This window comes from Paractinoplanes ferrugineus, from assembly GCF_016862195.1.
In the GTDB taxonomy this organism is placed as follows: Bacteria; Actinomycetota; Actinomycetes; order Mycobacteriales; family Micromonosporaceae; genus Actinoplanes; species Actinoplanes ferrugineus.
In genome coordinates, this window is sequence record NZ_BOMM01000017.1 from 1 (window position 1) to 51,474 (window position 51,474).

44 protein-coding genes and 1 pseudogene are annotated in these 51,474 nt (G+C 70.1%); 27 read left to right on the forward strand and 18 right to left on the reverse strand.

What is annotated here, in order from left to right:
- The 5 genes from Afe05nite_RS12700 to Afe05nite_RS12720 form a co-directional block, all read left to right on the forward strand.
- The coding region (locus tag Afe05nite_RS12700) for an SCO7613 C-terminal domain-containing membrane protein (RefSeq protein ID WP_369077023.1) at positions 1–949 on the forward strand (949 nt) is incomplete at its 5' end.
- Between the two features lie 128 nt (positions 950–1,077).
- The gene (locus Afe05nite_RS12705; protein ID WP_203817255.1) at positions 1,078–4,134 is read left to right on the forward strand and encodes a putative bifunctional diguanylate cyclase/phosphodiesterase; all 3,057 of its coding nucleotides are present in this window, start codon (positions 1,078–1,080) and stop codon (positions 4,132–4,134) included.
- Between the two features lie 31 nt (positions 4,135–4,165).
- Positions 4,166–5,419, forward strand: a complete 1,254-nt coding sequence (locus Afe05nite_RS12710; protein WP_203817256.1) for an aminotransferase class I/II-fold pyridoxal phosphate-dependent enzyme — start codon at positions 4,166–4,168, stop codon at positions 5,417–5,419.
- Positions 5,419–6,753: an MFS transporter gene (locus tag Afe05nite_RS12715; RefSeq protein ID WP_203817257.1), complete on the forward strand. Its 1,335-nt coding sequence runs from the start codon at positions 5,419–5,421 to the stop codon at positions 6,751–6,753. The genes Afe05nite_RS12710 and Afe05nite_RS12715 overlap by 1 nt, the downstream gene beginning before the upstream one ends.
- Positions 6,750–7,130, forward strand: coding sequence for a nuclear transport factor 2 family protein (locus tag Afe05nite_RS12720; protein ID WP_203817258.1), 381 nt, complete (start codon positions 6,750–6,752; stop codon positions 7,128–7,130). Before Afe05nite_RS12715 ends, Afe05nite_RS12720 begins: the two co-directional genes overlap by 4 nt.
- Here Afe05nite_RS12720 and Afe05nite_RS44920 read toward each other — a convergent pair.
- Positions 7,052–7,417, reverse strand: a complete 366-nt coding sequence (locus Afe05nite_RS44920) for a helix-turn-helix domain-containing protein (RefSeq protein WP_203817292.1) — start codon at positions 7,415–7,417, stop codon at positions 7,052–7,054. The two genes, Afe05nite_RS12720 and Afe05nite_RS44920, sit on opposite strands and share 79 nt — an antisense overlap.
- A gap of 205 nt (positions 7,418–7,622) precedes the next feature.
- Positions 7,623–8,771: an ATP-binding protein gene (locus Afe05nite_RS12730; protein ID WP_239117771.1), complete on the reverse strand. Its 1,149-nt coding sequence runs from the start codon at positions 8,769–8,771 to the stop codon at positions 7,623–7,625.
- A gap of 437 nt (positions 8,772–9,208) precedes the next feature.
- On the opposite strand from Afe05nite_RS12730, the gene Afe05nite_RS12735 reads away from it, so the two are divergent.
- From Afe05nite_RS12735 to Afe05nite_RS12760, 6 genes are all read left to right on the forward strand, one after another.
- The gene (locus Afe05nite_RS12735; RefSeq protein WP_203817259.1) at positions 9,209–11,707 is read left to right on the forward strand and encodes an endo-1,4-beta-xylanase; all 2,499 of its coding nucleotides are present in this window, start codon (positions 9,209–9,211) and stop codon (positions 11,705–11,707) included.
- Positions 11,708–12,267: 560 nt separating this feature from the next.
- Complete coding sequence (locus Afe05nite_RS12740; protein ID WP_203817260.1) at positions 12,268–13,266, forward strand: ATP-grasp domain-containing protein; 999 nt, start codon at positions 12,268–12,270, stop codon at positions 13,264–13,266.
- Positions 13,267–13,291: 25 nt separating this feature from the next.
- Entirely contained in the window at positions 13,292–14,581 is a 1,290-nt protein-coding gene (locus tag Afe05nite_RS12745) for a lysine N(6)-hydroxylase/L-ornithine N(5)-oxygenase family protein (RefSeq protein ID WP_203817261.1), read from the forward strand.
- A gap of 2 nt (positions 14,582–14,583) precedes the next feature.
- On the forward strand, positions 14,584–16,203 hold the full coding sequence (locus tag Afe05nite_RS12750) for a phosphotransferase family protein (protein WP_203817262.1): 1,620 nt from the start codon (positions 14,584–14,586) through the stop codon (positions 16,201–16,203).
- Positions 16,200–17,426 (forward strand): ATP-grasp domain-containing protein, encoded by a 1,227-nt coding sequence (locus Afe05nite_RS12755; protein ID WP_203817263.1) that lies wholly within the window; start codon positions 16,200–16,202, stop codon positions 17,424–17,426. The genes Afe05nite_RS12750 and Afe05nite_RS12755 overlap by 4 nt, the downstream gene beginning before the upstream one ends.
- A complete protein-coding gene (locus tag Afe05nite_RS12760; protein ID WP_203817264.1) occupies positions 17,414–18,646 on the forward strand; it encodes an MFS transporter in 1,233 nt (410 codons plus the stop codon). The genes Afe05nite_RS12755 and Afe05nite_RS12760 overlap by 13 nt, the downstream gene beginning before the upstream one ends.
- A 329-nt stretch (positions 18,647–18,975) precedes the next feature.
- Here Afe05nite_RS12760 and Afe05nite_RS45190 read toward each other — a convergent pair whose 3' ends face one another.
- From Afe05nite_RS45190 to Afe05nite_RS12780, 5 genes are all read right to left on the reverse strand, one after another.
- The gene (locus Afe05nite_RS45190; RefSeq protein WP_498371340.1) at positions 18,976–19,116 is read right to left on the reverse strand and encodes a VapC50 family PIN domain-containing toxin; all 141 of its coding nucleotides are present in this window, start codon (positions 19,114–19,116) and stop codon (positions 18,976–18,978) included.
- Positions 19,117–19,420: 304 nt separating this feature from the next.
- Entirely contained in the window at positions 19,421–19,891 is a 471-nt protein-coding gene (locus Afe05nite_RS12765; RefSeq protein ID WP_203817265.1) for a helix-turn-helix domain-containing protein, read from the reverse strand.
- Between the two features lie 38 nt (positions 19,892–19,929).
- Positions 19,930–22,272: a DEAD/DEAH box helicase gene (locus Afe05nite_RS12770; protein ID WP_203817266.1), complete on the reverse strand. Its 2,343-nt coding sequence runs from the start codon at positions 22,270–22,272 to the stop codon at positions 19,930–19,932.
- Between the two features lie 62 nt (positions 22,273–22,334).
- Positions 22,335–23,474, reverse strand: a complete 1,140-nt coding sequence (locus Afe05nite_RS12775; protein ID WP_203817267.1) for a hypothetical protein — start codon at positions 23,472–23,474, stop codon at positions 22,335–22,337.
- Positions 23,471–23,893 carry a hypothetical protein gene (locus tag Afe05nite_RS12780; protein ID WP_239117772.1) on the reverse strand — a complete coding sequence of 141 codons (423 nt, stop codon included), beginning with the start codon at positions 23,891–23,893 and terminating at the stop codon, positions 23,471–23,473. The genes Afe05nite_RS12775 and Afe05nite_RS12780 overlap by 4 nt, the downstream gene beginning before the upstream one ends.
- Positions 23,894–24,001: 108 nt before the next feature.
- On the opposite strand from Afe05nite_RS12780, the gene Afe05nite_RS12785 reads away from it, so the two are divergent.
- The 4 genes and pseudogenes from Afe05nite_RS12785 to Afe05nite_RS12795 all read left to right on the forward strand — a co-directional run bounded on the left by Afe05nite_RS12785 (position 24,002) and on the right by Afe05nite_RS12795 (position 26,206).
- On the forward strand, positions 24,002–24,673 hold the full coding sequence (locus tag Afe05nite_RS12785) for a TIGR04141 family sporadically distributed protein (protein ID WP_203817268.1): 672 nt from the start codon (positions 24,002–24,004) through the stop codon (positions 24,671–24,673).
- A gap of 159 nt (positions 24,674–24,832) precedes the next feature.
- On the forward strand, positions 24,833–25,261 hold the full coding sequence (locus Afe05nite_RS45195) for a helix-turn-helix domain-containing protein (protein WP_203817269.1): 429 nt from the start codon (positions 24,833–24,835) through the stop codon (positions 25,259–25,261).
- A pseudogene (locus Afe05nite_RS45200) lies at positions 25,261–25,917 on the forward strand (NsdA family TPR-like regulatory protein); the annotation flags it as partial. The gene Afe05nite_RS45195 and the pseudogene Afe05nite_RS45200, both read left to right, overlap by 1 nt.
- Before the next feature lie 55 nt (positions 25,918–25,972).
- Complete coding sequence (locus tag Afe05nite_RS12795) at positions 25,973–26,206, forward strand: hypothetical protein (protein ID WP_203817270.1); 234 nt, start codon at positions 25,973–25,975, stop codon at positions 26,204–26,206.
- Here the strand turns inward: Afe05nite_RS12795 and Afe05nite_RS12800 are convergent.
- A complete protein-coding gene (locus Afe05nite_RS12800) occupies positions 26,203–26,769 on the reverse strand; it encodes an NUDIX hydrolase (protein ID WP_438868046.1) in 567 nt (188 codons plus the stop codon). The two genes, Afe05nite_RS12795 and Afe05nite_RS12800, sit on opposite strands and share 4 nt — an antisense overlap.
- A gap of 336 nt (positions 26,770–27,105) precedes the next feature.
- Between Afe05nite_RS12800 and Afe05nite_RS12805 the strand changes: the two genes are divergently transcribed.
- From Afe05nite_RS12805 to Afe05nite_RS12820, 4 genes are all read left to right on the forward strand, one after another.
- A complete protein-coding gene (locus tag Afe05nite_RS12805) occupies positions 27,106–27,378 on the forward strand; it encodes a hypothetical protein (protein ID WP_203817272.1) in 273 nt (90 codons plus the stop codon).
- Complete coding sequence (locus Afe05nite_RS12810) at positions 27,344–27,637, forward strand: hypothetical protein (RefSeq protein ID WP_438868037.1); 294 nt, start codon at positions 27,344–27,346, stop codon at positions 27,635–27,637. The genes Afe05nite_RS12805 and Afe05nite_RS12810 overlap by 35 nt, the downstream gene beginning before the upstream one ends.
- Before the next feature lie 79 nt (positions 27,638–27,716).
- On the forward strand, positions 27,717–28,076 hold the full coding sequence (locus Afe05nite_RS12815; RefSeq protein ID WP_203817273.1) for a hypothetical protein: 360 nt from the start codon (positions 27,717–27,719) through the stop codon (positions 28,074–28,076).
- Positions 28,057–28,200: a hypothetical protein gene (locus tag Afe05nite_RS12820; RefSeq protein WP_203817274.1), complete on the forward strand. Its 144-nt coding sequence runs from the start codon at positions 28,057–28,059 to the stop codon at positions 28,198–28,200. The genes Afe05nite_RS12815 and Afe05nite_RS12820 overlap by 20 nt, the downstream gene beginning before the upstream one ends.
- Positions 28,201–28,217: 17 nt before the next feature.
- Here the strand turns inward: Afe05nite_RS12820 and Afe05nite_RS12825 are convergent, their stop codons facing one another.
- From Afe05nite_RS12825 to Afe05nite_RS12840, 4 genes are all read right to left on the reverse strand, one after another.
- On the reverse strand, positions 28,218–28,484 hold the full coding sequence (locus Afe05nite_RS12825; RefSeq protein WP_203817275.1) for a hypothetical protein: 267 nt from the start codon (positions 28,482–28,484) through the stop codon (positions 28,218–28,220).
- 136 nt (positions 28,485–28,620) lie between these two features.
- Positions 28,621–29,565 carry a class I SAM-dependent methyltransferase gene (locus tag Afe05nite_RS12830; RefSeq protein WP_203817276.1) on the reverse strand — a complete coding sequence of 315 codons (945 nt, stop codon included), beginning with the start codon at positions 29,563–29,565 and terminating at the stop codon, positions 28,621–28,623.
- Between the two features lie 37 nt (positions 29,566–29,602).
- Positions 29,603–30,358, reverse strand: a complete 756-nt coding sequence (locus Afe05nite_RS12835) for a DUF899 domain-containing protein (protein ID WP_203817277.1) — start codon at positions 30,356–30,358, stop codon at positions 29,603–29,605.
- 30 nt (positions 30,359–30,388) lie between these two features.
- Positions 30,389–31,057 carry a HEAT repeat domain-containing protein gene (locus Afe05nite_RS12840; RefSeq protein ID WP_203817278.1) on the reverse strand — a complete coding sequence of 223 codons (669 nt, stop codon included), beginning with the start codon at positions 31,055–31,057 and terminating at the stop codon, positions 30,389–30,391.
- 184 nt (positions 31,058–31,241) lie between these two features.
- On the opposite strand from Afe05nite_RS12840, the gene Afe05nite_RS12845 reads away from it, so the two are divergent.
- Positions 31,242–31,730: a hypothetical protein gene (locus Afe05nite_RS12845; RefSeq protein WP_203817279.1), complete on the forward strand. Its 489-nt coding sequence runs from the start codon at positions 31,242–31,244 to the stop codon at positions 31,728–31,730.
- A gap of 16 nt (positions 31,731–31,746) precedes the next feature.
- Here the strand turns inward: Afe05nite_RS12845 and Afe05nite_RS12850 are convergent, their stop codons facing one another.
- The 3 genes from Afe05nite_RS12850 to Afe05nite_RS12860 are packed head-to-tail and all read right to left on the reverse strand — an operon-like array spanning position 31,747 to position 33,141.
- Positions 31,747–32,571: a hypothetical protein gene (locus tag Afe05nite_RS12850; protein ID WP_203817280.1), complete on the reverse strand. Its 825-nt coding sequence runs from the start codon at positions 32,569–32,571 to the stop codon at positions 31,747–31,749.
- Positions 32,568–32,921, reverse strand: coding sequence for a VOC family protein (locus tag Afe05nite_RS12855; protein ID WP_203817281.1), 354 nt, complete (start codon positions 32,919–32,921; stop codon positions 32,568–32,570). Before Afe05nite_RS12855 ends, Afe05nite_RS12850 begins: the two co-directional genes overlap by 4 nt.
- A complete protein-coding gene (locus Afe05nite_RS12860) occupies positions 32,812–33,141 on the reverse strand; it encodes a TM2 domain-containing protein (protein WP_239117775.1) in 330 nt (109 codons plus the stop codon). Before Afe05nite_RS12860 ends, Afe05nite_RS12855 begins: the two co-directional genes overlap by 110 nt.
- Between Afe05nite_RS12860 and Afe05nite_RS44525 the strand changes: the two genes are divergently transcribed.
- From Afe05nite_RS44525 to Afe05nite_RS12870, 3 genes are all read left to right on the forward strand, one after another.
- Positions 33,109–33,234 (forward strand): hypothetical protein, encoded by a 126-nt coding sequence (locus Afe05nite_RS44525; protein ID WP_275407466.1) that lies wholly within the window; start codon positions 33,109–33,111, stop codon positions 33,232–33,234. The two genes, Afe05nite_RS12860 and Afe05nite_RS44525, sit on opposite strands and share 33 nt — an antisense overlap.
- Before the next feature lie 281 nt (positions 33,235–33,515).
- Positions 33,516–39,389 (forward strand): LamG-like jellyroll fold domain-containing protein, encoded by a 5,874-nt coding sequence (locus tag Afe05nite_RS12865; RefSeq protein WP_203817283.1) that lies wholly within the window; start codon positions 33,516–33,518, stop codon positions 39,387–39,389.
- Positions 39,390–39,545: 156 nt separating this feature from the next.
- Positions 39,546–40,184 carry a VC0807 family protein gene (locus Afe05nite_RS12870; protein WP_203817284.1) on the forward strand — a complete coding sequence of 213 codons (639 nt, stop codon included), beginning with the start codon at positions 39,546–39,548 and terminating at the stop codon, positions 40,182–40,184.
- Positions 40,185–40,285: 101 nt separating this feature from the next.
- Here Afe05nite_RS12870 and Afe05nite_RS12875 read toward each other — a convergent pair whose 3' ends face one another.
- Complete coding sequence (locus tag Afe05nite_RS12875) at positions 40,286–42,496, reverse strand: MMPL family transporter (protein WP_203817285.1); 2,211 nt, start codon at positions 42,494–42,496, stop codon at positions 40,286–40,288.
- Positions 42,497–42,629: 133 nt separating this feature from the next.
- Between Afe05nite_RS12875 and Afe05nite_RS12880 the strand changes: the two genes are divergently transcribed.
- The 3 genes from Afe05nite_RS12880 (at position 42,630) to Afe05nite_RS12890 (ending at position 44,932) form a co-directional block, all read left to right on the forward strand.
- On the forward strand, positions 42,630–43,781 hold the full coding sequence (locus Afe05nite_RS12880; protein ID WP_203817286.1) for a sensor histidine kinase: 1,152 nt from the start codon (positions 42,630–42,632) through the stop codon (positions 43,779–43,781).
- The gene (locus tag Afe05nite_RS12885) at positions 43,778–44,590 is read left to right on the forward strand and encodes a response regulator (RefSeq protein WP_203817287.1); all 813 of its coding nucleotides are present in this window, start codon (positions 43,778–43,780) and stop codon (positions 44,588–44,590) included. Before Afe05nite_RS12880 ends, Afe05nite_RS12885 begins: the two co-directional genes overlap by 4 nt.
- A 126-nt stretch (positions 44,591–44,716) precedes the next feature.
- Positions 44,717–44,932 carry a hypothetical protein gene (locus Afe05nite_RS12890; protein WP_203817288.1) on the forward strand — a complete coding sequence of 72 codons (216 nt, stop codon included), beginning with the start codon at positions 44,717–44,719 and terminating at the stop codon, positions 44,930–44,932.
- On the opposite strand, the gene Afe05nite_RS12895 is transcribed toward Afe05nite_RS12890, so the two are convergent.
- Entirely contained in the window at positions 44,929–47,559 is a 2,631-nt protein-coding gene (locus tag Afe05nite_RS12895; protein ID WP_203817289.1) for an MGH1-like glycoside hydrolase domain-containing protein, read from the reverse strand. The two genes, Afe05nite_RS12890 and Afe05nite_RS12895, sit on opposite strands and share 4 nt — an antisense overlap.
- 72 nt (positions 47,560–47,631) lie before the next feature.
- Here Afe05nite_RS12895 and Afe05nite_RS12900 point away from each other — a divergent pair, with 72 nt between their 5' ends.
- Positions 47,632–49,542, forward strand: coding sequence for an amylo-alpha-1,6-glucosidase (locus Afe05nite_RS12900; RefSeq protein ID WP_203817290.1), 1,911 nt, complete (start codon positions 47,632–47,634; stop codon positions 49,540–49,542).
- 360 nt (positions 49,543–49,902) lie between these two features.
- On the opposite strand, the gene Afe05nite_RS12905 is transcribed toward Afe05nite_RS12900, so the two are convergent.
- A partial coding sequence (locus Afe05nite_RS12905) for an outer membrane protein assembly factor BamB family protein (RefSeq protein WP_203817291.1) occupies positions 49,903–51,474 on the reverse strand: 1,572 nt, incomplete at its 5' end.

Below are 51,474 nucleotides of genomic sequence, written 5' to 3' on the forward strand. Positions count from 1 at the left end.
CTTGTCCCGGGCGGCCGGCTTGTCCCGGGCGGCCGGCTTGTCCCGGGCGGCCGGCTTGTCCCGGGCGGCCGGCTTGTCCCGGGCGGCCGGTGCCGCCGAGTCGCCGAGTGGCCGGCGGGCGTCCGCCCTCGCCGCGATCCTGCTGGTGACGGCGCCGCTGCCGCTCTGGGCGGTGATCGCGGCTCAGAACACCGTCCCGTACGCGATCCTTGCCCTGCTGCTGGCCGCTTCCGCCACCGCCACCACCGCCGCCCGCCGCCGACCGCAGACCCAGGACCAGGTCGCGCGGGATCGGGTCGGGCGTGAACCGCGGATCGCGATGGCTGCCGCCGCCGTCGTCGTGCTCGGGGTGGCGCTGGCCGGCGGGCTGCTGACCGACCGGACCGGGACGCTCGTCGCACTCGGGGCGCTCCTGGTCGCCTCGGCCGTGACCGCCACGGCCGGGCGGGCGGGCGGCGTCCGGGGGGGCGGCACGGTCGTCTCGGTGGTCACGGGGTGGGGCGTGGCCCTGGCGGCTCCGGCGGGTGCGGTGCTCGAGGCGTACACGTTGCCCGCTGGTCTTCTGGCCCTCGCCGCCGCCCTTCTTGCCCGGCGTGCGCCGGCGCCCAGCTGGGCCTCGTTCGGGCCGGCGCTGTCGACGGCGCTGACGCCGAGCCTGGTGTCGATCCTGACCGGCGACGGGCAGCACCTGCGACGGCTGCTGCTGGGGCTCGGGGCGCTCGCGGTGCTGCTGGTGGGCGCGCGGGCCCGGCTCCGCGCTCCGGTGCTGGCCGGGGGTGCGGTGCTCGCGGTGCTGGCGGGGCACGAGTTGCTGCTGGTGTGGGACCTGGTGCCGCGGTGGATTCCGCTCGCCGCCGGTGGGGTGCTGCTGGTGGTGAGCGCCACGACGCTCGAGCGACGGCGGCGCGACCTGGCCCGGTTCCGGGGGGCGCTGGCCCGGATGGGCTGAACGGGGGAGCCGGCGCTCCCCGGTTCGGTTGCTTCCCCGGTGCGGAAGCGGCCCCAACCCTCAACCGCAGCGGTGCGATGCCGATCCGGTGGACCTGAACGTAGGACTCCCGGCAGATCGGAGCACGGATGTCGCCCGCACGGATGCAGACGTGCTTCGGCGCCTGGATCATCGCCTTGACGGCGCTGTTCTACGGCTTCCCCGAGTTCAGCATGTACTCGTGGGCCGCGATCGGTCTCTCGGCCGCCGCGGCGGTGCTGGTCGGCGTCCGGGTGCACCGGCCCGCGAAACGGCTCCCGTGGTACCTGCTGTCGGCGGTGCTGGTCAGCTTCACGGCCGGCGACACCACCTACAACGTGCTCACCGACTACCTCGGGCAGGCCAACCCGTTCCCGTCCCTGGCCGACGTGTTCTACCTGCTGGTCTACCCGATGCTGGCGGGCGCGCTGCTGATCTTCATCCGGGTCCGGGCGGGTGCCGACAACCGGGCGGCGCTGCTCGACGCGCTGGTGCCGACGGCCGGGCTGGGGCTGCTCTCCTGGGTCTTCCTGATCTCGCCGTACGTGCGTAACACCGACCTGAGCGTCCTGGACAAGCTGACCTCCACCGGCTACCCGCTCGGCGACGTGCTGGCGCTGGCGATGCTGCTGCGCCTGATCACCGCGGGCGGCCGCAAGCCGGTCGCGCTGAGCACCCTGTCCGCCGGCGGCTTCAGCCTGCTGGTCACCGACGTGGTGTACGGCCTGCGCCAGCTCGACGGCACCTGGCACGTCGGCGGCCCGGTCGACTCCGGCTGGATCCTCTTCTACGCGGCGACGGCGCTGGCCGCGCTGCACCCGTCGATGCGGGAGATGACCGCGCTGCGCTCCCCGGCGGCGGTCGTGATGGCCGGCGGCCGGCGGATCGCCGTCATGTCGGTGGCCGCCCTGATCGCCCCGGCGGTGCTGCTGGTCGAGGACCTGAGCGGCGGCGTCGACGACGCCCTGATGATCGCGACCGCCTCCGCCACGATGTTCCTGCTCGTCGTGGCGCGGGTCTCCGGCCTGCTGCAGACGCAGCGGGAGAACGCCGGCCGGGAACGGACGCTGCGCATGTCGGCGGCCGACCTGGTGGCGGCCAGCGACGAGGCGGAGGCGAGCCGGGCGGTCGGCAAGGCCATCACCGCGATCATGCCCGCCGGCGAGCCGTTCGCGATGTTCTCGCACCAGGTCGAGGCCGCCCCCGCTGACCTCAGCGGCATGCTGATCACCGGCCGGGTGCACACCGGTGACCTGCCCCGGCACGTCGCCGCCGAGCTGGGCGGATTCGAGTGGGCGCTGTACGGCGAGGTCGTCACCGCACCGGCCGGCGACGACGGCCCCAAGCTGCGCCGGCTCGCCTACCTGGCGGCCGACGAGGAACTGCTCGTCGAGGTGCAGCCGTCGTTCGAGGCGCTGATGGCGCAGGGCACGATGGCGATCGAGCGGATCGCGCTGAACACCGAGATCAACCGGCGGGCCGGCGAGGACTACTTCCGGGCGCTGATCCAGAGCGCGTCCGACGTCATCCTGATCGTCGGCGACGACGAGAACATCCGCTACGCCAGCCCGTCGGCGCTGCCGGTGTTCGGGCGTACGGACCTGGTCGGCACGTCGCTGTTCCGGCTGTTCGCCGCCACCGACCACGCCGAGCTGCGGGACCTGCTCTCCCAGGTGCTCACCGGCCGGGGCCCGCGCGACGGCGTCGACCTGACCGCGATCTCCGGCGACGACCTGCTGCTGCAGGTCGAGTGCACCTGCCGGGACCTGCGCCAGGACAAGGCCGTCAACGGTCTGGTCATCACCATCCGCGACGTCACCGAGCGCCGCCGGCTCGAGACCGACCTGGCCCACCAGGCCTTCCACGACACCCTCACCGGGCTCGCCAACCGGGCGCTGTTCCAGAACCGGCTCGAGCAGGCCGCCGCGGTGGCCGGCAAGGCGCGCGGCTCGGTCGCCGTCCTGTTCGTCGACCTCGACGACTTCAAAGAGGTCAACGACACCCTCGGGCACGCCGCCGGCGACCAGCTGCTGGTCGCGGTCGGCACACGGATCGCCGAGGTGGCCGGCCCGATGAACACGGCCGCCCGCACCGGCGGCGACGAGTTCGCCGTGCTGATGGAGCACCTCGGTGCGCCCGAGGACGCCGACGCGATCGCCGCGGCCATCGTCGCGGCGCTCGGCGAGCTGATCGAGGTCAGCGACGGCGGCGGCGGCCTGCACCTGGTCAGCGGGTCGAGCAGCGTCGGCGTCGCGACCAGCGCGGACGCGGCCGGCATCAGCGAGCTGCTGCGCCGCGCCGACGTGGCGATGTACGTGGCCAAGACCGAGGGCAAGAGCACGTGGCGCCGTTACGAGGACGCCATGCACGAGGCGATGGTGAGCCGGCTCGAGATGCGCTCGGCGCTCGTCGAGGCGGTCCCGGGTGACCAGATGCGGCTGCGTTTCCAGCCGATCGTCGACCTGAGCAACGGCGGCGTGATCGGCCTCGAGGCGCTGGTGCGCTGGCAGCACCCGGCCAAGGGGCTGCTCGGACCGAACGAGTTCATCGAGCTCTCGGAGGAGAACGGCTCGGTCGTGGCGATCGGCGGCTGGGTGCTGCGGGAGGCCCTGCTGACCCTGGTCGGCTGGCGTCGGTCGCCGATCGGCGGCCGGCTGCGCTACGTCAGCGTCAACGTCTCCGCCCGCCAGTTCCGCACCCCCGGGTTCGTCGACCAGGTGCGCGACGTGCTCCAGGAGACCGGCGCGCAACCCGAGTGGCTGCTGCTGGAGATCACCGAGAGCCTGGTGCTGCACGACGCCGAGCAGGTCTGGCGCGATCTGCGGGAGCTGCGCGCGATGGGCGTACGGATCGCGATCGACGACTTCGGCACCGGCTACTCGTCGCTGAGCTACCTCAGTCAGATGCCGGTCGACGTACTCAAGATCGACAAATCGTTCATCGACGACATCCTGCACTCGAGCCAGCAGATGGCCCTCGTCGAGACGATCGTCAGCCTCGCCCGGACCCTCGACCTGGACGTGGTCGCCGAGGGCATCGAGCTGGACGGGCACCGCCAGGCGCTCGTCGACATGGGCTGCCCCTACGGCCAGGGCTACCTCTTCTCCCGGCCGGCGACGGTCGACGAGATCGGGCAGTGGCTGGTCGCTTCTCCCGCACACCGCTAGTTCCACACCCCTTTTGTTCGGAAGGATCCACATGTCCCTCGCTCCCCTCACCGGTCTCGAGTTCGTGCAGCGCGAAGGTCGCTGGGCGGACCTGGAGCGGCTGCGTAGCGGCAACCCGATGTACGACGCCACCATCGAGGAGATCAAGGGCCGCCGCATCCGCGTCGGCGACCACTGGCTGGCCGACTTCGCGTCCTGCAACTACCTCGGCTTCGACCTGGAGCCGGAGATCATGGCGGCGATCGAGCCCGAGGTACGCCGCTGGGGCACCCACCCGAGCTGGTCGCGCCTGCTCGGCAACCCGGCGCTCTACCCGCAGATCGAGGAGCGCCTGACCGCGCTGCTCGACGCGCCGGACACCCTGGTCCTGCCGACCATCACGCACATCCACATGTCGGTGCTGCCGATCCTGGCCGGCAACGGCTACATCTTCCTCGACTCGCAGGCCCACAAGACCATCTACGACGGCAGCATGTACGCCCGGGGCCTCGGCGCCACCGTGCAGCGGTTCCGGTCCAACGACGTCGAGCACCTGCGCCAGCTGCTCCGCGCGGTCCCGGCCGGGGTGCCCAAGATCGTGGCGATGGACGGCGTGAACAGCATGACCGGCAACGCGCCCGACCTGGTGGCCTTCGCCGCGGCCTGCCGCGAGAACGGCGCGCTGCTCTACGTCGACGACGCGCACGGCTTCGGCGTCATCGGCGAGCGGGCGGCGCACGAGACCTCGCCGTACGGCCTGAAGGGCAACTCGATCGTCAAGTACTGCGGCGAGACCTACGACAACATCGTGCTCGTCGGGGGCTTCTCCAAGGCGTACTCGTCGCTGCTGGCCTTCCTGGCCCTGCCGACCTGGCTGAAGAACCACCTGAAGGTCTCCGCCCCGCCGTACCTGTACTCCGGGCCGGCCCCGACCGCGTCGCTCGCCACCGTCCTGGCCGGCTTCGACGTCAACGACAAGCGCGGCGACGACATCCGCACCGACCTGTACCGCAAGACCATGAAGGTCCTCGACCACGTGCGCGGCCTGGGCGTCTACACCCCGAACACGGGCAGCACCCCGGTCATCGAGCTGCCGCTGGCCCAGGGCGAGGACATCGACGAGGTCGGCAAGCTGCTCTGGGAGCGGGGCATCTACGTCACCCTCGCCGCCTACCCGCTGGTCCCCCGCGACCAGGTCGGCTTCCGCGCCCAGGTCACCGCGGCCAACGGCGACGACGAGCTCGACGAGCTCAACGCCGTCATCACGGAACTGGCTTCGGCCGGCAAGCTGCGCACCGTACGTTGATGGCTCTGTTCGCCGGCCCTCTGGCACCGCTGCGCCATCGGCAGTTCCGGCTGCTGTGGACCGGCATGAGTGCCTCCCTCATCGGCGACGGCATGCTGCTGGTCGCGCTCGCCTGGCAGGTCTACGACCTGTTCGGGGTGCCGGCCGCCATGTCCGCCGTGGGGGTGGCCCTGTCCCTGCCGCAGGTGGCGATGCTGCTGGTGGGCGGGGTGATCAGCGACCGCTTCGACCCACGCCAGGTCATGCTGGTCTCGGACCTGCTCCGCGGCCTGGTCATGGCCGGGGTCGCGGTGCTGTCGCTGACCGGCACGCTGACCTCGCTGTGGATGCTGCTGGGCCTGGTCATGGTCTACGGCGCCGCGGCGGGGTTCTTCGGCCCCTCGTTCGACGCGCTGGTGCCGCGGATCGTGCCGGCGGAGGACCTGGTCGAGGCGAACGCCCTCGATCAGTTCGTCCGCCCGGCAGGTCTGCAGATCTTCGGCCCGATGCTGGCCGGCGCGGTGATCGCGGTGGCCGGCGTCGGCTGGACGTTCGCCTTCGACGCGGCCACGTTCCTGTTCTCGGTGCTCTGCCTGCTGGCGATGCGCCGGGTCGCGCCCGCTCCGGCCCCCTCGCCGGAGATCTCGGACTCGCCGGGGGTGTCGATCTGGCAGGACATGCGCGAGGGGATCGGCTACGTCCGCAAGCACGTGTGGCTGTGGGGCACGTTCCTCTCGGCCACCTTCACCTACCTGCTGTTCGTCGGACCCACCGAGGTGCTGCTGCCCTACGTGATCAAGACGGAGCTGGGCGGCAGCGCCACCGCGCTCAGCCTGGTGCTCACCTCGGGCGGACTGGGCGCGATCGCGGCCGCCCTGATCGTCGGCTGGATCGGCATCCCCCGCCGGTTCATGACCTACATCTACGGCACCTGGGCGATCGCCACCCTGGCCGTCGCGGGCTACGGCCTCGGCACCCGGACCTGGCAGCTGGCCGTGGCCTGCGTCGTGGTCAACGGCCTGGAAGCGGCCGGCACCATCGCGTGGGCCACCACCAAACAGCACTTCGTCCCGACCGCCATGCTGGGCCGGGTGTCCAGCGTCGACTGGTTCGTCTCGACGGCGCTGCTCCCCCTGTCCTACGCCCTGGCCGCCCCGGTCGCCCAGTGGATCGGCGTGCGGGACACCCTGCTGGGCGCCGGCCTGCTCGGCGCCGCGGTGACCTTCGGCTTCCTGTTCCTGCCCGGCATGCGCAACCCCGAACGGCAGGCCGCCTACGAGGCCCGCCACTCCACCGGAACCCCGCGCTTGCGCACCCACGCGGAGTCCCGCGAACAGGAGATGGTCCCGGCATGACCGACCCCTCGGACGCGGTCCGCGAGCTCAGCGCCGCCTTCGCCGCGCGAGACCTGGGCGCGGCGATGGCCTGCTTCGCGAACGGCGACGACATCGGCTACGCCGGGTCGGAGAAAACCGAGACGGCCACGACCCGCGACGCCGTGACGGCGCTGCTGGGCGAGGTCTTCCGACGACCTGAGGCGTACGCGTGGACAGCCACCACCACGCTCGTGCACCGGCACGGCCCCCACGCGTACGTCCACGCCGAAGCCGACGGCGAGGTCCGCCCCGACACCGGCGGCACCGAGCCGTTCCCCTACCGCGTCTCCGGCCTGGTGGAGCTGCTCGACGGCCGCTGGCGGTGGCGCCACTGCCAGGGCAGCGAACCCACGTAGACCGCCCTCATCTCGACCCGGACCTGGACGGCCGCTCGAGCAGCCTCGCCGCGCGGCTCGAAACCCACTCCGAGTCGCACGTCCAACGCCGTCGCCAGCCGTTCCGGTACCGGCAAGGTAGGCACCGTGCCGCTGGCCTCGAACCGGGCCACCGCCGACTGCGTCATTCCCGAGGCTTTCGCCAGCTGCGTCTGGCTCCAACCGCGGCGCTCCCGAAGCTCTCGAACGGACCGCCCGAGCTCGAACGCCAGGCGCGCGGCGTCCCCCGCTCTCGCATCGCGGCCCAGCCGCTACTTTCACTCATGACCCAGCCTCCTCGTCTCCGGCATCGTGCGCCTCGTCGATACACCGCGCCGATGCCCGGCGCGCCCGGTCGATCTCCCGTTTCGGTACGCGTTCGAAGCCAGCAGAGCCGTGAGGTCGGTCATGGTGAGTCCTTCTCGATGAGCGCAACGCCTCTATGAGGGGCAGGCGCGGCAGGAGCGGCCGATGTCACGCGGACCAGGCTCGGACGATGTCATCCGGGCCCCAGATCAGATCAGCCGAACCGGCGGGGATGTCGACTCCGGAGCGACTGACGACGACCAGGCCGCTGCGGCCCGGCTCGAAGCCCGCAATCATCGGAGCCTGCCGGCGCAGTTCGTCGAGATGGTGCCGGTCGAACGGGCCGGCCTGCCATTTGACGGAGCCCGCGAACGCGATGCGGGAGGCGATCGGGGCCCGGTCCGCTCCGACCAGATCGATCTCCGGGTTGGCCTGCCGGTTCCACCAACCGCCCACCTCCCAGGTGTCGGTCCACGGCAGCTGCCCGGAGCCGGCGGCGATGGCGAGCGCGTCGCGGATGAGCGGCTCGACCGCGGTACCTCGCCACGAGGACCAGCGGGCGTCCAGCGTGGCGCGGGCGGCCACCGTCCGGTCGCGCAGAGCCAACTGCTGCACATCGCGGAGTATCGCCAGGTAGAGACGTAAGTCACTGTCAGCGATCCGGTACTGGGTCAGCTTGCTGGGTTTGGTCGAGAGCGGTTTGTCGACGGCGAGGATCCGCTTCTCGTCGACAAGCCGGTGCAGCAGTGGCGACAGCGTGCCTGAACTGACCGGACCGCCGCGGTCACCGGCCGCCGCGGCGATGTTGCTGAAGGTGCGGCCACCCGCCCCGCCCACCGCCTCCAGAACACGCCGGGCGGTGTCCGGGGCTGGGAACTCCGACGCGACGGACTGCTCGGGAACGGTGAACAGCGCCGATGTCTTGTTGGCGATCTCCGCACGCAGAAAGTCGAGGGGACGGGCCCCCGGCGACCACTCGAGGCAGATGCCCGGCAAGCCGCCCGTGATCAGATGAGCATCGATGGCATCCGCGCCGGTCAAGCCGGTCACCGCGGCGGTCTCGGCGAGGTGGAAGGGCCCGAGGACCATGTTGGTGGCCCGGCCGTGGAACGGCCGGTCGTACTCGGTGAACCGCTGCATCATGTGCAGGTCGCTGCCGAGAAGCAGCAGGAGCACGGGCTTGCGGGAAAGAAGCCGGTCCCAGGCCACCTGCAGATGTCCGTCGAATGTCTCATCCTGCTCGGAGATCCACGGCAGTTCGTCGAGCACGACGATGCTCGGGGTGTCCGGCAAGACACCGGCGAGGATCCGCAGCATGTCGCCCCAGCCACCCGACGGCGGCTGCGACGGCAACAGATCCCGGCCGGCCGGGCTGAGCAACGACGAGTCGCGCAGGGCAGTCAGGAATTGGCCGACCGCTTCCGTCTTACTTAAGAATCTATCAGCCGAGGCGTTGTGCCGGGTCCGGGCTCAGCGTTCACCGCGGACGGCCCGGCAAGTGGAACATCCATCGATAACCTTGACAGTCTTCACCTCGGCCTCCTAGGTTTCGGTAAGTATCGAGCCTCAGCCGGAAGTTTCGGGATCACCGCCACGTGGCTGGTTCAGCCGGCGATCGCTGACCGGCATGGCCGGCAGCGACCGGCCGGACCCGCCGCTCGGGGAAGGGTGACGTGTTCGGCCACTGATGCGGCCTCGAGCTAAGACGAGCGCCGTCGGCAGGTTGCCGCCCGAGAAGGAGCAGACACCGAGCAATGAAGAGTGACAGATCGCCGATCGGCGCCTTTCGCGGCCTCGCCGCCCTGGTCCTGCTCCCGGTACTCGCCGTTCCGGTCCCGGCCGTCGCGGCCGGGATGAGCCCTTCCGGCAATGTCGAGGCAGCAGCGCCGGGAAGCCTCCATGATCGCGGAATTCTCGCTGAACTGCGGGAGCTCGTCGCGCAAGCCGAGGCTCTGCGGGCCGGCAGCGCGCAGTTCCCGCTCCAGATCTCGCGGACCGGCGACGGGTCCGACGTGGACAAAGGACTCCCCTGGGTGTACGCGGATGAGACCAAGGATCTCGACAGCGCGCTGCGGTTCGCCCGCCGGGCGCGCGCCGCCCACGCGGCCGAGGCCAAGGCGCGGCTCGAGAAAGCGATGGCGGAGTTCGCCGGCAAGATCAAGGCGGACGGATCGAACCCGTACTTCCGCCTCGACCCGGGGCCGGGCAAACTCCCGCTGCAGATCGCCGCCCCCACCGGCACCTGGACCACGGCGAAGCCGCTCGACAGCCGCGTCCCGGCCGACTTCGCCGGCGGCACGTTCGAGAAGATCCCCTACCCCTTCGCGGATTCCGCGGGCCAGGCCGACGTACTGAAGATCAATTACGTTCACAACGGGACGAGTACGTTCGGTGGTATCACCGTCCAGTCTCCGCTGTCCCCGGCGGTGAACGTCCCCGAAGGCGCCACCATCGAGTTCGATGTGTACTACCCGAAGAGCGCGCAGGGCAAGTACATGCGGTGGCGGATGCGGAACATCAGCTCCGACCTCGACAGCTACCTCCGCGATTACGAGTACAACAACCTCAACCCCGACTGGGTCGGCAGCTACCAGGGGGAGACCTGGTTCAAGGCCCACCACAGCGTCAACGCCTCGGTGGGGATGTCCTCGAACTTCACCCTCGAACTGCACGGCGAGACCGGCCGGCCGGCGGAGACCGGGACGCTCCTCGCCGCCAACTTCAAGATCACCGCGCCCGATCCGAACGGCGTGGCGCTTCCCGATGTGGTCAACGCCGAGAACCAGAGTGCCGTGGCGCCGCTGAAGAGCGTCTACAACCGGAAGAATGACCGGTTCATGGTCGGCTCGATCGGAACCGGGCCGGTGACCGGAACCCGGGCCCGGCACTACGAGATCTTCGTCGACGGCAACAACCTCAAGGCCGAGGGCACCCACCCCCGCGGGCCGAGCTGGTTGAAGAGCACCACCGGCGAGGCGCTGGGCGGCGCGAGCACCACGCCGGGCCTGGCCGAGTTCAGCTTCCCGACCAGCGCCTACCAGGCGATCAGGGACTCCGGGACGCCCGGCGAGTTCAAGTCCCACGGTCACGTCCTGGCCTGGTACAACCAAGCCCCGGCCTGGATGCGGCAAATCGTTCCGGCGACCCTGCCCGCCGGGTACAACGGCACCACCGATTTCTACGGGCTGGGCAACGGGGTCACCACCCGGGTCCCGGTGGACAAGGAAACGGCCAGGCGAGTGCAGTTCGACCACACGACGTACGTCATGCGGCATTTCCTGTCGACGGACGAGAAGTACGGCTCGAGCGCGGCCCGCGGGGTGATCCCCTTCAACTCGTGGGACGTCCTCAACGAGGAGGTCCACGAGAGCCGCCACAGCGAACTCATCCCGCAGGACCCGAACAGCTGGCGAGCGAGCCTCAAGCACACCAACTGGCTCGCGGCGATGTCGGACGACCGGATCGGTGGCGACCTCAAGGAGCACTACGTCTACCTGCTCTTCAAGTACGCGCACATCGCCGCCCCGAACAAGCGGATGGCGGCGGCCTACAAGGCCAACTTCGCCGACCTGCCGGAGTACATGAAGAGCGACGGGAACGACACGAACGGCAGCATCGACGCGTACGTCGTCGCCAGACCGCCGAAGCTGACCTACAACGACTACGGCATCGCCACCCGCAGCAAGGCCCGGACCGTCTACAACATGGTTCGCGCGCTGAACACCTCGTGGCGTTCCGACCCGCTGTACGACGGACGGCCGCTCATCGAGGACATCGGCATCCAGGGACACGACTCCCTGGGCAAGACCCTGGCCAGCGACAACCAGTACGCCATGGCTCTGTACGCCACTCTCGTCGACCAGAAGCTCCTGTCCGGCATCTCCTACTCGGAGTTCGACCTCAAGCTGCCGACCAGTGCGCCGGGCGGCGGCGCGGTCGCTCCGGCCACGCTCAACGTCCGGCAGTCGGACGCCCTCGGCTACCAGTACGCGCTGATGTACAAGCTGTTCACCAAGTTCGCCCCGTACGTCGATCACGTCATCAGCTGGGGCGTGTCCGGCTCGGGATGGCAGGGAAGTTACGTCCTGTTCGACGGGCAGGAAAACGCCGATTCCGGCTACTACGGTGCCGTGAAGCCGAACAGGTTCATTCTCGGTCACTCGTATCTGGACGACTACTTCGCCGGTGAGTACGAGAAGATCAAGAAGGGCTACCGGATCGATCTCGGCGATCTCGGAACCTACCGGCGCTGATCGGCCGGCGCTGATCGGCCGGCGCTGATCGGCCGGCGTGCAGCGGGCGAAGCAGGCACCCTCGACTCGTCGGGCGGTGCCTGCTTCTCGTCCTATTGTCCGGCGCCTCGATGACGCGCCGTTGCGCACCACTGCAAAGCATCGCCTTATCGCAGGTCAGATCATTGAGTGACGTGACTCTCTCCCACTATCCGGGATCTCTGGTCGTCCACAACGGAAGGTGAAGATTATGCTGCGTCCAGGTAAGCAATTGGTGAACAAAAGGTTTCTCCTGAATCTCGGAGAAATCTGACAGGAGACCGGGGACGCGACGTCTTCCGCACTCCGTCATCGGCGCGACGCGGCGCCTCATGCTCTTGGTTCAACACGGGGTGGAGCATAGGTTGCATTTCTTGGTAATGCAGCGTCCCGGGTCGACGGGACGTTATGTGGATTGGCTACGGGAGGCTTCGCCGAATTCTCGGGTGACGGTGCTGACCGGTGAATCCGGCGACAACGGCCGGCCGGCACCAGCCGGTGTCCGAGTCGAAAGAGTAACGGAATACGAATCCCCGGACGCATTGGCCCGACTTTTCGAGCTGTGCTCCGAGGCGCCGCCCGATCGCATCATCATCAATTCGGAACGTGATGTCCTGCGGGCCGCCGAGGCGCGCAGCCTCTTCGGTGTGCACGGGATGACCTCGGACGTCGCGGTGATGTTCCGCGACAAGGTCCGGATGAAGGAACTGCTGGCCGGCTGCGGGTTGCCGGTCGTGCCGTACCGGGCGGTGCGGTGCGTCGGCGACGTCCTCGCGGCCCGGCGGGAGTTCGGCGCGATCGTCGTCAAGCCGCGAGACGGTGTCGGCTCGGTCGGCGTCCACGTCCTGCGGTCCGGGCCGGAGCTTCTCGACGCGTTGCGGTCGGACCCCGCACTGGTGCTCGCCCTCTCGTCAGGCACCCTGATGGTGGAGAAGTACATCGAGGGCGCGGTGTTCCACGTCGACGTGATCGTCGGGGCCGATGGGGCGCCGGTGCTGGTCTCGCCGTCGCGGTACACGGTGCCGCCGCATCGCTTTCGCACCGAGAACCTCGGTTCGGTGATGCTCGACGAAGGCGACGGCACGTTCCGTGCTCTGGACGCCGCGGCCCGCGAGTTCGTCGCGGCGCTGCCCGGCGGGTGCGGGGCGACGGCTCTGCACATCGAGTTCCTGGCCGACCCGCAAGGGCGCCTGCACGCCGGTGAGGTCGCCGCCCGCATCGGCGGCGCCCTGGTGAAGGACTCCATCAGATTCAGTTTCGGAGTGGACATCTCGCAGATGTCCTGCCTGATCTCGGCGGGTATCACGCCGAGCGTTCCGGAACTGTCCAGGAAAGGACCGCAGGTCGGCTGGATCATCCAGAACGGCGGGCCGGAGTTGTCCTTCCCGGCTGATTCGCCGGATTGGGTGCTGCATCAGGAGATGCCGGGCCGGGCCGGTGCGGCGAGGAATTCGGTAGACGCGGCCGCCCGTTTCGTGGTGGCCGGCGAGGACGAGAAGGTGATCGTCGATCGAATGAAGCAGTTGTCACGCGCAGTTTAGTTTCGATACGGGGGAGCAGTACAGCATGTCTGATTTCGTGTACGACATCGTGGGCGTCGGTTTCGGCCCGTCCAATCTCGCGATCGCCATCGCCGCCGAGGAATCCGGCCGGCCGGTGGAATCGTTCTTCTTCGACCGCAAGCCGGAATTCGCCTGGCACGAGGGACTGATGTTCGCCGGGGCGGAGATGCAGGTCTCCTTCCTGAAGGACCTCATCACCATGCGCAATCCGCGCAGCGATTACTCGTTCCTGAACTACCTGGCGCAGGCCGGCCGGCTGCCCACGTTCGTCAACCTGCGCACCTTCTACCCGACCCGGGTCGAGTTCAACGACTACTACCGGTGGGTGGCGGCGCAGTTCGCGGACCGCACGCAATGGGGAACCGACGTGGTGGCGGTACGCCCGGTGAAGGACGCGACCGGCGGTGTCGAGCTGCTGGAGATCGTCGTCCGGGAGTTGGCCACGGGTGCCGAACGGACCGTCCTCGGCCGGAACCTGGTGGTCGCCCCGGGCGGGACGCCCCACCTGCCGGCCCGGGTGGAGCGAAGCGACCGGGTGTTCCACGCGTCGGAGACCGCGCTGCGGATGCCGCGGGACTTCGCGGACGGCGAGGCGCCGCACCGGTTCGTGATCGCCGGAGCGGGACAGACCGCCGCCGACGTGTTCATGTACCTGCGGCGCGCCTACCCCAACGCCCGGATCGACCAGGTGATCAGGGGCTTCGCGATTCGTCCCGAGGACGACACGCACTTCGTCAACGAGCTCTTCGCGCCGCACATGCCCGACTGGTTCTACCGGCAGCGCGACGACTTCCGCGCCGGCGTGCTCGACACCTACGGGCTCGCCGCGCACACCGGGGTCAGCTACGACATGATTCCCGCGATCTACCGGGAGCACTACGAGGACTCGGTCGTCGGCGGCGACGCGCTCCGCCTGCACCGGTTCACCGAACTGACGTCCGCCCGCGAGGAGAACGACCGTGCCGTCGTGGGCCTGCGCCGCCTGGACTCCGGCAAGACGGCATCGCTGGAATGCGACGCGGTGATCCTGGCGACCGGCTACCGCTACCCGATGCCGATCCCGCTGCTCGACGGCCTGCGCGACCACCTGATCCTGGCCGAGCCGGGACGTTACGCCCTGCGCCGCAGCTACGACATCGAGACGGCGGAGAGCTTCCAGCCGAAGATCTTCCTGCAGGGGTACGCCGAGGCCACCCACGGATTCAGCGAGGTGCTGCTGTCCCTGATGCCCTTCCGCGCGGCCGAGATCGTCGAGGCCGCCGAGACCGGCGTTCCCGTCACGGCCGGGGTCTGACGATGACCGACACCCGCACCACCCTGCCGGACGTGCCGCTCAGCGGCCGGATCCGGCCGGGCACGGCGGCCGAGCTGGCCGCGGTCACCGCCCTGATCGAGCACCGCGCCGACGACCAGGCCGTCGTCTTCGCCTACCCCGGGCACGGGGTGGGCGAGCGATACAGCGAACTGTCCGGATGCACCAACCAGATGCTGCTGCTGTCGAGCGCCCAGCACGAGCTGCAGCGGCTGGGCATCGGGGTGGCCGCGCTCAGCACCGAACCGAGCGCCCGGCACGCCCATCTGGACCCCGCGCTGACCAGCCGGATCCGCCGGGCCGACGCGGCCGCGGCCGGCGTCCTGCCGCATGTCGACCGGGCCGGCGAGCGTTACCTGACCCGCTGGACGGTCATCCTCGGCGGCCGGTGGCACGGCACCCTCATCGAGGAGATCGAGGACAGCGTCGAGCACACCCGGGCGGTCATCGACCTCCTGGTGGCGACCCGCCTGCAGAGCTGGGCCGCGGTGGCCGGCATCGAGGCGCAGGACGCCCGGGTCACCGCCTCCTACGCCAACGGCGCCGATTCGGTCGGCATCGTGGCCTTCGGTGGTCACCCGCCGATCGTGGCGAAGGTGGGTCCCCGCGACGTGATCACCGCCGAGGCCGATTTCGTCGATCTGGTGAACGGGCGGCTGCGGGACGCCGGACGGCCGGAACTCTTCCCGCTGCGCTTCGGCACGCTCGTCGACGGCACGATCGCGACCAGCCTGATGGAACAGGTCGACCCCACCACCATGGACGAGGTCGTCTTCGCCGACGGCGGGCGCTGGCAGTTGCGGCCGGACGCGGTGGCCACCCTGCGGCCGCACCTGGACCTGTTGCGGCAGTTCTACCGGTCGTCGGCGGAGCAACGACCGCCGACGGTCGGCGACTACCTGTACCGGCAGCGCTTCCACGAGATCGTCCGGCATCCCGGCTTCCGCGGGTCGTTCGCGGCGTTCCTGCCGGGCTGGTCGCTCGCCGGGTTCCTGGACGCCGGCCTGCGCCTGCCCGGCGGGCGTGTGCTGCCGTCGTACCGGGAATCGCTCGCCCTGCTCGACGATCTCGCGCCGGGTCTGCTCCCGGCCGCGGGCAGCCTGGTGCACGGCGACGTTCATCTCCGGAACATGATGCGCCGGGCCGACGGCACCCCGGTCTTCGTCGATCCGCGCACGATCTGGGACGGGGTGGACCGCCCGGACATCGGCTACGGCGACCCCGTGTACGACTACGCGACGTTGTTGCACAGCGCCCTGCCGATGAGCGGCATCCTGACGGCGATCGCTGCCGGGACCGCGGCCGGGCTGCTCGCCGGGCTCCCGGCGGCCCCGGCGGACGGGGTTCTCGACCTCACCGGCCTGACCACCCCGTTCCGGCTCGACGCCGGCCTTCGCGAGCTGGAGACCTGCCTGGTCACCGCCTCGGCGGAGACCGGCGGCCCGAAGGCCCGCGCCCGGCTGCACGTGGGCGCCGCCAACGCCCTCGCCGGTTGGCTGAAGTACGAGCAGGCGCTTCGCCACCCGGCGGCCTGGCTGGCCGTCTACGCCTACGTCCTGTGGTACCTGGACCGGGCCGCCACCAGCGTCACGGAGAGCGCATGAGCCACCTCCTGCTGATCAACTCGGGCAAGGCCGAGGCGCTCGGCGAGCTGCGAGCCGTCGTGCCCGAGGCGAGGGTCACGGTGCTGACCGAGCCCGCCTACCGGCCGCAGTACCCGGCGGGCACGGATCTGGTGTTCGTGGGCGACATCGGTGACCTGACCGCGGTCCGCAAGGCCGTGCTAGCCCTGTCGGCGACGAACCCGGTGGACCACGTGGTGTCGCCGTCGGAGCGCAGCATGCCGGCCGGCGGGTTCCTGCGGTCCTACCTCGGTCTGCCGGGCACCGGGTTCGATGTCGCCAACCGGTTCACCAACAAAGCCGTCATGAAGCGGGCTCTCACCGACCTCGGGCTGCCGGTCGCCGCGCACCGGGTCGTGTCCGGCCTGCCGGCCGCCGTGCGGGCCGCTGCGGAGCTCGGCGGCCCGGTCGTGGTCAAGCCGGCCTTCGGCACCGGATCGATGAACGTGCACGGCTTCGATTCCCCGGCCCGGCTGGCCGAGTTCGCGACGTCCGCCGCCGCGGACAAGCTCCGGAACGCGGGCTGCCCGCTGCTGGTGGAAGAGAAGATCGCGATGTCGGCGGAGTACCACGCGGACGCCGTGATCGTCGGGTCCGAGGTGCGTTTCTGCTCCGTGGGCCGATATCTGGTCCCGCAGCTGGACCCGGTCGGCCGGCTCAACGGGTCGGCCATCGTGCCGGCCGACAGCCCGGCGGCGGCCGCGGTCCGGGCTCTGCACGAACAGGTGGCGCTCGGGCTCGGCCTGCGCGACGGAGTGACCCACTGCGAGATCTACGAGACCCCGGCCGGCCTCGTGGTCGGGGAGATCTCCTGCCGGCCCGCCGGCGGCGGCATCGCCGACGCCATCAAGACGCAGTACGGCGTGGACATCTGGGACGCCTTCAATCGGCTGGCGCTCGGCCTGCCCGTTGCCTTGCCACCAGCGGGTCGAGCCGTCGGCGGGATCGTGGCCGTCTGTCTGCTGCCGGTCCGTCCCGGCCGGGTGCTGCGGGTGACGCCGGCCGAGGAACTCGAGGCCCTCGACGGGGTGCTCAGCGTCTCGATGAAGGTCGGGCCGGGCAGCGTGATCGGCACTCGCCTGCACTCGGCGTCCACCGCCGGGATCCTGCTGCTCGAGGCTCCCGACGAGGAGACGCTGGGCAAGCGGGTCGACCGCGTGGTCGAGCAGTTCCGTCTCGATGTCGAGGCGCTGTGCGGCGACTGATCCGGCAACTGGCGCCGCCGGCCGGCGTGGTCCGGGTGCTCGCGCTGGGCAACCTGATCCGCACCGTCGGCACCGGCGTCGTGATGTCCATGAGCGTGCTCTACTTCGTCGGCCCGGTCGGTCTGCCCGTGCACACGGTCGGACTGGGGATGAGCTGTGCCGCGGTGCTGGCCATGATGGCCAGCGTGCCGGCCGGGCACCTCGCCGACGTGCTCGGCGCCCGGCGGGCCGCCCAGTTCTTCGTGATCGCTCAGGGCCTCGCGGTCGGGACCTACCTCGTCGTGGACAGCGGCGCGGCCTTCTTCGCGGCGGCGGCGCTGACCGCCGTCGCGGACGCCGGTTCGAGCGCGGCCCGGGGCGCGCTCGTCGCGGCGAGCGTGCCCACCGCGGAGCGGGTACGCGCCCGCGCCTACCTGCGGACGGCGACGAATCTCGGGGTGTCGCTGGGCGCCGGGGCCGGCGCCTTGGCTCTCGCCGTGGACACCCGCGGAGGCTACCTGACGGCCCTGGCGTTCGCCGGGCTCTGCTTCCTCGCGAGCGCGGTGACCACCACGTTCGTCCCGGCCGTCGCGACGGTCCGGGCCGCCGCGGGCACCCGGCACAGCGTCCTGCACGTGTTCACCGACCGCCGCTTCCTGGCGGTGGCGGCCCTGAACGTCGTGCTGGCCACCAACGCCGGCCTGCTCACGGTGGCGTTGCCACTGTGGATCTCCGCCCACACCGAAGCACCCACCGCGCTCTACCCGTTGCTCCTGCTCGTCAACACGGTGCTGGTGGTACTGCTGCAGCTCCGGTTCGCCAGGCTGGCGAACGATGCCCGGCAGGGTGCCCGGGCGCTGCGCTGGGCGAGTACGGCCCTCGCGGTGTGCTGCCTCGTGTTCGCGGCGGCGGGCGCACTGCCGGGCCGGCTCGCGGTCCTCGTCCTGGTCATCGGGACGGTCGTCCACGTGGTCGGCGAACTGCTGCACAGCACCGGGGCCTGGGCGGTGTCCTACGACCTGGCACCGCCCCATGCCCAGGGGCAGTACCAGGGACTCTTCGGCATGACGTCGCAGATCGCCGGGGCACTCGTCCCGCTCGGCGCCAGCCTGCTGATCGTCGACTGGGGCTGGCCCGGCTGGCTGGTCTTCGCCCTGGCACTGCTGGCAGCGGGCCTGGCGATGCCGTTGGCCGTACGGATCCGGCCGGCTCCCGATCGAGCGCTGCCCGCCGTCAGCTGATGACTCTCCTGACCCAGGCGCAGTTCCGCTCCGGCAAGATGCCACGGCGGATTGTCGTTGTCCATCCCGACTTCGGTCGCTAGCGGCTACCGCGGGTGTTCAAGGCGGTAGTCCTTCGGACGGGCGCTGAGGTCCTGGCCAGCTCGCGCACTCAGGCTTTTTGGGCCAGGCCGGTATCCACCAACGATGTCGAGCTCGAGTTCGCGCGTCCTGCTGTCGGTCGGGTGCTTCCATTTGACGACTGCGGGGACGTTTGGCCAGTTCAAGGGGTATCCGGCCAGCCCGTCAGCCTGATTTACACCCGCCTTCAGCCACCTCGGACGGCTGCGCTACCAGGCCGGGGGACCAAGATGGCGTCGCACTTCCGCCGCGAATCTGGGCACGCCGGTGCGTTGCAGAAGGACGAGGACCTCCGGCACGGTGTTCGGCGCTCGTCGGTAGGACGCGGCTTGGTGACGGAGCACGTCCATGGTCAAGCCGGGGTAGAGATCGAGTTGGTCGAGGAGGAAATCGTCGGAGTGGATGGCCGCGATGTCGTAGGGCTTGAGGGCCGGCTCGAGGGAATGACCGGCTCATCTGGCCGAGCCGCCGATCGACCCGATCCGGTGGTAGCCCACGCTTGGTGAGGTTGCGACTTAGTTCGGCGAAGACGTCGGCCGACCAGAGCGGCCGGTATGCGGAGGCTTCGGCGAGGCGAAGCAGGGTGTCGCACAGGTATGCCGGGTAGAGCACGCAGGTGTCAAGGAACGCGGGAAACGCCACCATGACCGGCTGTCACCTCGACGGCGGGGAGTCGAGGGTGATCTCGTACAGGTCGTCGTCCTCGGCGTCGGCTGCCATCTGGTCCAGGGCCCGGCGGCGTTCGGTGCGGGTGCGTTCGGAGTAGTCGAGGATGTCACGCAGCAGAACTCGCCGATGCCGGCCGCGCAGGCTGTGCGGGATCTCGCCGTCGGTGAGCAGGCGGACCAGCGTGGGTCGTGAGATGTTGAGCAGGTCAGCGGCCTCTTGGGTGGTCAGCATCGTGTTGTGCGGGGCGATCGAGATGGCCATCCCCTGGGACAGGGCGCCGACGACGTCGCGTAGCAGTTCGTAGAGTTCGGCGGGGAGGTCGAGCTGCGAGCCGTCCGGGCCCACCAGCTTCGCTCGGGCGGGGGCCTCGGCGGCGGCCATACCGCGCGCGAAGCGCACCAGGTCGGCGGGGTTTTCCGGGGGCAGAACGGTCCGTTCACGCAGGGTGCTCGACATGAAGCCAGCATACCGCTATTCGAAAAATCCGAAAGCCGCTACGACCTAGTGAAGCCCAGCGCCCGATAGCCGGGCATTCGGCGTTGCAGCGAGACAGCAAGGATCGGCGTCGCCGGGTCGTGGTAGTCGTGTACCTCCGCGACGTCCTTGCCGGGCGCCGCTCGGATGACCCGGCCGGCGCACTGGACCAGCAGGCCGTCGAAGGAGATCGGCCCGGCCAGGAACAGGGTGTCGAGTACGGGTGCGTCGAAACCTTCGCCGATGAACGGTGTGGTGCCGATGACCAGGATCCCGTCGCCGGCCTTCGCCTCGGCGAGCCGGTCGACTGCGGCACGCCGATCCGCAGCGGTCATGCCGCCTTGCAGCAGGAGTGCTTGATGTCCGCGATCCGCGAGGAGGGAAGCCAGAGTCTCGACGTGGGCGACCCGGCGGGTCAGCACGAGGCAGTTGCGCCCCTTGGCGAGGGCTGCCGCGACGTCGTCGGCGATCTGGGTGTTTCGTGTTTCATCTCCGATCAGGGAGCGGTACACGGCTGCCAGTGCGCCCGGCGACGACAGGTCCTCCTGATCGGCCCGGAACTGGGTCTCGTGGACGAACAACAGGCGACCTGGACCGGTCTCGTCCTGCCAGACGGCGGCGAGCGTGTCCGGGTTCTCGTCGGTCACGGCGTGCCGGACAGGGCCGAGTTGCCAGGTCACGAGTTCACCGAGGCCGTCTCGGCGGGTCGGTGTCGCGGTGAGGCCGAGCCAGAAATGCGCGCCGATTCCCCTGACCGCATGGTCGTACGCGGCAGCGGCAAGGTGGTGACATTCGTCGACGATCACGTGCCCGTACCCGGCGGTGAGGTCCGCGACGTCGGCACGACGGGCCAGCGAGGGCAACATCGCGACATCTACGACACCAGTGAGCTTGCGGCGGCCGCCACCGATCTGCCCCGGCCGTACGCCGAGGAACTGCTCGATGCGCGATCGCCACTGCTCGGCCAGCGCTTTGCGATCGACGAGAATCAGGGTCGAGGTGGCGCGTTCGGCGATCATTGCGCAGGCCATCACGGTCTTGCCGGAGCCCGGTGGGGCCACCAGCATGCCGTCGTCGTGGGCGAGCATCGCACTCACTCCGGCGCTTTGCCTGGTGGTCAGTTCGGCGGTGAAAGCGACCTCGATCTCCGTGCCGGCATCCCGCGTATCCGTGACTACCAATCGGGATCCGGCGTCCTCGATGATTCGTCCGACTGCGTGCCGCAACCCGCGCGGAAGGACCAAGCGGCCGTCCAGCGTGATGTCGTAGCCCCGAAGGAATCGTGGTGTGTCCCAGGTCGACTTGCGAAGCCGCTGCAACTCGTAGAACTTCGGATTGGCCAGCGAGGCCGCGTGCTTGAACGTGGTCAGCGCGGCCGCCGGCAGTTGCGAGATGTCGATACTCAGGCCCGCCGCGAGATCTGCCTTCACCGTCGTTGGCAGCGGCGGGTGGACCTTGGTGGCATCCGACCTGCTCATCTTCGCCACACCGGTGCCGACGACGGCCTGTTTCGCGCGACGGGCGACTCTCTCCCCATCGCCCGGGCTGAGCCGGTCGAGGACCGACAGGAAGGCCCACTGATCCTCGTACGGTTCCAGGGTCGCCAGGTCGAGGAAAAGCGTCAGGCCGTCTTTGCGGCGCCGGCCCTGCAGCGGCGCCGCGATCAGGTTGCCTAGGCCGCCGTCGGGTAGGACGTCCTGGTTCGGGAACAGGCGATCGTACGAGCGCAGGTCCATGGAGCCGCGCAGAACCATGGCCTCATGCAGCAGGACCGTTCCGACCGATCGGGCCGTAGTCGCGGGAATCGGGCCAGTGAAGAAGATCCATGCGTGCGCGCCGCGTCCCGACTGGGAGATTTCCAAAGCCGCCGGGACACCACTGGCTCGGGCAGCTTTGCAGTATGCCAGCGCGTCGAGCATCGCAGTGCTGCCGTCGAAGTCCGCGGCCAGGAAGTGGCAGGTGTTATCGGTGAGCAGCGGATACAGGCCCATGAACACGTCACCGACGAGATGGGCGGCCATGACCTCCGGGGTGAGCGGCAGATAGGCCGCCGTGCGCCGGTCCATACCCTTGCGCCAGCCACCTGCCACCGCCGGAGACCACCCCGCCGTACCAAGCCGGCTGTTCTCCCATCGCTTCGCATAAGCATCTCGCCGCCCCCGGAAGATGTTGGCGTAGAACGCCAGCTTCTCCGGCACGGGCGACGCCATCGTGACCGGCCCCGGCGTGGCCATTGCGGCGAGTTGCTCCGGCGCCGGAGCGGTGTCCTGGCCCCGCAGTTCCAGCAGACGCGACAGCCGATGGTTCTCCGCCCGTAACCGCTCCAGCTCACGACGAAGCCGAGCGCCCTCGTCGTCAGTCACCGCGTCAACGGACACCACCGGCCAATCTTCACACGCCGGCCGCCGCGACCCCGGCAGCCAACTCAGTCCAGCCGGGCCCGGTTGAAACGATCGATCAGGCTCGGCTTACGGGCATGCCGGTCCCGCAGCCGGGTCATCTGCTCCGCGAACTCGAAGATCTCACCCTCCCGTACCGCCAGCGCCTGAAGATCCAAAAGCAGGGTCACCGCCGCGTCGTAGTCCTTCGGACGTTTCGTCGCGATCAATTCGTCCACCTGGTCCCAAGCGCGGACTGGGTTCCGTGCCAGCTCGCCCAAGCGCTGCTCGCGAGCCGCTGCGGCCGCTTCCTCACGACGCTGACGCTCGGCCGCCTCTCGCGCCCGCTGCTGCTGCTGCCGGGCGGCCCACCGTTCCTCAGCGGCGGCGAGTAGGTCTCCGGCGGTCCGCCCCTCCCCGGCAGACGACTCCTCCGTCACACCGTGGAACCGCCGCAGCAACTCCGACCGCAGCAACCCGGCATCACCACGCAACACCCGCAACAGCACCTCGTCCTTGTCTGCCGTCGGCAGGGATTTGACCCAGCGGCGCAGGTCGACGGCGGAAGGCTCCTTCTCATTCAACGGCCGGCTCGCCGTTGCCGCCGCGTCCAGCAGATCAGGGTCCAGGCGAAGGAAGTCGGCCAAGGCCCGCAACGGCCCGCTCAGCTTCGCCAGCCCGGCCGGGACCGAAGGCTCCGGATATTCACCATTCAACTCACGGTTCTGCACACACAGCAGCCAAGCCAGATATAGCAGCCGCCGATCACCGCCGGCCAACTCCGCCCGGACCGGCACGATCGCGGCGAGCCGTCCTTCCTCGTCCCACCACTCGTCGTCGCCGTCCTCGTCCTCACTACGAAGATCGAGGATCACATGGGTGCGGGTCGCCCAGGATGCGGCCGAGTCGCCGACACAGAACCTCTCCACCGTTTCCGGGTCCAGCGCCGCTCGGGGCAGTCTCAGCATGATCCGCCGCGTGCCCCAGTTCGCCAAATACAGATGCGCGTCGAAATACTGCTCCATCCACTTGGCCGGATCAGCCTTGAGATCGCCCCACTGATAGTCGTTGACGAAACTCGACGACGTGATCCGCCCCCGCGACGACACCGCCCGCAACTCGCCCTGCTGCTTCGGCGTCAAAGTCTCGTCAAGCGCTACGAACTCGTAGTACTGGTACTCGCTCACTGTGTGCCCGCCCACCACCGGTACGCCTCGATCCACTGCGCACCGTCCGGCGCTGGATCCGGCAACGAAAGATCCAGAATCTCGATCGTCTGCCGCAGCCGGCCACGATGGCAGATCGCGACGATCCCCGACGAGCGCAGATCCACCTTTCGGACCACCACCGGCACGCCGAGAACCTCGGTCTCGAACGGCACCGCCAGATCGCCCTCAATCATGGCGAACAGGCCACTGAGCTGCTCATGCTCGTCGTAGCAGTCCACGACCGCCTCGGCGACCAAGGCATCGAGCTCGGCATCACTGAGCGAAGACACCCGCGCAGGATAGAGAACCGCCGCTGGCGCTTCGCCAGCAGCCGACGACAGCGAACCACCCGGCTGTGGTTCGCACGCAAGATCAACGTGGGCCGGACGTTGCGCCATGCGAACCACGCCACCGCCGTGCCCGGTCGCCCACTTCCGGGGCGTTTACCAGCTCACGGGATACTCAAACAACAAATAGGAATCGATAGCCAAGCGCCCCCCAGTGCGGTGCCGTGTCGATACAGCGAGCTTCTCGGGTCGGTTGAAGCACCTGCGCACAAGTGGCTCACCGCCGAGATCCCGCTCGGTGTGGCCCGCATGATCTATCGGGACGGGCAGTGCTACGAGATCGGGGAACGGTACCTCGACCATCTCCGTGCCGAGATCAAGAAGCTCCTGACCACACCGTCGGCAGTGACGCTGCCAGCTTGGTCCTCCTCCGTTCCGGAGGAGTCCTACAACAAGGCGGTCGCAGCGCAGCCAGGTTACCTGTGCCTGGATCAGAAGTTCGTTCACTCCGGGCCGCACCGCCGCGGGCAGGGCATCGAGGTATGTGACCTGCTGGGGCCAAACGACGAATTGATCCACATCAAGCGAGCCGACCGCTCGTCGTTGCTGAGCCACCTCTTCATGCAGGGCGTCGTTTCCGCGGACACCCTCCGAGAAGAGGAGAGCGCACGTCAGCGCTTCGCCGAGCGCGTCCATGCGGTGTCAGAGGGGACGCGGACGGTGCCGCTCGGCTTCAAGCCCTCCAAGGTGGTGTACGGGATCGCACTGAAGTCCGGAGAGGCGTTGACGCCGCAGAACCTGTTCACGTTCGCCCAGGTCGCGATGTACCGGGCAGTACGACACCTGCGCAGTTCCGAGATCGAGGTCGAGGTCGTCGGAATCAGTGGGTGACGGTCCACATCAGCGGTCGCCACATCGGATAGGTGCAGCCCGGAGCACCGCTGAGAGATTGTGTGACCTCCGGAAACGTCCGCCTGAGGGTTAGGGTGTCCGGTGATGCCCGTTCGGAAAGTCGGGGTCACCGTTCATCGGAATCGTTAGGGGTGGCCAATGCAACGGCGGATTGTTGTTGCCCATCCTGACTTCGGCCGCAAGCTCAAGGAACTGCGTGAGAAGCACGGATTGTCATTGCGTCGGCTCGGCGGGATGATCCATTGCTCGCACGGCCACCTGTGGGATCTCGAATCGGGGATCAAACGGCCGAGCCTGTCCGTCGCGGTTCTGCTGGATCAGGCGCTTGAAGCGGGCGGCCAGTTGTCCGCCATGGTGTCCGAGGTGTCAGCCGACACCGGCAGACGGGGAGTAGCGGTCGAACAAGCAATGGTGGCCATGCCCTCCGGGCTAGAGTTCGCGCCGGACTGGCGGCACGGTATAGATGTCGCTGTTGATCTTTGGCGAGGCGATATGCAGCGGCGGAACCTTCTCCGGCAGGTGGGCTTCAGCGCGACGGCCTCCTGCCAGCGGCGATGCGATGGTTGATGTCGTCGCTCGACGAGCGTCCGGCCGGCAATGGTGAGCGTCTGATCGGGGCCGCCGATGTCGAGACCGTGCGCAGGATGACCTCGACTTACCGGACGCTGGACAACCAATTCGGCGGTGGCCACATCCGCGACAGCCTGGTCCGGTTCCTCAACGCCGACGTCACCGAGCTGATCAACGGCCGCTACGATGCGGCGACCGGACGACAGTTGCTGTCCGCGCTCGCGGAGACGACCCAGCTCGCGGGCTGGGCTTCGTACGACGCCGGAATGCACGGCCTGGCCCAGCGCTACCTGATCCAGGCACTGCGCCTCGCGGCCGGCGCCGGTGACCGGGCGCTCGGAGCGGAGATCCTGGCGGCGATGAGCCATCAGGCCGCGTTCCTGCGGGCCTCCGGCGAGGCGGTGGATCTGGCCAAGGCCGCCGGCCGCGCAGCCGCCGAAGCGGGCATCGCCGCGATCGAGGCGGAGTCGGCAGTTCTCGAAGCACAAGGCTATGCCGTCGGCGGCAACGAGAAGGCCTGCGCGGCCGCGCTGAACAGGGCCGAGGCGATCTTCGACAGGGCTGACCGGACCAGCGAGCCGCAGTGGATCGGCTACTTCGACGAGTCGTACCTGGCGGCGAAGTTCGGTCACTGCTTCACCGCACTCGGCCGAGGCGATATCGCTACGCGGTTCGCGACCCGGTCGCTGGACATGGACAGCCGGCAGTATGCGGGGACGGCAGTTCAACCTTGTTCTGCTCGCCGTGTCGCATGCGCAGAACGGCGAGCCGGAGGAAGCCGCCCGTGTCGGCATCGACGCCGTCGAGGCCGCGGAAGGGCTGTACTCCTCACGGGCCCGCGACTACCTGACCGACCTCGTCGATCGACTCTCCAAGCATGTCGGGCTACCCGCGGTGCAGGACTTCGCCGAGCGAGCCCGACCGGTTCTGACGAGCGCCTAGAGTTTGCCGGTCGCCTTCCGGAGCAGCAGGGCGAGCAACCCGGAGACGGAGCCGGCACCGACGATGGTGCCGTTGTCGATGTGCTGCTGGATCTCGTCAAGCGGGATCCAGCCGAGGCGTTCGGCTTCGTTGATGTCCGGGGCCGCGCCGGTGAAGTCGGCTCCGCGGGCCAGGTAGACGATGTTCTCCTGGTCGATCGTGCCCACCATCGGCTGGAAGCTGATCAACTTCTCGATGCTGCGCGGCCGCCAGCCGGTTTCCTCCTCGACCTCGCGGGCGGCGCAGGTCATGGAGTCCTCGGCCGGGTCGAGGTAGCCGCCGGGCAGTTCCCAGACCCAGCGGTCGACGATGAACCGGTGCCGCCACATCATCAGCACGCGTTCGTCGTCGTCGAGCACGATGACCATCGCGGCGGCCGGGATACGCAGAACGTACTGCTCGAAGCGGACGCCGTCGGGTAGTTCCACGTCCGCGATGCTCAGCACCGCCTTGCGGGTGTCGTCGACGACGCGTTCGCCGTGGATGGTCCAAACACTTGCTCGCTTCGGCTCCACGCTCATCAGCGCACAGTAGCCGTACGCCTTCCGGGCTGTACTCCGACACCTGCCGCGTCGGCTGACAGTGGCTGACGCCTGTCGCCTTCAATTCCGGGTCACCGGACCGCCACGCTGTGACCGGAACACCTGGTCAACAACAGCGAAGCCCACGGCGGCCACCGCACCATGCCGGCCGCCGCTCCTGAGTCGAAACCGGGCACGCGGTCCCCGCCAAACCACAGCACCCTCCGGTTCGGCGGGACCACCGTGACAGTACGTCGCAGGTCGACGTGCCCTCGCCCATCACGGAAGGCAGGACATGGCGACGACCACGAACCAACTCGTTCGCGGAGGTGAACCCCAGTGGTGGCGATAGCGGCGACGAGCGCGCTCCTGATGGGGTTCCTCGCAGGCCTGATCAGCTTCAAGGTCAAGAGCCGGTGGTGCCCGCACTGCGGCGCGATGACCACCGCCGACCTGCCCGCGACGATCGCCCCGCCACACCCGCCGAGTTGGTCGGCGCTGCCGACGCAGTCCTACAACCAGGTCGGGCGAGCTGGAGCCCTCACCCGGCTCAGCGGCGCCGCGCGAACGGCGGCCGTTGATGCTGGTCCCGAGGACGCCACACCAGCCTGACCGGCCGACGTGGGACTGCCTGGCCTGCGGCGAGGCTTGGCCGTGCGCACCCGGCAAGGTCGAGCTGGTCGAACAGGGCGTAGTGCATCGCCGATCGCTGCGGCTCTACCTGGAGTCCTGCGCGATCGACATGATCGACGACCGCGCTGACGGGCATCGCGCCAGCGGCCGTGACGACGCGATCTACGACCGCATCCTCGGTTGGTTCGACGCTCACGAGTCTGCATCGACCGACCGCGCGACCGGGCGGGCGGCCTGACGGTGATCATGAGGCACTACCCACCTGCAGTGCTCGTCCACTTGCCTGAGTGCGTGGAGGGGCCGCGCTTCCGGCGGTCATGGCGTCGGTGCTGGAAACCGACTTCTACAGCCATCGCTTCCACTTCTGCTTCGCCGAGGCCGGCTACGACCTCGCCGCCGTCACGGCCGGGCACGTCATCCGTGACGGCATCGTCCCCATGGTCACCGTCGAACGACTCGGCTACCGGTCACATCGCTACGTCCCCAGCGACGACCAGCCAGCCGACGCCCTTCACGCCCGTTGCCGCGTCTGCTGCGGCACCCACGGCGAGAACGAGTCGACGCATCCCGTAGTCGGAAGCGAAAGAGTTCAGTCTGGCGGGTCGTTCGGGTGGTCCGGGTGGTCCGGTGCTGGTGGTTTCGGATCGGATCCGTGGGGTGTTGCGGATCGATCGTGATCCGAGCTGGCAGCAGGAGCTGTCGATCCTGATCGGCGAGTTGATTGCGGTGGGGCAGGGTTCGGAGCCGTTCGACGAGTCGGTGGTGCCGCCTCCGCGGATGCCGTGGCACCGCGACCGGTAACCAACTTCCCGCGAACCTCACCGGCCGGTTTCCTCGTCGGGTCCCCGGTCGCGGGCGGCGAGGTACTTCACGAAACGGGACTTGGCTCGCTGGCGTTGCTTGTAGGCGGTTTCCAGGCTCATGCCCAACTGGTTGGCGGCGTGCTTCATGCTGACGTGGTCGAAGCCGGTGATGGTGAGCAACTTGACGTCCCGCTCGGCCAACGGCCGCCCAACGGCGGCAAGCGCAGCCAGAAACTCCTGGAAGAGGACGCTGAGGTCCCTGTCGGACATGCCGTCGGCCACAGGTTCGGCTATGGCTGCGGGCGGCCGGCGTTTTCGCGGGTTCTGGGCTCCATTGGATGGCCGGGGCTGTTGGCTCTTGGCGGGGCGCCCGTCGGGCACCGGTCGAGCAGTCTGGCCCAGATAACCGGCGGAGCGGTTACGAGGGGCGGGCTGCGTGGGTGCGGGGGCGGGCGTAGATCTCCAACTCGGTGGTGCAGAGGTCGTCGGGGTCGAAGCCGTGGTAGTCGGGGTGGATCGGGAAGCCGCGGTTCACGGCGGCGACCGAGCGTTCGTCGACGGTGCGCAGGCGGCGTTCGATGGCGAAGCCGGCGTCGGTGAACAGCTGCTCCAGGTCGGGGGCGCGCAGGCGGTTGCAGTAGGAGAACTCGTTGCCGCCCAGGCGTTGCCACTCCCGTTCGGAGAAGCGCAGGAAGTTTATCCGGGTGATGCTGGCGTCCTGGTGGGCGAAGTGGTCGCTGGGGTCGATCAGGTGGGCGGCGAGACCTGTCGGTCTGAGCACCCGGCGGGCCTCGGCCAGGATGGCGGCGAGGGCCGGCGGGGTGACGTGTTCGAGGACGGTCATGGAGAAGCTCAGGTCGAAGGTGTCGTCCTCGTCGGGCATCCGCGCGGCGTCGCCGGGGGCGGCATAGTGCACGTTCAGTGACCGCAGGTGGTGGGGGCTGCCGCTGGGCAGGGCCTCGAGTGCGGCCAGCCGGTCGGCGAGCCGGGCCGGGTCGACCAGGCCGGCGTAGAGGTCGGCGAGGCGGTCGCGGGACCGGAGCAGGCGCTGGATCATCGCGGTGGTGAGCTCGGTGTCGAGGCGGCGGTGCAGGTCGACGGTGACGACCTCGGCCGCCCCGAGCAGGTAGAACGCCAGGGGCGCGACGGGCAGGTGACCGGTGCCGACCTCGAGGCAGCGGGCGCCCTCGGGCCGGAACCCCAGTTCGGTCAGGCGCCGCAGCATGGCGGCGTGCTGCGGGAGCCGTTTGTACGGGTCGGGGCTGAGCCGGCCGTACCGTCGCTGGATCCGCCGGTAGAGGAGGTCGCCTCCCGGAAGCATGGCGCAGAGCTTCTGGATCTTGGCTTTGCGGGTCCAGCGCATGAGACATTTTACTAATTTGTCGGATTCGCGGATCGGCTCAGCTGAAGTCCGGGATCGGCCCCCGGGAGGTGTCGGCGCGGCCCTCGGGCAGTTCCCACGCCTCCTGGCGGCCCAGCGCGGTCATGTCGAGGATGCCGTAGGCGCCGCCGACCTGCTCGGTGCCGCGGGCGAACGTCGAATAGGTGTGGAAGACGTCGTCGCCGACCCGCAGGAAGCAGCTCATGCCGGGCTGTTCCATCGGCTGGTTGGCGGTGTCGAGGGTCCAGCCGAGGCCGGCCTTGCGCAGTTCGTCCGGCCCGCGGAAGTTGAACTCGACCGGGTTGACCGACTCGTCCAGGGTGACGTGGAAGTCGTAGTTGAAGTCGGAGCCGGACGACGAGTACATCGGGATGGTCCAGCCCCGCTTGGCCCGGTACTTCTCCAGCTTGGCGAGCGGGGCCCGGGCGATGATCGCGTACACCGTGCCGCGGGCCCGAAGGTGCCGCAACAGGCCGTCGGAGATCTCGTCGACGGCGGCCGTGCAGCTTCCGCAGCCGTCCTCCCAGCCCGGGTCGAACATGAAGTGCTGCACGACGAGCTGGCGCTGTCCGTCGAAGAGGTCCAGCAGACCGACCGGCCCGCCGGGGCCGGCGAAGCGGTAGTCCTTCTCGACCTTGACCATCGGCAGCTCGCGGCGCCGCGTGTTCAGCGCGTCCTTGGCCCGGACTGCTTCCTTCTCGCTCGCCAGGAGCTCTTTGCGAGCCACCAGCCACTCGTCACGGGACACGATCTCCGGCAGGTCTGCTTGCGTCATACCGGTGTAGACCGGCGACCGGCCCGGAACTCATCGGATCTCGAGCGTCCGGGCGAAATCGCGGATCTGCTCGTCCGGATCGTCGGCCAGCGGCGCGGCGACCCGCTCCCGGTCCACTCCGGGGATCTCCTCGAGCAGGGCGTAGAGCGCATAGAAGCGGGTGTCGGCATCCTCGTCGCGGCACAGCTGTTCGAGGGCCGGCACGACCCGGGGATCGACCGCGGCCGGGTCGATCAGGCCGGGCAGCGCGGAGGCCACGTGGAAGCGGACCCGCCGGTGCGGGTGCCGGGCGAACGGAAGGATCGCGTCGAGGGCCTCGCGCGCGCCGTTGTAGTCGAGCGCCGAGATGGTGAAGCCCAGGACACGCGGGTCGGTCTCCCGGCCAAGAAGATCAAGAAGCCGGGGTACGGCCTCCGCGTAGAACGGCCGGCGGTCGAGCTCGCCCGGCGGGCCGAGTTCACGGAGCACGAGGACGCCGAGTTCCCGCGTGATCGGGTCGTCGTCGCCGAGCATCCCGGCCGCCGTGTCGAAAACCTCCCGGTTCGGCTGTTCGTGCAGGGCGACCAGGGCCCGGGCCGGTTCGTCGTCGGCGGTCCCGGCACCGGAAGCGGTCCCCGCCCGGGGGACGCGGGCGGCGATCTCGGCCCGGGCGGCCTGGAAGAGCGCGGTGCGGCGCTCGGCGTCGGATGGTTCGGTCACGCTGCCATTGTCCGTCGTGGCGGGCGGCGCGGGTCCGGCGGCACGGCGGCGGCGATCACGGGCCGCCGCCGCCGCGACATGATCGAGCGTGACTGATGGTTGCGTGAGTCCGCACAATGAGGCTGTGACCGGGAACTGGATTCCGGAAGTGGGTGTCACTCCCCTACCGAGGGGGTGGCAGGCGGTGCGGCGGTTCGACCGGGAGACCGGCGAGCCGGTGATTCTGATGCGGATGCGGCCGCTACGGCGGTGGGTGCTCGCGACGGCGGCGGCCGGTGGGGTCGCGCTGCTCTTCTGGTGGTTCTACGCCCTGCGGGACACCGGTTCGGACGGCCGGGGCTTCTTCGTCATCGGCACGATCATGGCGGCGTCCGGGGCGATCGGCACGATCGTGACGGCGCTGACCCAGGACGGCTTCACCGTCACACCGGGCCGGCTGCGCTGCGGACGCGTCTGGGTGGCCGGCGGGAACTGGCGCGGTGGCCCGGCCGACGCGGCCGAACTGGTGCTGCAGCGGCGCGAGCTCGACAACATCACCAAGCTTCACCTGTACGCCACGCACCGTGGCGGCGGTAGCGACGAGATCTTCGCCGACGACGAGGACGGCCGGATCGCCCTGCCGTTCGCCGACTGGCTGTCCGCGGTCGCCCACATCCCGGTGCGCAGCGAGTGACGCCGGCCCGCCGGGGTCAGCCGTGCCGGTGGTGTTTCTGCACGAACGTGTAGCCGGGCTCCAGCGGGACCGGGTCGATCTGCTCGCTGGCGACGGCCCGCTGGTGCAGGGACAACTGCTTCTCGGAGGGCTGGGCGCCGGCCGGCAGCTTGCGGATGAAACCGTTCACCCAGTGGTCGTGCCGGCCCTCCGGGGGTGCCGTCGGGTCGACCAGCGGCGCGTAGAACAGCATGCCGACCGGCTCGGCGCCGTCCTCGGCCGGGAAGGTGGAGTCGCCGCTGCCCTGCACGCGGGTCACGTAGCCCTCGCGGAGCAGCTGGTCGATCGCGTTCTTCAGCAGGAACGCGCCCTTGGCCCCGCGGCCCAGGCCGGCCTTCACGGCGATCTTGGCCTCGGCGAACACGGCGCTGCCGTCGTCGAAGACCCGGCCGTGCCGGCAGACGGCGTGCAGCACCTTGCTCCAGTTGGCCGGGCCGGGCTCGAATTCCCTGGTCACGACCTTGGGGTCGTACTCGTGGAAGTAATCGACGCCGTCGACCCGCACCGGCTCCTCGAGCGGGATCGTGCGGGCCACGATCGCCCCGGAACGGGCGTGCCACTCGACCGTGACCTGCACGCCGGGGCGCAGGTCACCCGGCCATTCGATGCCGGTGAACTGGCCGTCGCGCAGCGACGTCTCGAACACCTCGCTCATCGGGGTGACCCCGTAGACGTCGTGCTCCAGCGTGACCGGGACCCGGTCGAGGTGGCGCAGGTCGTCCACGCACTCGTCGGGCGCCGCGCACACGCCACCGGCCAGGTCGGCCCGCCACAGGGCGAAACGCCGGGTCGCGGTCGTCATCCCGGCGTCACGAGGCAGATGACGTGGCCGTCGGGGTCGACGAGCACCGCCTGCCGCTCACCCCAGGGCTGGTCGGCCGGGACGTCCAGCACGACCGCGCCGGCCGCGACCGCCGCCGCCGTGGTGGCGTCGACGTCGTCGACGAGCAGGCTGATCGCGACTCCGGCCAGGCCGGGCGTCGGCGGACGCTCGTGCAGCAGCAACTCCGTGCCGGTGCCCGGGATGGCGAGCATGAACACGTCATCGCCGGTGTCCTTCACGCTCAGGCCGAGAGCGTCCTGGTAGAAGGCGAGCGCGCGCTTGCCGTCGGCCACCGACACGATGATCCGCTGAAGTCCCCGAACCGTCATGGGACGACGGTAACGGATCAGGTGCGTCCAGGATGCCGTAGCGGGCCATGATCGCTTCCCGGCGCCGCCGGTTCACCGCGGTCACCCGCCGCCCCACGAGAAGCCCGTCGACCAGGGTCCACACCCCCAGACCGCCGAGGGTGAACAGCATCGCCACCGACCGCCCGGTGTCCCCGAGGTAGAAGCGATGACCCCCGAAGAGCCCGAGAAAGACCCAGATGGCGTACGCGACCCGGCGCTGCTTGCGGACCGAGGCGTACTCCGCCTCGGCGCGCAGAACCCGCAGCCGCTCCCACTCGGGAAGCTCGGCTGATCCGGCGACGGCGGTCACCGGCGCAACGATACGGGGGCCGGCCGACATCACATGAACAATTCTCCCTGTTTCGATGCGAACGGGGTCGATGAACTCCTCCCCGGGCCGCCACAATGTGCTCCGCGCGGTCCAAGATCGCGCCTATCCGGAGAGGGTTTCGAGAGCACATGTCGCGAACGAAGCAACGGTTTCGCCTGACCGCGGGTACAGCGGTCGCCACGTTGCTCGCCGCGGGGCTGACGGGGGTCGGAACACCAGCGCGGGCAGCAACGCCCGGGCAAGTGACACCACCTACCGCCACCCCCTCGAAGAGCACACCACCGGCCGATCCGATCTCGGCCGCCGTCAGGCAGGCCCGGACCGGCGGCGAACCCGTCACCATCCCGTCCCTGCTCGACGAATACTCGACCACGTCGGCGAACCCGGACGGGACGCTCACTCAGACGTCCTCGACCAGCCCGCAGCGGGTCCGGCAGGGCAAGAACTGGGTGCCGATCGACACCACGCTGGTGAAGCAGAAGGACGGCAGCTTCGCCCCGAAGGCGGCGCTGTCCTCGATCTCGGTGTCAGGCGGAGGTGGCACCGGGCTGCTCACGATGAAGGACGGCGCGCGCGCACTGAGGTTCAGCTGGCCCACCAAGCTGCCGGCCCCGCGCATCGACGGCGACACCGCCACCTATCCCGAGGTGTACAAGGGCGTCGACCTGCAGATCATCGCGGACGCCACGGGCTACTCGTCGATGTTCGTGGTCAAGAGCGCGGAGTCCGCCGTACCGCCGGCGATCGAATTCGGGTTGAGCGGGACCGGCGTCAAGCTGGCGGGCACCGCGGACGGCGGCGCCTCGGCGACCGACCCGAAGTCCGGCGAGGCGATCTTCCGCACCGGCACCGCGGTGATGTGGGACAGCACCCCCAGCACCGGTGAGACCGCCGCCGAGGTCGCGAAGATGGACTCGCGCACCGCGGTCGGCCGGATGGGCGCGAACCGCGCCAAGATCGCCGTCGGCCTGAAGAGCGGCAAGCAGACCCTCAAGCTCGACCAGAAGCTGCTCACCTCGAAGGCGACGAAGTACCCGGTCTACGTCGACCCCTACTGGTCGGGCAACCCCAGCCAGATCAAGTGGGCGCGGATCTCCAGCAACGGCTGGAACGTCTACAACTCCACCTCGAAGACCGGGTCGACGAGCGCCCGCATCGGGTACGACAACTGGGCCGGCGGCGACGCCGAGCGGGCCCGGACGTACTACCAGATGAACACCTCCGGCATCAAAGGCGCCGAGGTCTCCGAGGCCAACCTGTACGTGACCGAGCGGTGGGCGGCGTCCTGCTACAACACCGCCGCGGTCGTCTACGGCACCGCCGCGCCCAGTGGCTGGAGCTCCGGCAGCCTGTACTGGGGCCACGAGCCGAACAAGGCGACCGGCGTGCTCGCCACGGTCAACGGCAAGGAGGTGGACTGCGGCACCAAGTCGGTGCGGGTCACCCCGGCCAGCCTGAAGTTCAACGTGCTGAGCTACATCAAGACCATCGCCAAGGGCAGCAAGGCCAACGCGACGTTCCTGGTACAGGCCAAGGACATGGACGACAAGTACTCGTGGAAGCAGCTGGGCTACGGCGGCGGCGCGACGCTGTCGGTCAAGTACAGCTACAAGCCCAAGCTCCTCAACGGTACGGGCAGCCCGAAGACCACCCCGAGCATCGTCGACACGGGCCGCAACGTCACCACGACGCACACCCCGACCCTCACCGCGTACGGCGTGAACCCGAAGGTGAACGGCCTGCAGGAGAACGTCCGCATCGAGTACCAGGTGTACAAGGGCACGACCCGCGTCGCCACCGGTTACAGCGGCTACTCGACGAACGGCGCCGCCTGGCGGACACCGTCGCTCGCCGACGGCACGTACACCTGGAAGGCGACGGTGCAGAACGCCTCCGGGCTGTGGGCGGGCGTCTACACCGCCACCCAGACCGTGGTCGTCGACACCCTGGCGCCGAAACAGCCGACCGTGCGCTCGAGTCAGTTCCCGCCGAACATCATGGGCGGGGCGTACACCGACAAGGGCACGTTCGCCTTCGGCAACGACAGGACGAACAACGTCACCGGCTACCTGTTCGCGCTCGACGCCGACCTGGCCAACACCGTCTACGCCACGAACAAGGGCACCGCCTGGACGACCAGCACGGTGCTGAAGGCCAAGACGATCTACTATGCCAAGGCCGATAACGCCGGTGGCACCGGCACGGTCGTGGTCAACGGCACCGCCGGCATCCCGTTCGCCCCGGCCACCGCCGGTGCGCACACCCTCTACGTGAAGGCGGTCGACCAGGCCGGCTCCACGTCGCCGCAGCTGCCGTACGTCTTCTACGCCGGCACCCAGACGCCGTCGTTCACCTACGGCTCGACGCTCGTCGCCGGTGGTACGGCGACGAACGCCGACGGCACCACGACGACGCTGCCCGCCGCCACCAAGGTCAGCGCCAAGGGCGCGATCGTCAAGCAGGCCGCGGCCTGGCTGTACTTCGGCGACGGCTACCAGGCGGTGCTCGGCAACACCACGGCCGGCAACGTGGCGCTCGGTGACAAGGCCACGTTCTCCTTCAACGTCCCGGCGACGGGGGCGTGGGAGATCGGGGCGAACCTGACCACCGGCACCGCCGACGGCATCTGGGACATCGTCCTCGACGCCGGGCAGTCGACCCAGAAGACGCTGATGAGCGGCTTCGACGGATATCAGCCCACCGGCGGATCGCCCCGGTTCGTCCACTTCGGTGTCGTCAAGGACACCGCGGGCAAACCGATGACCCTGACCAAGGGCGCACACACCATCACGTTCACGATGACCGGCAAGAACGCGGCCTCGACCGGATATCAGGCCGGCATCGACCTGATCCGCATCTCGCCGCTGCCGATCTGCACCCTCGACAACACGGCGACGTGCCTCAACAACGCGGCGACGAGCACGCTCACCGAGGGCACCACGCCGACCATCACCGCGGCCAACGCCGACGGTCCCGGCTCCAGCTTCGACGCCGCCGACCTGAAGGCCGCGGGCTGGAACCCGGGCAGCACGGTCACCGTCAACGGCGCCAAGATCAAGCTGCCCCCGGTGTTCGGCACCGGCGCCAAGGACAACATGATGGCCTCCGGCCAGGTGATCAACGTGCCGACCACGGGCGTGGTCAACAAGGGCAACGCCCTGGTCTTCGTCGGGTTCGCCACCGACGGGCCGACCAACAACTCCACGGGCACCATCAACTACGCGGGCACCAGCTGCGGGCTGAAGAGCCAGTCGTTCACCCTCAGCACCATGCCGGACTGGACCAACGCCGCGGCCACCGCCACCGACGCCGTGGTCACCATGCCCCGCTACAACAAGAGCAACGCCACCCGGCAGGCCACGCCGATCAGCATCTACGCGGTCACCGTGCCGCTGCAGTGCCCCGGCGCCGTGGTCGACAGCATCGTGCTGCCGGTCGTCACCAACATCCCGCAGTACGGGGTGGACACCCTGCACCTGTTCGGCCTGGGCATCCGGCCCAGCTCGGCGACCGACTCGGCGCACTGGGTCGGCACCTGGTCGGCCGCGCAGGACACCGACGCCGTCCTGACCAGCCCGGCCGACGCCCCGGCCACCCTGACCGGGCAGACGATCCGGGTCCCGGTGCGGGCGTCGATCGGCTCCGGCGGCAGCACCCAGCAGGTCCGGGTGCGTCTGTCGAACGCCAAGGGCAAGACCTCGGTCACCTTCGGCGCGGCCTCGGTCGCGTTGCAGGACGAGACCACCGGCGGCGGCACGGCCCTGAACACGCCGGTCAAGCTGACCTTCGGTGGAGCGGCCACGACCACCCTGGTGCCGGGCACCGAGGTGCTCAGCGACCCGGTCACCCTCACCGTGCCGGAGCGGGCGCGGCTGCTGGTCAGCTTCAAGGCCAACGGCACCGTCACGAAGCTGTCCGGCCACAAGGACCCCCGCACGCCGATCTACACCAGTGCCGCGGACAACGTGGACCACACCGGCGAGCAGTCCGGCGCCGGCTTCACCGCCTCCACGATGTACGGCCTGCCGTTCGTCGCGGGCGTCGACGTGACCACGTCGGCCTCCGACCCGGCCGGTGCCCTGGTGGTCCTCGGTGACCAGACCGTCAACTCGGACACCGCCGGCGGCAACGGCTCCAGCCAGTTCACCGACAAGCTGGCCGACTACCTGGCCGGGGCCGAGGACGGCAACGGCAAGGTGCCGTTCGGCATCCTCAACCAGGGCAGCAGCAGCTGGGGCAACCGGGTGGTCCTGCCGAACGCCAGCACGACGCTGGCGCAGAGCGCGATCACCTCGATCGACCGCACGGTGCTGAGCCAGTCCAACGTGCGCAACGTGCTGATCTCCTCCGGCTCCACCGACCTGCTGGCGTGCCCGGCCACCACGGCGGAGGCCTGCTCGGCTCCGCTGATCGCCAAGCTGCAGGGCCTGTCGGCGCAGATCGGCAACTTCAAGTCCGACGACTCGTCGGACTCCGGAGTGACGCTGCCGAACGCGTCCGGCTACCTCAAGGTCTACGTGGCGACCCTGCCGGCGTTCACCGGCACCCACACGGCGGTGCAGGAGACGGCCCGGGAACAGGTGAACGCGGCGATCCTCGACAGCAACCTCGGCGGCTACGCGGACGGCGTGATCAACTTCGCCGGCGCCGTCTCCGCCGAGGGCGACGAGAACTCCGACACCGTCGGGGCCGACTACCTGTGGGACGACGGCAAGGGTCACCTCTATCCGAGCGACGTCTACTACGAGCAGCTGGCCTGGGAATACCTGGCCAGCTCGGACCGCGCCGACCGGGTCAAGGACGAGACCGGCACGCACGACGGTGACGACTCGGTGGCGGTCTGGAAGTTCGACGAGGGCACCGGAACGGTCGCGGCCGACTCGGGCACCGGCATCCCGACCGGCACCATGCACGACGCCACGCTCAACAACGTGACGTGGGGCGCCGGCCGGATGCTGAACTCGAAGGCCGGCACCTTCAACGGCAGCACCAGCTACGCCACCACCGACTACAAGGTGAACACGGCGAAGAGCTTCTCGGTGTCCGCGTGGGTCCGCCTCGCCGACAAGTCGACCGACCGCACGGTCTTCGCCCGCGGCTCCACCGGCTGGGCCTCGCTCTACCTGCAGTACAACAAGGCCCAGGACCGGTGGCTGGCGCAGATGCCGTCGAAGACCTCCGGTGACGATGCCAAGTGGTTCGACGCGCTGTCCGACTCCGTACCGCAGGTCGGCGTGTGGACCCACCTGGCGGCCAGTTACGACGCCGACCTCGGCGCGCTGACGCTGTTCGTCAACGGCACCGCCGAGACCGTCATCGAGGAGGTCACCCCGTTCAACGACACCACCGGTTCCGCCCTCATCGGGCGCGCCGGCACCAACTGGTTCGCCGGTGACATCGCCGACGTCCGGGTCTGGGCCCGCCCGGTCGGCGCGGCCGAGATCGACCAGCAGGCGGCGGCCGAGCCGATCGCGGACTACGAGTTCGAGGACGACAGTGTCCCCACCGTCGCCAAGGACTCCACGTTCCACGGCAACGACGCTGCTTTCGCCGGTGGCGCCACCTACGAATACCCGGGCCACAGTGACTGGGACATCGGTGCTCTGAAGCTCAACGGCACCGACGCCGCGGTCGGCCGCAGCTCCCTGCTGCGTACCGATCAGTCGTTCGCCGTGGCCGCCTGGGTCCGCCTCGACGCGGCCACCTGGAACCACGCGATCGTCAGCCAGGAGGGTGCCCACGTCGGGCGCTTCTCGTTGCACTGGAGCGTGGAGAGCAAGGCCTGGCAGTTCACGCTGGCCCGCACCGACGCCGCCGAGCCGGAGACGGATGCCGTCGTCGGCCCGACTCTCGACACGGCACCGATCGGTCAGTGGACCCACGTGGCCGGCGTCTACAACGCCGCCACGGCGACGATGACGCTCTACATCAACGGCGACCCGGTCGGGTCGCACGAGGTGGTCGGTACGCCGTGGCAGGCCACCGGTTCGTTCCTGGTCGGCCGCAGCAGGTGGGACGATCACGCCACCGACTGGTTCCCGGGAGCCGTGGACGCCGTCCGCGTCTACCAGGGCGCCGTGCCGGATGACCTGATCAAGGAGCTCGCCCAGTCCTGACCTTTCAGTGGTGAGACGGCGGCGCTCGGGGTCGACCCCGGGCGCCGCTTTGCTGTCCACCGACCGGTTGACAGCCGGGCCGGTGACTCGGTCGTCCCGGCGGGGCGGCTCCGGCGGCGAGGATCTGTTCATCACCGCCGACGAGGGAGACCACCCATGCAGCGCAACCAGATGACCGCGATGATCCGCTCGATGGCCTGGGACCTGGGCCTGCCGGTGGCGACCTACTACGCCCTGCACGCGGTGGGCACCGGCGACACCGCCGCCCTGCTCGCCGGCACCGCGGCGGCCGGTGCCCGGCTGGTCTGGGTCGCGGCCCGCAGCCGTACGATCAGCGCCTTCTCCGCCGTGATGGCCGCCGTGTTCGGCGTCGGCCTGTTGTTCACCCTGCTCACCGGCGACGCCCGGTTCCTGCTGATCAAGCACTCGGCGATGGCCGCGGTGATCGGCTCCCTGTTCCTGATCACCGCGTTCCGGGGCCGCCCGCTCACCCTGGCCGCCCAGCAGAGCTTCATGCCGGACCGCTCCACCGAACTGGCCGAGACGTTCGCGGCGGACCCCGACGTCCGCCACGGCCACCGGGTCGCGTCCCTGGTGTGGGGTAGCGGCCTGCTGGTCGAGGCGGTCGTCCGGGTGGTGCTGGTCCTCGCGCTGCCGCTGGACGTGATGGTGGGCGTTTCGACGCTCCTGACGGTCGTCACGTTCGCCGCCCTGATCGCCTGGAACGGCCGTTACATCTCGCGCCGCACCCGCCTCACCTCCCGCGTCGTCGAGCCCGAACTCGTCGCGGTCTGACAGCTCGGACGCGCCCGGGGCGAGCACCCGGGTGCGTCGGTGTCCGCCACCACCCGGCAGCCGGGCCGCCCGGCCACTCGAGCGGCCCACCTGGGCCGTGTTCATTCGAGCGCTACCCGGGGCAACCGGCGGGCCAGCGGCGCCGGCAGCCACCACGCCGCCCGGCCGAACAGCTGCATCACGGCCGGAACGATCAGACAGCGGATGACGATCGCGTCGAGCAGCACGGCGGTGGCCAGCCCGAGACCGAACTGGCGCAGCATCCGGTCGGGGCTGAGCAGGAATGCACCGAACACCACCACCATGATCGCGGCCGCCGCGGTCACCACCCGCCCCGTGGTGGCCATCCCTTCGGCCACCGCCGCCCCCGGGTCGGGCCGCCGTTGCCAGGCCTCGTGCATCCGGGCCAGCAGGAACACCTCGTAGTCCATGGACAGCCCGAACACGATCGCGAAGATCATCACCGGCACGTACGCCTCGACCGGCCCCGGTTGCTCGCCGAGCAGTCCGTGCTGGAAGACGAGAACGACCACACCCATCGCCGCCCCCACGCTGAGCAGGTTGAGCAGAGCCGCCTTGAGCGGAATCAGCAGCGACCGGAAGACGAGCAGCAACAGCAGCGCCGACAGCCCGACCACGACCCCGACGAACGCGGGCAGCCGGCCCGCCACCGCATCCGAGAAGTCGACGACCGCCGCCGTGCTGCCCCCGACGAGGAACGTGCCTCCCGTGGCCGCCGACACCGGCGGCAGCACGTCCTCGCGCAGCCGCTCCACCAGCTCGGTGGTCTCGGCCGCCTGCGGCCCCGACTCCGGCACCACGACCACCGTCCCCGCCCCAGCGGCAGCCGCACCCGACGGCCCGTCTGCCGCCTCGCCCGCCGGCCCACCGGTTGGCGCGGCCTGCACCGCCGCCACCCCGTTTGTCGCCGCGAGCGCCTCCCGGGCCGCCGCAGCCGCCTGCTCCCCACCCTCCACGACCACGATCAGCGGCCCGTTGAACCCCGGTCCGAACCCCTCACTCAGCAGGTCGTACGCCTTGTGGCTGGTGGCCCGCGGCGAGTCGGTGCTCGCATCGGCGAAACCCAGCCGCAGATCGAACAACGGCACGCTGAGCCCGACAAGCGCCATCAGCGGCAGCACCGTCGCGATCCAGGGCCGGCGCTGCACTCCCATCGACCATCGCCACCAGCGTCCACCTTCAACCGGCCCGGCACCCTCACGCCGACCCTCGCCCTCAGCCCGACCCGCACCCCTACCCCGGCCGACGGTGTCAGCCATGGCGGGGGCGGCCGTTTTGCGGGCGGCTCGGCGGCGGATTCGCCGCTCGATCCGGCTGCCGAACACGGCCAGCAAGGCGGGAAGCAGGGTCAGCGCGGCCAGCATGGTCACCAGCACGGTCAGCGCTACCGCTACCGCGACTCCCTGCAGCGGACCGAGGCCCAGCACGATCAGGCCGAGCAGCGCGACGATCACCGTGGAGCCGGCGAAGAACACGGTGCGGCCGGCGGTGTCGAGCGCTCGCGCCACCGCGCGGTCCCGTGGTGATCCGGCCACCAGCTCCGAGCGGTAGCGGGTGAACACCAGCAGGGCGTAGTCGATGCCGACGCCCAGTCCGACCAGGATCATCAGCGGGGTGGTGAAGTCGGCGACCGTCGCCGCACGGGAGGCGAGCGCCACCAGACCGATGGCGGTGCCGACGGCGAACACGGCGATGATGATCGGCAGGCTCGCCGCGAGCAGCGAGCCGAACATGAACACCAGGATGACCAGGGCGGCCAGCAACCCCAGTCCTTCGGAGGCCCCGCCGGCTGTTTCCTCGGCACCGCGCACCGGGTCGCCGCCCAGCTCCACCTGCAGGCCGTCCTGACCGGCCACCTGCCGGGCCGTGTCGATGATGCGGCGGACATCCTCGGGCGGCACGTCCTGCGCCTGCGCGTCGAGAGTCACCGTGGCGTAGCCGATGGTGCCGTCGGCGGACACGGCACCCGGTGTGGTGAACGGATCGCGGACGTCCGCGACCCGGGGCAGGGCGCCCAGCTCCGCCAGCATCGGCTGGACACGTGTTCGCTGCGTGGCGAGGCCACCGGCCGAGCGCAGCACGACCTGGACAGTGGCACCCGCCTGCGCCGGCGCCTCGGCCGAGAGCGCTTCGAGGGCCTGCTGCGATTCGGTGCCGGGCAGCGAGAAGTCGTTGTGATACCGAGCGCCGACGGCCTGCGCCGCGGCGGTGACCGCCACGAGCACGAGCACCCATGCGGTCAGCGCCCACCATCGGCGGCGGGTGGCCCAGCGGGCTATGCGTTCGAACATGGAGGGAAGCTACGAACCGGCGGCACCGCGGCGGAAGCTACCGGAGAGGGAACTCGTCCTCCCCCCACAGGGGTACGCCGGAATCCTTCCGCAGCAGGATTCGCGCTGCTCAATGCCGGTCTAACCTGGAGCCATGCCCAATCCCCCGGTGCGCCGTCGTGCGGCGGATGCAGCGCTCGCGTTCCTTTCTCTCGACGCGACGCTCGTCATCCTTGCCGCTGGTGGGTTCGGCACGCCCGGCCCGGGAGCGCGGCCGCTCGACATGCTCGGCGTGTTGCTGGCGGCGGTGTCGGCGGTGCCGCTCGCCCTGCCCCACCGGGCCGCCGGCTTCGCGGTGAGCGCGATCGCCTCCCTGACGCTGCTGCACCTCGGCTATCCGCTGGACGCACCGATCTCGACAGCGGTCGCGGCCTACGCACTGGCCCGGACCTACACCGGAGCCGCCCGGCGTCCCCGGGTGCTGGCGTCGGTCGCGGTCAACGCGTTCGTGCCGGCGGTGGCGGTGGCCTACGCCTCGGTGGGGATCAGCCCGGCCGGCATCGCGACCGAGCTCCTCGCCTGGGCTGCCGTGTTCGCCGGGCTGTGGGTGGCGGGAGACCGCAGCCGCCTGCGGTCGCTGCGCCTGGCCGAGGCCGAGGAGGCCGTCCGCCGGGCGCACGCCGACGCCGAGCGCGACCGCCGGCTCGCCGCCGCCGACGAGCGCACCCGGATCGCCCGGGAGCTGCACGACTCGGCCGGCCATGCGATCAACCTCATCCTGGTCCAGGCCGGCGCGGCCCGGTTGTTGCAAGACCGCGACCCGGAGCGGGCCAGAGCCGCCCTCGACACCATCGAGACGGTCGCGCGCGACACAGTCACCGACATCGACCGCATGGTGCGGGCACTGCGCGACGACCGCGAGCACGACGACGTGCCGGCCGACCCGGGCGCTCTCGGCGAGCTGATCGATCGGCACCGGGCCGGCGGCCTGGCGATCGACGCCGACCTGCCGGAGCGCGACGCTCCTCTGCCGCGCAGCGTGGCCTGGGCGGCCTACCGCATCCTGCAGGAGGCGCTGACCAACGCCGCTCGGCACGGCGCCGGCAGTGCCGCCGTCGCCGTCCGCTTCGGCGGCGACCGGGTCGAGATCGACGTGACGAACCCGACGGTCACCCGCCCCCGATCCGACCGTCCGGGCCTGGGCATAGTCGGTATGCGCGAGCGAGCCACCCTGCTCGGCGGCACACTGCTGGCCGAACGAGCCCCCGACCGCTTCCGCCTATGTGCAGTGCTGCCACACGCATGACCGCGCCCAGCCCTCCCACCTCCGCGGGCGGCGGCACGACCAAGCCCGGAGGCGCCACCAAGGACGCAGGCCCCACCACGCCCGCAGGCGCGACCACCGCCGCGGGCGCCTCCAAGCCCGGTGAGGCCGCAGCCGGCACCCCGCTAAGGGTGGTGGTCGTTGACGACGATCATCTGATGCGGATCGGGCTCTGCTCGATTCTGTCCACCGACGAGAGCCTTCAGGTCGTTGCGGAAGCCGCCGACGGCATGCAGGCCGTCGAGTGCGCCATCACCTACGAGCCCGATGTCATGCTGATGGACATCCGCATGCCGGTGCTCAACGGGATCGAGGCGACCAGGCGGATCGTCGAGGTGGCGCCCCGGGTCCGGATCCTGATCCTGACCACGTTCGAGGATGACGACTACGTGCTGGGGGCGCTGCGCAGTGGGGCGGCCGGGTTCGCCCTCAAGCGCATGCGGCCCGAGGAGCTGATCGCGGCGATCCACACCGTGGCCGGTGGGGACAGCCTGCTCGCGCCGCGGGTGACGCGAACCGTGATCGAGCAGCTGAGCCGGGAGGCACCGCCGTCCGAGCTCGCGCTGGATCGGCTGGCGCAGCTCACCCCCCGCGAACGGGACGTGCTCACCCTGATCGCGCGCGGCCTGGCCAACACCGAGATCGCCCAGGCTCTGAACGTCGAGGAGTCCACAGTGAAAACGCACGTCAAACGGATCATCGCCAAGCTGGGTCTCCGCGACCGCATCCACGGAGTCATCCTCGCCTACGAGACCGGCCTGATCCGACCCGGCGACCTGCCGAAAGCTTGACGGCAAAGGCCGCTGACGACAAAGGCCGCTGACGGCAGAAGGCCACTGACGGCAGAAGGCCAAGCCGGCGGGTGAGGTCCAAGCCAGCAGGCCACGTGCGGAGCCAGCCGGCAAAGCGCTGCCGGCATGCCCTACGCAAGCTGGGCAAGAAAGCGCAAGCCAAGCACGAAAGCGCAAGCCAAGCACGAAAGCGCAAGCCGCGCCGGCAAAGCACAAGCCTGGCGCGCTATCCGCAAGACCGACCAGGCAAAGCGCAAACCCGGCAAGCGAAACGCGAGCCTGAAGACGGTGCGAAACGAGGGCGAAGCTGACCGCGAAGTGGCGGAATCCGATGAGGGCTAACGACGCAGGGTCAGGATCAGGTCGACGACCAGGGCGCTCCAGCCCGTCTGGTGCCAGGCGCCCAGTCCGGCTCCGTTGTCGCCGTGGAAGTACTCCGGGAAGACGATCAGGTCCTTCCAGTCGGGATGGGACTGGAGGACCTCGCTGGCGCCGTAGATCGGGCGCCGGCCCTCGGCGTCCGGGAGGAACAGTGAGATCAGGCGGCGGGACAGGTCGTCGGCGATCTCGGCGAGGGGGAGCTTGCGCTGGGAACCGGTCGGGTATTCGGCCATCAGGTCGTCGCCGAAGAACGAGGCGTACTCCCGCAGCGCCTCGATGAGCAGGTAGTTCACCGGCATCCAGACCGGGCCGCGCCAGTTCGAGTTGCCGCCGAACAGGCCGCTCGTCGACTCGGCGGGCTCGTAGCCGACGGTGAAGTCCGAGCCGCCCAGCGAGACCGTGAACGGCTTCTCCAGGTGAGAACGGGACAGGGTCCGGATCCCGTACGCCGAAAGGAACTCCTCCGGGTCGAGCATGCGGGCCAGGATGCGCAGGAGCTGGTCCTGGCCGACCATCGAGAGCAGCCGATGCTGGCGGCCCTCGGCCGACAGCCGGCGGGCGCTGATCACGTCGGCCATCTCGCCCTGCGAGTGGCGCAGCCAGCGGAGGCGGGCGCTGAGTTCGGGCAGGCGGTTCAGGGTGCCCTTGGTGAGCCGGGTGGTGGCGGCCAGGGGCAGCAGACCGACGACCGAGCGCACCTTCAGCGGCAGTTTGTGGCCGTCGGGCAGGCGCAGCTGGTCGTAGAAGAAACAGTCCTCCTCGTCCCACAGTCCCTGGCGGTAGGCGGCCTCGGCGATGTAGGCGAAGTGCTCGAAGAACTTCGTCGCCATGTCTTCGTAGGTGCGGTCGTGCAGGGCCAGCTGGATCGCCATGTCGAGCAGGTTGAGCGCGTACATGGCCATCCAGCCGGTGCCGTCCGACTGTTCGAGCACACCGGCGACGGGCAGCGCCGCCGACCTGTCGAACGGGCCGACGTTGTCGAGGCCGAGGAAGCCGCCCTCGAAGACGTTGTTGCCGCCCACGTCCTTGCGGTTGACCCACCACGTGAAGTTGAGCAGCAGTTTGTGCATGACCCGGGCGAGGAAGTCGTGGTCGCGACCGCCGTCGATCTCGAAGACGCGCAGGGCGGCCCACGCGTGCACCGGCGGGTTGACGTCGCCGAACGCCCACTCGTACGCCGGGATCTGGCCGTTGGGGTGCATGTACCACTCGCGGAGCAGCAGCAGGAGCTGCGATTTCGCGAAGCTCGGGTCGACGCGCGCGATCGAGACACAGTGGAAGGCCAGGTCCCACGCGGCGTACCAGGGGTATTCCCACGCGTCCGGCATGGAGATGACGTCGAAGCTGTTCATGTGCCACCAGGCGTTGTTGCGCCCGTACCGGCGGCCGGGTGGCGGGGGTGCCGAGCCCGGGTCGCCGGTCAGCCACTGCTTCACGTCGAAGTGGTAGAACTGCTTGCCCCACATCAGCCCGGCGATGCCCTGGCGTGCCACCGCCGTCTCCTCGGGCGACGCCTCCGGGGGGATGACCTCGGCGAAGAACTCGTCGGCCTCACCGGCCCGGTCACGCATGGCGGCTTCCCAGCCGCCGCCGAGGTCGAGATCCGCGGGCTCCTCGAAGGCCTCGCCCTGGGTCAGGCGGAGCCGGATGGTACGGGTCTCGCCCGCCCCCAGGGTGACCCGGTAGTGCAGCGCCCCCTTGGTGCCGACGTGCGCCGGGTTGACCGTGGGTGCCCCCGTGATGACGTGGTCGTTGATCCCGTCCTTGGGGAACATGCTGCTTCCCGGTTGCCCCCAGAGCCGCTGCGAGTTGGTCTCGTTGTCGCAGAGCAGGGTGGGGACGTCCCCCTCCCCCTCCAGGACGAGGTGGCCGAGCACCTGGTGCCATCCGGCGAGCCGGCCGGGGTAGCCGGCGAGGGTCGGCTTGGGCCGGTTCGGCTGCCCCCACGACCAGGTGTTGCGGAACCACAGCGTGGGCAGCACATCCAGGGTGGCCGGGTCGGGTCCGCGGTTGGAGACGGTGATCGCGATGCACATGTCCTTCGGGCCGGCCTTCGCGTAGTCGACCGTGACCGCCCAGAACCGGTCCTCGTCGAAGACCCCGGTGTCGACCAGTTCGTACTCGGTCTCCTCCCGTGACCTCGCGCCGTTGACCCGGACGAGCTGGTCGTAGGGGAACTCGGCCTGCGGGTAGTGGTACCGCCAGCGCATCCACGAGTGGGTGGGCGTGGAGTCCTGATACCACCAGTAGTCCTTGGCGTCCTCCCCGTGGTTTCCGCCGTCACCCCCGAGCCCGAACATCCGCTCCTTGAGGATCGGGTCCTGCCCGTTCCACAGCGCCAGGGCGAAGCAGAACGTCTGGCGGTCGTCGCAGATGCCACCCATTCCGTCGTCGTTCCACCGGTACGCTCGGGACCGCGCGTGGTCGTGCGGGAAGTAGTCCCACGCCGTACCGTGCTCGCTGTAGTCCTCCCGGACCGTGCCCCACGCACGCTCGGACAGATAGGGGCCCCACGAGCGCCACGGCTGCTCCCCCGAATCGGCCTGCGCCAGGCGTAAGCGTTCCGCCACGCCGTGTCTCACCCCCATGACTCGATTCTTGCCGTCGCGTGTTACGTCTGTTGACACAAATGATTCTGCCCGACAACTGGAGGTCACCTGATGGCTACGGTCCGCCGCCTGGCCTACGGACCCCAGGTTTGTGGTGTTCTGGACGGCACTGCCCGGGAATGGCTCGTGCCCGACGGCCGGGGCGGCTACGCCATGGGAACCGTCAGCGGCCTGCGGACCCGCAGGTACCACGGGCTTCTCGTGGTCGCGGGCGACACTCCGGCCACCCGGATGCTCGGCCTGGCCGCGCTGGACCCGGTCCTGACCCTCCCCTCGGGCACCACCGTGCGGCTCGGCACGCACGAATGGGAGGACGGGACGATCGCCCCGCGGGGGCACGAACTTCTCGCCGGTTTCGAACTCGTCGACGGCCTGCCCCGCTGGCGCTGGCGGATCGGCGACGTCGTCATCGAGCGCGAACTCGCCATGGTGCACGGCCGTCCCGCCGTCGCCGTGGTGCATCGCCTGCTCACCGGCGGCCCCGTCAGCCTCGCCCTGCAAGCGCTCGTGACCTGGCGCGACGCGCACGCCGAACGGACCGACGGCGGCCCGGTGCCGGTCGTCGAGCGGACCGGGGGCGGGTGCGTGGTCGATCGGGCGTACCGCTTGCGCGGCCCGAACTTCCGGCCCGGCGGCGAGTGGTGGCGCGGGGTGCGGCACCGGGCCGAGGCGGCCCGCGGGCTCCACCCCCAGGAGGATCTCTGGTACGCGGGGAGCTTCCACGCCGAGCTACGCCAGCCCGGCTCGACGGCCGAGGTGTCGGCGTGGGCGTCGGAGCTGGACAGCCCGCCGCCACCGGCCGCCGAGGTCGTCAAGGCCGCCCGCACGCGTAACCGGGCCGTGGTCGCGGCGGCCGCCCCCGCCGACGACGCCCAGGCCACGCTCGCGCTGGCCGCCGACACCTTCATCGTGCGCACGGCCGCCGGGCCCGACGTGGTGGCCGGCTACCCGTGGTTCGGCGCCTGGTCACGCGACACGATGCTCAGCTACGAGGGCCTGTTCCTGACCACGAACCGCGCCGGCGAGGGCCGTGAGCTGCTGCGCTCCTACGCGTCGACACTGTCCGAGGGCATGCTGGCGAACACCGCCGACACCGGCAGCGTCGAGTACAACACCGCCGACGGCACCCTCTGGTTCCTGCACGCGGTCGGCCGGCACGTGGCCACCACGGGCGATTTCGATCTCGCCGCCGAACTGCTCCCGTCCCTGCTCGAAGTGGTCGACCGGCACCTCGAGGGCACCCGCTACGGCATCGGCGTCGACCCGTTCGACGGCCTGCTCCGCCAGGGCGTCGACGGCCAGGCGCTGACCTGGATGGACGCCCGCGTCGACGGCGTACCGGTCACCCCGCGCCGCGGCAAACCGGTCGAGATCAACGCACTCTGGGTGAACGGCCTCGCCACCGTGATCAAGCTGGCTTGGCAGGCCCGCACCGGCGCGGGCGCGGCGCTGCGTGCGCATCCGGAGGCGCTGTCCGGCTTCGCCCGCCGGTTCCCGGCACCCACCGGCTGGCTGTACGACGTGGTCGACGGCCCCGCCGGCGACGACGCGACCATGCGACCCAACCAGTTGCTCGCCTGGTCCCTGCCCTACGCCCCGCTGCGCCCCGAACCGGCCACCCTGCAGGCCATCGGCTCAGCCCTGATGACCCCCCTCGGCCTGCGCACCCTCGCCCCCGCCGAACCGCGCTACGAGGGCCGGCACCGAGGCGACTCCGCCGCCCGCGACACCGCCTACCACATGGGCACCGTCTGGCCCTGGCTCACCGGCCCCTTCGTCGAGTCCTGGCGCCGCCTGGGTGTCTCCGCCGACCAGACCCTGTCCGATTCCGACGACCACCTCGGCGAGTACGGCCTGGGCTCGGTCTCCGAAACCGCCGACGGCGACGCCCCCCACCCCGCCACCGGGTGCCCCTTCCAGGCCTGGTCGGTAGCCGAAACCCTCCGAGCCCGCCGCCTCTGACCCGCCACTCCCCGGCATTCCCCGCGTCCCCCCGCGGAGCGCCCCAGACCCGACGTCACCCCGCGCCCACACTCCGACGTCACCCTGCGCCCGCGCGCCCGCACCCTCCAACATCACCTGCGCCCCGCGCCCACACCCCCGGCGGCACCGCGCCCCGCGCCCGCACCCCCACCCCGGGCGCCCAAGCCCTCGCGGGCGAGGCCGCGCCGGGATTCACCACCGCCTCCGAGCGGCCGAGATGGCAGATCTCGCGCCCGCCGCCGACCCCTTTCTTCATTGAGTCGTTGAAAAAGGGCTGTCACCATCCTGGCCGGGCCAGGTTGACACCCGGCCCAGCCGGTTGACCAAGCGGCATCGCCGCTAGGGGATCAAGGCGGTCGGCTGGATCGTCGGGTCCTTCGTCGGCTCGGTCGGCGGCGGCTTGTGCGAGGGCGTGGTCCGGCTCGTCTCGCTGGGGGTAGGCGACGTCGTCCGGCGGTGGTGGGTGGGCTCGGTGGTAGGGCGGGTGGTCCGCCGGTCCGCGGTCGGCGCGCGCGTCGGGGTGGAAGCGGGCGTAGCGGTAGGCGTGGGGGCCGGAGTCGTCACGGAGGGCTGCGGAACGGCCGTGCTGCTGCCCGGAATCCGCAGTGCGTAAAGGGTTCCGCCGTCACTCACCGCGTACAGGCTCGTCTCGTCGCCACCGGCAGCGACCCCGAAGCGGTCACCGGTCCTCGTCTCCCACCGCACCTTCCCGGACTCGCCGGCCAGGCCCGCGACCCGCCCGTCGGCGAAGGTCACGTCGACCTCGCCACCTCGTACCACCGGGATCCCGGCCACCCCCGAACCCGGCACGAGCCAGCGTCTCTCCCCCGTGACCGCGTCCCACGCCCCGACCGATCCGTCGGCCCCCACACCGAAAACCACGCCCGGCGCGGCGGCGATCCGGCTCAGCGTCGTCCCCTCGCCCTTGATCCCGGCGAGCAGCGAACCGTCGGCAAGCCGCACGCACCGCGCCGTCCCGTCGCCGAGCACCACGCACGCCGAGTCGCCGGCCGGCACCGGCCCGCCGCTCACCGGGCCCACCTCCGGCTTCCACAACGCGGTGCCGGCGCGGCTGATCCCGTACAGCCGGCCGTCACTGCCGGCAACAACGGCAACATCCCCGATCACGCTGGGTGCCTGGCTGATCTCCGCGGCCCACACCCGCCACCGGCCGTGTCCTTCCGCGATCCGGTACGCGTAGAGCACGCCGTCCTGCCCGCCGACGAATACCCGGTCCGAGTCGGCGAACGGTCGCGCCGTGACCGGATGACCGGTGTTCCGACGCCACAGCTCGGTGCCCTTGCTTCCGTCGATCGCATAGACCCCGCCGTCCCCCGTGACCGCGTAGACCACCCCGCCGACCACGCCCGGCGAGGCCCGCAGCCCGTCCCCCAGCCGCAACTCCCAGGCCTTCCCGCCGTCCCCCCGCCGGTAGGCCCGCAGCGTCCCGTCCCGCCCGCTCACATAGACGAACTCGCTCCCGACCGCCGGCGGCTCAGTCGAGGCGCCCCCGGTCTCCACCTTCCACGCCACCACCGCTACCGCCGGCACGGCCGCCGAGGTCCCCCCGCCGGGCGCACCCGCACCACCCAGCTCACCCCCGGCGTCCCCCTTGGGCCAGACCGAGATGGCGGTGACCGCGGCCACGACGACAAGTACCGCCGCGAACCCACCGACGACAGGCCACTTGTACGACCGCTTCCGCCGCCCCGCCCCGCCACTCCGCCCGCCGCCCGGCCACCCCGGGGCCCCGGTCTCGACCGACTCAGGCGCAACCCGGATCGCCCCGGCCCCCACCACACCGGCCCCCGCCGCACCCGCACCCGCACCCGCCGCACCGATACCGACGCGGGCCGCACCGGCCCCTGCCGCACCCGCGGGCGGCACCCCACCAGACACGGGGGGCACCCC

Coding starts and splice junctions, on each gene's coding strand:
- Afe05nite_RS12705 (WP_203817255.1), top strand. CDS start 1,078: ATGTCGCCCGCACGGATGCAGACGTGCTTCGGCGCCTGGATCATCGCC.
- Afe05nite_RS12710 (WP_203817256.1), top strand. CDS start 4,166: ATGTCCCTCGCTCCCCTCACCGGTCTCGAGTTCGTGCAGCGCGAAGGT.
- Afe05nite_RS12715 (WP_203817257.1), top strand. CDS start 5,419: ATGGCTCTGTTCGCCGGCCCTCTGGCACCGCTGCGCCATCGGCAGTTC.
- Afe05nite_RS12720 (WP_203817258.1), top strand. CDS start 6,750: ATGACCGACCCCTCGGACGCGGTCCGCGAGCTCAGCGCCGCCTTCGCC.
- Afe05nite_RS12730 (WP_239117771.1), bottom strand. CDS start 8,771: ATGCTGCGGATCCTCGCCGGTGTCTTGCCGGACACCCCGAGCATCGTC.
- Afe05nite_RS12735 (WP_203817259.1), top strand. CDS start 9,209: ATGAAGAGTGACAGATCGCCGATCGGCGCCTTTCGCGGCCTCGCCGCC.
- Afe05nite_RS12745 (WP_203817261.1), top strand. CDS start 13,292: ATGTCTGATTTCGTGTACGACATCGTGGGCGTCGGTTTCGGCCCGTCC.
- Afe05nite_RS12750 (WP_203817262.1), top strand. CDS start 14,584: ATGACCGACACCCGCACCACCCTGCCGGACGTGCCGCTCAGCGGCCGG.
- Afe05nite_RS12755 (WP_203817263.1), top strand. CDS start 16,200: ATGAGCCACCTCCTGCTGATCAACTCGGGCAAGGCCGAGGCGCTCGGC.
- Afe05nite_RS45190 (WP_498371340.1), bottom strand. CDS start 19,116: ATGGACGTGCTCCGTCACCAAGCCGCGTCCTACCGACGAGCGCCGAAC.
- Afe05nite_RS12765 (WP_203817265.1), bottom strand. CDS start 19,891: ATGTCGAGCACCCTGCGTGAACGGACCGTTCTGCCCCCGGAAAACCCC.
- Afe05nite_RS12780 (WP_239117772.1), bottom strand. CDS start 23,893: ATGGCGCAACGTCCGGCCCACGTTGATCTTGCGTGCGAACCACAGCCG.
- Afe05nite_RS45195 (WP_203817269.1), top strand. CDS start 24,833: ATGCAACGGCGGATTGTTGTTGCCCATCCTGACTTCGGCCGCAAGCTC.
- Afe05nite_RS12795 (WP_203817270.1), top strand. CDS start 25,973: ATGCGGGGACGGCAGTTCAACCTTGTTCTGCTCGCCGTGTCGCATGCG.
- Afe05nite_RS12815 (WP_203817273.1), top strand. CDS start 27,717: ATGGCGTCGGTGCTGGAAACCGACTTCTACAGCCATCGCTTCCACTTC.
- Afe05nite_RS12830 (WP_203817276.1), bottom strand. CDS start 29,565: ATGCGCTGGACCCGCAAAGCCAAGATCCAGAAGCTCTGCGCCATGCTT.
- Afe05nite_RS12835 (WP_203817277.1), bottom strand. CDS start 30,358: ATGACGCAAGCAGACCTGCCGGAGATCGTGTCCCGTGACGAGTGGCTG.
- Afe05nite_RS12850 (WP_203817280.1), bottom strand. CDS start 32,571: ATGACGACCGCGACCCGGCGTTTCGCCCTGTGGCGGGCCGACCTGGCC.
- Afe05nite_RS12855 (WP_203817281.1), bottom strand. CDS start 32,921: ATGACGGTTCGGGGACTTCAGCGGATCATCGTGTCGGTGGCCGACGGC.
- Afe05nite_RS44525 (WP_275407466.1), top strand. CDS start 33,109: ATGACCCCCGAAGAGCCCGAGAAAGACCCAGATGGCGTACGCGACCCG.
- Afe05nite_RS12870 (WP_203817284.1), top strand. CDS start 39,546: ATGCAGCGCAACCAGATGACCGCGATGATCCGCTCGATGGCCTGGGAC.
- Afe05nite_RS12875 (WP_203817285.1), bottom strand. CDS start 42,496: ATGTTCGAACGCATAGCCCGCTGGGCCACCCGCCGCCGATGGTGGGCG.
- Afe05nite_RS12880 (WP_203817286.1), top strand. CDS start 42,630: ATGCCCAATCCCCCGGTGCGCCGTCGTGCGGCGGATGCAGCGCTCGCG.
- Afe05nite_RS12885 (WP_203817287.1), top strand. CDS start 43,778: ATGACCGCGCCCAGCCCTCCCACCTCCGCGGGCGGCGGCACGACCAAG.
- Afe05nite_RS12890 (WP_203817288.1), top strand. CDS start 44,717: ATGCCCTACGCAAGCTGGGCAAGAAAGCGCAAGCCAAGCACGAAAGCG.
- Afe05nite_RS12895 (WP_203817289.1), bottom strand. CDS start 47,559: ATGGGGGTGAGACACGGCGTGGCGGAACGCTTACGCCTGGCGCAGGCC.
- Afe05nite_RS12900 (WP_203817290.1), top strand. CDS start 47,632: ATGGCTACGGTCCGCCGCCTGGCCTACGGACCCCAGGTTTGTGGTGTT.